We start from the raw sequence: 53,095 nt of genomic DNA, 5'->3' as shown, positions 1-53,095 counted from the left end.
AAGGAATATTATTATCTTTCAATAAGGTTGAGAAACTTCCCCTATCTTCAGCTAAATCCTAAGATTGGAAACTTGGACCCATAATCTTAACACCATAGCGTTCTAACTTCTCAGCAAGTTTCAAAGCTGTTTGTCCACCAAGCTGCACAATGACACCTTCTGGTTTTTCGTGTTGGATAATATCATAAATATGTTCCCAAAATACAGGCTCAAAATAAAGTTTATCTGCAATATCAAAGTCCGTAGATACCGTTTCCGGATTACAGTTAATCATAATGGTTTCGTAACCACACTCTGATGCCGCTAATACGCCATGAACACAGCAGTAATCGAACTCAATACCTTGACCAATTCTGTTAGGACCAGAACCTAATACAATAATTTTCTTTTTATCTGTTACTGCACTTTCATTTGCTACAAAGACGGTACCGTCTGCCGTTTCCATCTCACTCTCAAATGTTGAGTAGTAGTATGGTGTCTGTGCTTTAAATTCAGCAGCACAGGTATCAACCAACTTGTAAACACGATTAATATTAAATTCGCGACGTTTATTATATACTTGACTTTCTAAGCAGCCTAACATATGAGCAATCTGTCGATCTCCATAGCCTTTTTGCTTAGCTTCTAATAGTAATTCGCGATCTATAGTTTCAATATCGTAGGTTGAGATTTCTTTATGCAATTGGAATAATTCTTCATATTGCTTTAAGAACCACATATCAATTTTAGTAATCTCATGAATACGACTCAAAGGAATACCCATTTCAATGGCATCATATATGGCAAAAACACGATCCCAACTAGCATACTTCAGTTTATTGATAATAGTATCGTAATCTTTATAACCTTTACCATCTGCACCAAGTCCATTTCGCTTAATTTCTAAAGATTGTGTGGCTTTATGAAGCGCTTCTTGGAAAGAACGTCCAATAGCCATCACTTCACCAACAGCCTTCATCTGTAACCCTAAGGTTCTATCTGAACCTTCGAACTTATCAAAGTTCCAACGAGGAATCTTTACAATCACATAGTCTAATGTAGGCTCAAATAACGCCGATGTTGACTTTGTAATTTGGTTACTTAATTCGTCAAGCGTATAACCTAAAGCTAATTTAGCTGCGATTTTCGCAATAGGATAACCAGTGGCTTTACTAGCTAAAGCCGAAGAACGTGACACACGTGGATTAATCTCTATGGCAATGATTTCTTCTTCCTCATCTGGACTAACAGCAAACTGTACATTACAGCCTCCAGCAAAATCTCCAATACTACGCATCATATGAATTGCCATATCACGCATTTTCTGGAAAGTTTTATCTGATAAGGTCATTGCAGGTGCTACAGTAATAGAGTCACCAGTATGAATACCCATTGGGTCCATATTTTCAATGGTACAAATAATAACAACATTATCATTCTTGTCACGTAATAACTCTAACTCATATTCTTTCCAACCTAAAAGTGCTTTATCAATCATCACCTCATGAATAGGTGATATCTCAAGACCTCGTGTTAGCGATTCATCAAACTCTTCTTCATTATATACAATAGATGCTCCTGCGCCACCAAGTGTAAATGAAGCTCTAACACAAAGTGGAAAACCAAACTCTTGCGCAATTTCTTTTCCTCTTAAAAAGGACGTCGCTGGTTCTTGTGGTGCCATGCCAACACCAATCTTGGTCATTAAATCTCTAAATTTCTCTCTATCTTCAGTAATATTAATAGCGTCGATATTAACACCAATAATTTCTACATTAAAGTCTTCCCAAATGCCTTTTTCATCGGCTTCAATACATAAATTCAATGCCGTCTGTCCTCCCATAGTCGGTAATACAGCATCAATTTGTGGGTGTTCTTTTAAAATCTTTATAATCGACTTTGTTGTCAATGGCAACAGATAAACATGATCTGCCATTGAGGGATCCGTCATGATGGTTGCCGGATTAGAATTGATAAGAACAGTTTCAATTCCATCCTCTCTCAACGAACGTAATGCTTGTGAGCCAGAGTAATCGAATTCGCAGGCCTGACCTATGATAATTGGTCCAGAACCGATTAGTAAAATAGATTTTATGTTTTTATTTTTTGGCATGAGATTGTCTTTTGGTTTGCAAAAATAAATATCAATAGGGTATAAAAAAAGGCGTTACACCTAAGCAACACCTTTAAAATATTAACAATTGTTAATCATTATTTTTTATGTCTTAATTCTGAAGATACAGACAATTTCTTTCTTCCTTTAGCTCTTCTACGTGCTAAAACTTTTCTTCCGTTTACAGAAGCCATTCTTTCTCTAAAACCGTGCTTGTTTCTTCTCTTTCTTTTTGACGGTTGAAACGTTCTTTTTGGCATGTCTTATCTTTTTATAATCTTTTTTATCGCTTTTGCTTTGGCTTATTCCAAAACTGCGTGCAAATATACAACAAGTTTTTACTTTAGCAAGCTTCAAAATAAAATTATTTCTATAGAAATTTATTAACTTTGCCCACCTTAAAAAATAATCTGAATATATGTTCAATAAAAATATAAAATTAGTTCTTGCAGGTTTAATAATTGCATTTGCAGTCTACCAATTTACCGAAGGTTATATCGGTAATGGTATAATGTATATCCTGTTATCCTTAGTATTCATTTTCTTATACTTTAAAAACGAAATGATATTATTGGCCTTCTTTAGACTGCGTAAGCAAGATTTTGCCGGCGCCAAAAAGTGGTTAGATAAAATTAAAAACCCTAAAGGAGCTTTAGTTAAGAAACAACAGGGGTATTTAAACTACCTTAATGGTATTATGGTGTCGCAGTCCAATATGAATGAAGCTGAAAAATACTTTAAAAAAGCGATCGATTTAGGATTATCTATGGATCACGATCTTGCTATGGCAAAATTAAATCTTGCAGGTATAGCTTTTTCAAAGCGAAGAAAACAGGAAGCTCAAAAATTACTAGCAGAAGCTCAACAACTTGATAAGCGTAATATGTTGACTGAGCAAATTAAAATGATGAAGCAGCAGATGAAAAAAGCCTCAATTCCGAAACAGCATTACGGACAACCAACTTCGGCGAGACAGAATCGAAGAAGTAGACGATAAAAAAAAAGGCTTGAATATATTTCAAGCCTTTTTTTCTATTTATAGTACCCTTCTTTAGGAATCTCTATGGTATATTTTTTTCGTGATTTATTATTGAGATGACGTTCTCTCAACCAAGGGTTATGAATCTTAAGAATTTTATAATTTATTCCAAAGCTCTTAGCAAAAGTTGAAAAATCAGTTACCGCTGTATCAACTTCCACTTTATAAGTTGGAATATAATTATACAAGTCTCCAGTATTAAAATTAAAGCCATAGGTAGATGGGTTGTTCAAAATTTCCTTCAGCGCAACAATTCTAAACATGTAACGACCTGTTTCTTCACCTAAAAGCAAATCGTAATAATCACTAACACCTTGCTCTTTTAAGCGTCTAGAAATACCTGCATTACCAGCATTGTAGGCTGCAGCTGCTAAAGTCCACGATCCTAACTCTTCTTTCGCTTTCTTCAAATATTTACATGCAACTTCTGTAGCCATTTCCAAATTATAACGCTCATCTACATTAGCATTAACCTCTAACCCATTCTCTCTTGCAGTTGTTTTCATGATTTGCCAAAACCCTCTCGCACCAGCCGGAGAAACAGCATTTGTAAGACCACTTTCTATAACAGCTAAATACTTAAAATCTTCAGGAACACCATTTTTCTTCAAAATAGGTTCAATAACAGGAAAATACTTTTGAGATCGTTTGAACATTAATAAACCATTAGACTGCCAATATGTATTGACTAGTAATTCTCTATCCATACGCTCAAAAATATCAGGATTCTCTACAGGTACCATTTCCCCGGCAAAGTTTAATCCTTCAGGCATCTCTAAGGCATATACATTATAATCATTAACAATAGGCGTTTCTTTTCCAAAAGTTTCATCGGAAGGTGCTTTCTGCATCGAAAAGATAAAAAGTCCAGAAACACAGACCAATCCAACAGCGGCTAATATATTTTTAAAAATGTGCATGGTATTATTTTTTTTAAATGTAATAAACTATTTAATTCTTTCAAATTCAAGACTCTATAAGTTTTGGTAGGTTTTCATTAAACCATTTATACTTATTGATGATCATAATATGAGTGCCTCCTTTTATAACAATACAATTGCCCTCACAAGAATACGGAAACACAATGTCGTTATCACCATGAATATAAATAGCATCTGGATGCGGCTCTTCTTGTTCCCAACACACAACTTGTTTTATCGCCCAATCCAAATAAGTTTTATCACTGACAGAGAGGTACTTTTTATATAAGTCAATACGCTTCTTTATTGTCTCACCAAAAGCATATTTTGCCAATAAATCAATATTTCCTACAAGCTGGGTTGGTAATATTTTATAGGCTTTGGTATGTTTTAAAAACTTTAAACGTTTAGGTAATTCATGATGGGTTTTAACACTGGATACAACAAAGAGATTTTTTAGGTTTAAAAAATGGCTCATCTCCTGAACTAATATGCCACCAAAGGACACCCCCAAAAGTACTATATGATCATGTTTAACGAAGCTACACATGCGCTTCGCATAATCTTGCAAGGACTCGTCTTTATTAGGGATCTGCCATTCTAACCAATGTATTTGGTAAGCAGATTCCGGTAACTTTATATACTCAAATATGCTTGGGTTTGCAGCCATACCAGGCATAAGATAAACATGGGTTTTAGTCGAGTTCATGAGTCAATTTTTAGCAAGGCTATTTTTGATGCCACTTATGCGCCAATCACCTATACTTAAAGGTTTTAAAAGCAAACACTTACAACTCTCGTTGATTTTTTGTACCTTTGCACTGCAAAATTACAGAAAATGTAGTATCTACTTGCCAACCGCTAACTTAAAAAACAAAGAAAATTATGACTGAAACTGCTGAATTGATTGATAATGACTTTCTGCGTCAATATGAATTAAAGGTTGAAAATGATATGGCTGTTATAGAATATTCTTTACAAGAGCGTAAAATATTTTTAACAAAGATGATTATTCCTGAAACAATTAAATCCCTCGAGTTTGAAAAAGAGTTTTTAGCTATGGTATTCGATGATATTAAAGATCGTAATATCAGTATGGTGCCAACAAGTCCAGAGATTGCAAAATTTGTAAGAGGAAATAGAAAATATAAGCGAATGCTACCTGTTGGTATTCGCATATAATTGAAAAAGAAATAAATTAAAAACCCGAAACTGTGATAGTTTCGGGTTTTTTGATTTAGGATACTAGTGTTTTTATAAATTCAAATCTCACCAATCCGTCGTCATCAATAGTAGTGAGTTTAACCTCATGAAGTGTATTTACAAGTTCGGGATTCCAAGGTGTTTTTACTTTAACATAGTTTTCGGTAAAGCCATGTATATAGCCTTCTTTGTTTTCGCCTTCAAACAAAACGGTACGTTTAGAACCTAATTGTTGCTCATAATAAGCACGACGTTTTTTAGCCGATAAACCACGTAGCATTTTGCTACGTTTTGCTCTCACATTTTTAGGCACTACACCTTCCATCTCTGCAGCCTCTGTATTATCGCGCTCAGAATAAGTAAACACATGCAAATAAGAAATATCTAACGTGTTTAGGAAGTTATAGGTTTCTAAGAAGTGTTCATCTGTTTCACCAGGAAATCCTACAATAACATCTACTCCTATGCAAGCATGTGGCATTACCTCCTTAATCTTACTTACACGATCTGTATATAATTCTCTCAAATAGCGACGCTTCATCTTTTTTAAGATGTCATTGCTACCACTTTGTAACGGCACATGAAAATGCGGCACAAAAGCTCTTGATTTAGACACTAAATCAATAGTCTCATTTTTTAGAAGGTTTGGCTCTATTGAAGAAATACGTAAGCGCTCAATACCTTCAACTTTATCTAACTCAGTCACTAAATCTAAAAAAGTATGCTCATGTTTTTTATTTCCAAATTCACCTTTCCCATAATCACCAATATTGACACCAGTTAACACAATCTCCTTTATACCTTGTTCTGAAATCTCTCGAGCGTTCTTCAGTACGTTTGTCATGGTATCACTTCTGGAAATTCCTCTAGCTAAAGGAATGGTACAGTAGGTACATTTATAATCGCAGCCATCTTGAACTTTCAAGAATGCTCGTGTTCTATCACCAATTGAATAACTTCCAACATAAAAATCGGCTTCTTCAATTTCACAGCTATGTACTTCGCCAAAATGGTTTTTGGAAAGGTCGTTAAGATAATCTGTGATTTTAAATTTTTCAGTAGCACCCAAGACTAAATCTACACCATTAACATCAGCTAACTCTTCCGGCTTAAGCTGTGCATAACAACCAATAGCAGCAACAAAGGCGTCAGGATTTACCTTTTGAGCTTGCTTCACAATGGTTTTAAAGCGTTTGTCAGCATTTTCAGTAACGGAACAGGTATTAATCACATAAATATCCGCTGTTTCACTAAAGTCTACACGCTGAAAACCCTCATCTTTAAAACTTCTTGCTATTGTAGAAGTTTCAGAGAAGTTAAGCTTACAACCTAAGGTGTAAAATGCGACTTTTTTTGTTGGGTTCATTCTTGTATTTTTACCAAGTTGGCAAATTTACAACATATTAGTTATATGCTAAAACTCATAAGATTTCCATTCTTAATTTTTGTCCTTCTATACGCTTGCAAGTCAGAGACAACTGCCAGCAAGGATCAACTTGTTTTTAGATATAATGAGCATAAGAATATTGGATCTTTGGATCCTGCATTCTCTAAAGACCTGGCTGACATTTGGGCTACACATCAGCTTTTTAATGGCTTAGTACAAATGGATGAACAGCTTAATGTAAAACCATGTATTGCTAAAAGCTGGACGGTTAGTGATAGCGCCACAACCTACACATTTATTTTAAGAGATGATGTAAACTTTCATGAACACGAGCGTTTTGGTAAAGATTCTACAAGACCGGTTAAGGCCTCTGATTTTGTTTATAGCTTTAAACGATTACAAGACAAAACCTTAGCTTCGCCAGGAAGTTGGGTATTGAATAAGGTTGATCATTATTCAGCAGTTAACGATTCCATTTTTGAGATTAAACTAAAACAACCCTTTCCAGCTTTCCTTGGACTACTTACCATGAAATACTGCTCTGTAGTACCAAAAGAAATTGTATCGCATTACGGCAGTGACTTCAGATCTCATCCAATTGGAACAGGACCTTTCAAATTTAAACGATGGGAGGAAAATATTAAGCTCGTTTATAGACGAAACAATAATTACTTTGAAGTCGATAGCAAAGGACAACAATTGCCATACCTTGAAGCTGTAGCTGTAACCTTCTTGCCTGATAAGCAAAGTGAATTTTTGCAATTTGCACAAGGTAATATCGATTTTGTTTCTGGTCTCGATGCTTCGTATAAAGACGAAATTCTTACTAGTGAAGGGCAATTACGTGAGCTGTATAAAAAGGATGTAAACATGATTCGTGGTCCATATTTAAATACAGAATATTTAGCCTTTTATATGGAGTCCGATGTCAATGAATTACAATCGCAAAAATTGAGACAAGCTATAAACATGGGGTTTGATCGCGCTAAAATGATGACCTATTTACGAAATGGTATTGGTATACCAGCTAATGGTGGGTTTATACCTAAAGGACTACCAGGTTATGATAACGCTATTGGATTTTCATATCAACTAGAAAAAGCCAAAGCTTTGGTCTCCGAATTTAAAGACGATACTGGCATTCAAAATCCAGAAATCACCTTAACGACTACAAGTAATTATCTGAGTTTTTGTGAGTTTATTCAACGTGAGATTCAGAAAATAGGCATTGAAGTTAATGTAGATGTTATTCCTGCTTCAAGCTTAAAAGATGCGAAAGCCAATGGTCAATTAGATTTTTTTAGAGCGAGCTGGATTGCTGATTATCCTGATGCTGAGAATTATTTATCACTCTATTACAGTAAAAATTTTGCTCCAAATGGCCCAAATTATACCCATTATTCAAATACTGAATTCGATGCACTTTACGAAGCGTCGTATTTAGAAACTGATATTACAAATCGCGAAGCGCTTTACACTAAGATGGATTCCTTAGTTATGGCAACAGCACCAATAGTGCCTTTATTCTATGATGAAGTGGTCCGTTTTACTCGAAAAGACGTAAAAGGACTTGGTATTAATGCTACCAACCTACTAGAGCTTAAAAACGTTAAAAAACACTAAAACTTCTCAAAATAGTACAAATCGTCTCCACCCTCACCACGAGATCGTCTTGATGATAAATACCCAGAAGTTAACTCCTCATTTAAGAAAAAAGAAAAGTCATCACCACGACTATTAATAGGTTCGTTAAGAGATGTAGGCACTTGTTCCGCATCTTGAGAATTTAAATCGTAAACATAAATATCTAAACCTCCTTTGCCACCTCTGCGATTTGAAGTAAAATAAAGCTTGTTATCTGCACTAATGAATGGGAATATTTCTGTACGAGAAGAATTGATAGTTTCTCCCAAACTTGTGATTTCTCCATAAGTCTTATGATCAGTAACCGACACCTTATATAAATCCGATTTTCCTTTTGTGCCTTTTATATCTGAAATAAAATATAAGGTGCTTCCATCTGGACTTAAAGCAGGATGTGCAAAATTATTATCGGGTTTACAAAATGCTAAGGTCTCAAAATTGGTCCAACCTTGTCCTTCGACATATTCTGCACGTTGTATCTGTAAATTATAGGTCTCAATGCCTTTCAGTTTATTAGTACCTTTCCCTTGATGATTTGTGGTAAAGTACATGTATTTTCCGTCCTTGGAAAAGGTTGCTGACGACATATTAAATCGGCCTAACTCAGTTTTCACCACAGGTGTTTCATTTTCAATCGCACCATCGTCACGCAATGGTGCCTCGTACATTACATAAATAAAGCCATCATATTTATCTTTGATTGGTCGACCGCGTTTTGTTTTTAAATTATGACTAAAAAACACCTTTTCTCCAACCACGCGTGCTGCAAAATGGTCGAGTTGTGTATTGAGTTTAAGATTCTTGACAGTTACATCTTCACTTTGAGTAAATCCGTAGGTCATAATAAACGTAAGTAGTAGTGTAAATTTGGTTTTCATAATGTTTTAATCTCTTCTGTATTGTTTCGTTTCTTCAAACACGTGTTCTAATATGGCTTTATCCTTGTCTGTAAATTCTTCTTTACGCCTCGCCATGACTACTTCTGCAACTTCAAAAGCTTTATTAGTTTTAAAGGTTACAAATCCGCTATGGCCTCCCCAAGAAAAACTTGGTATAAAATTTCGAGGGAATCCACTTCCAAAGATATTAGCACTTACACCAACAACTGTACCAGTATTAAACATAGTGTTAATACCACACTTACTGTGATCTCCCATCATTAAACCACAAAACTGCAACCCTGTTCTTGCAAATCCACCAGTTTCATAATCCCAAAGTCTAACTTCAGCATAATTGTTCTTTAAGTTAGAGTTGTTAGAATCAGCACCCATATTACACCATTCTCCTAAAACTGAGTTCCCTAAGAAACCATCATGGCCTTTGTTAGAATATCCAAATAGTACTGAATTATTAACCTCTCCACCTACTTTACTAAAGGGTCCAACTGTAGTAGGACCATAAATTTTAGCGGCCAATTTTATAGTAGCATTATGGCACAATGCAAGCGGTCCACGAACAACGCTACCTTCCATAATTTCCGCATCTTTACCTATGTATATTGGACCTGAACTCGCATTTAAGGTCACAAAATTTAACTTAGCACCTTCCTCGATAAAAATATTTTCTGGGTTAATGGTATTTACCGTTGCTGGTATAGCTTCTGAATTTCGATTTTTTGTAATGAATTTAAAGTCTTCTTCGATGGCTTCTCCATTTTTAGAGAAAATATCCCAAGTATGTTCTATTTTAATTATATCGCCTTCAAAATCTATAGCTTCAAAAGCTGAAAAATCCATAACCTCTTCTCCTTCTGTGGCAAAGAATGCTATAACATCTTCATCCTTAAATAAAGCTTGATTATGCGATAAATTTTTAACCAAAGCCACAACCTCAGCATTGGGAAGAAATGATGCATTAATCATAATATTTTCGGCCATTTCTACCATTGGAAACTTATCGGCTAAGTAATCTTCCGTCACAGTGGTAGTCGTATATTCTAAATAGGACTCCCACTTCTGACGAATGGTTAGTATTCCAACTCTGATGTCCGCAACTGGTCGTGTATATGTAAATGGCAGAAGGTTGTTCCTGTACGGACCGTCAAATAAAATATAATTCATGCTAAGGTTTTCCTTTTGTACTGATCAAAAGTAGGGTAATTGGAGAAAACAAAAAAGCCTTTCTGATAACAGAAAGGCTTTCTCGTTGATGTGCAAGCTTAGCTTATTTCTTAAACTTAGCGTATTTGTTTTTGAATTTATCAATACGACCAGCAGTATCTACTAATTTAGATTTACCAGTATAATATGGATGAGATGTTCTAGAAATTTCCAACTTTACTAGTGGATATTCAACACCATCTACTTCTATAGTCTCATTTGTATCTGCAGTAGATTTGGTTAAGAAGATATCATCGTTAGACATATCTTTAAATGCTACTACTCTATAATTTTCTGGATGTATTCCTGCTTTCATCGCTAAATGCTTTAGTGTATTTCGATTTTTTCGAGGTGCAAATTTAAGTATTTTTTAGAAATTTACAATCTTTTTAATAATTTTTATTTTATCAATTGCTGTAACAAATCTCTATCTTTGAGTACTAACTATTCGATTAACTAAAAAACACGAGCTTTATTATGGAAAAATCAATTAAATCATCAGCTACGCAATACGGTCTTTACCTAGCTTTAATCCTAAGTTCATTTACAATTATTGGATATGCCGTTTACTTAGACCTTTTTACACAATGGTGGTTCGGAATTTTGCAATTACTTCTAGTTATTATTTTTGGAGTAGTTTCCGCTGTTAAAGCAAGAAGTATATCAGGTGGTTTTATTTCCTTTAAAAATGCATTTACAGCATTTTTTGTAACAGTAGCGATTGGTATTGTTATACCTGCTTTAATTGGCTTAGTAATATTCAATTTTGTAGATCCCGAAGCGGCAACAATTTTACAAGAAAAAATTATTGAATCACAACTTCAAATGATGGAAAACTTTGGTGCACCGCAAGCATCGATTGATGAGGCCTTAAAGCAAATGGAAGAACAAGGAAGTTTCTTTTCAGTCGGCAACTCATTCAAATCCATTGCATACCAGCTATTAGGATTTAGTATTGTTGGACTTATCGTAGCGCTTGTGGTTAAAAAAACAGACCCTAATGCTGCTTAAATAATTTCTTTATTTTTGGAGTCTATATTAGACAACGCATTTCTATGGATATATCAGTAGTTATACCACTACTAAACGAGAAAGACTCTTTAAAAGAATTGCACGATTGGATTGTATCTGTGATGCAATCCAATTCGTTTTCTTATGAATTACTTTTTATAGACGATGGTTCTACTGATGAATCTTGGCAAACCATAACTGAACTATCTCAATCCAATCAAAATATTAAGGGCATAAGGTTTCTAAAAAACTTTGGTAAGTCTCAAGCACTTCATGCTGGTTTTGAGAAAGCTTCGGGTAATGTTGTTATTACCATGGATGCCGATTTACAAGATAATCCAGAAGAAATACCAGAATTGTATAAAATGGTCATTGAAGAAGGTTATGACCTCGTTTCTGGATGGAAAAAGAAACGTTTTGATTCTGTTATTTCAAAAAATCTCCCATCAAAGCTATTTAATTGGGCAGCCCGACGAACGTCAAAAGTAAAACTAAACGACTTTAATTGTGGTCTAAAGGCTTATTCTAATGAAGTAGTTAAGCACATTGATGTGTATGGTGAAATGCATCGGTACATACCTGTACTAGCTGAAAATGCTGGTTTTGGCAATATTGGAGAAAAAATTGTTAAGCATCAAGCACGAAAGTATGGACGTACAAAATTTGGTATGAATCGCTTTATTAATGGATTTTTAGATCTTATTTCCATTTCCTTTATTTCTAGGTTTGGTAAACGCCCAATGCACCTTTTTGGCTCTTTAGGTGTACTTATGTTCTTCATAGGATTTGGTTTTGCTTTTTACTTAGGAATTGACAAGCTTTTTATAAATCCAACAGGACGCCTCATCACTGATAGACCTCAATTTTATATTGCCTTAGCCACGATGATTATTGGCTCGCAATTGTTTATTGCTGGCTTTTTAGGGGAACTCATTCTTAGGTCTAAGCGCCAACAACAACGCTATTTTATTCAAGATACTTTAAATATCGATTGATCTTCATATTATTTTTAGGTAGATTAAACTATGCTATTTCAGATTGTTTAAATTTGTAGCGATCTAAATTTTAACTCATGATTCATATTAAACCTGAAATTCTAGACCGTGTGAATTCTTGGTTAACTCCAAGTTTTGACACTGATACACAAGCTGCTATAAAACATATGATTGCTTCCGATCCTAAAGGTCTAGAAGAAAGTTTTTATAAAGACCTTGAATTTGGAACAGGCGGAATGCGTGGTATTATGGGATTAGGCACCAACCGTATTAATCAATATACACTCGGAAAAAATACCCAAGGCCTAAGTAACTATTTAAAACAGGCGTTTCCTGGCGAACAGGTAAAAGTAGCTATTGCTTACGATTGTCGCCATAATAGTGACACCTTTGGTAAGGTTGTAGCAGATGTATTTTCTGCCAATGGAATTATGGTTTACTTATTTGAAGATTTAAGACCTACACCAGAATTGTCATTTGCCCTAAAACATTTAAATTGCCATTGTGGTATTGTTTTGACCGCATCGCATAATCCACCAGAATATAATGGTTATAAGGTGTACTGGCAAGATGGTGGACAATTAGTACCACCACAAGATGGAGAAATCATTGCAGAGATTAATAAGTTAGATTATTCAGAAATTAAGTTTGACAGTAATTCAGACTTAATTCAATACATAGGAAAAGACATTGACGATGTGTTTATTTCCAATTCTGTAAAAAATGGAAGTTTTGATACCGCTTCTGAAGCACGTGAAAATTTAAATATTGTATTTACCTCTTTACATGGTACTTCAATAAAGTCTATTCCTGAGACTTTGAGTCGTGCTGGATATACCAATGTCAATATTGTGGAGGAACAAAAAGATCCTAATGGAGACTTCCCAACTGTGGTATCACCAAATCCAGAGGAAACCGAAGCTCTTAAAATGGCAATGGAATTGGCTGAAAAAGTTGGTGGAGATATTGTAATTGGTACAGATCCAGATTGCGATCGATTGGGTGTTGTAGTTAGAGATTTAGACGGAGAACTAGTAATTCTTAATGGAAATCAAACCATGATTATTATGACCGATTTCCTTTTAAGACAATGGAAGAATGCTGGTAAGATTAATGGTAATCAATTCGTTGGTTCTACCATTGTGTCCACTCCAATGATGTCTGTGCTTTCAAATGCCTATGGTGTTGAATGTAAAATTGGTCTAACAGGTTTTAAATGGATTGCCAAAATGATCGTCGACTTCCCTGAACTCGATTTTATTGGTGGTGGTGAAGAGAGCTTTGGATTCATGGTTGGTGATTTTGTCAGGGATAAAGATGCCGTAACTTCCACCCTATTAGCTTGCGAAATTGCTGCACAAGCAAAAGCAGAAGGTAAAACACTCTATGAGAAACTTATCGATTTATATTTGGAGCATGGCTTCTATAAAGAGCGTTTAGTATCCTTAACAAAGAAAGGGATTGAAGGTGCTCAGGAAATCAAGCAGATAATGATCGATTCTAGAGAAAATCCTTTTAAAACTGTTAATAGATCTAAGGTGGTTAGAATTGAAGATTATCAATTATCCGTTGCGAAAGATATGCTAACAGGAAAAGAAGAAGCTATAGACATTCCGAAATCCAATGTTCTTATTTACTATACTGAAGATGGTAGTAAAATAGCTTTGAGACCAAGTGGTACAGAGCCAAAAATAAAATTCTATATCAGTGTAAATACAGAACTTGACAATGTGTCTGATTTTCTAAAAACGGAGCAGTTATTGGAACGTAAGATTGATGCTATCCTTAAGGATATGAATTTATAGTCAATGAATTATATAAAAAAGCTTTCAAGATTTATTATCCCATACAAACGTTATGGGATTTTAAATATCATATCAAATATTTTCTATGCGCTCTTTAGTACACTAGCCATGGTGTCGTTAATGCCAATGATTAATGTATTATTTGGAGAAGGCAAAAAAGTTACTGTTAAACCAGAGTATAAAGGTTTTACAGATTTAAAGGAATATCTGGAAAGTTCCATGAATTATTTTATAACATCAACCTCTGATGAGTTTGGCCCACAGCGCTCTCTGTTGTATATGATAATTCTGATAATTTCGCTCTTCCTTCTTAAGAACTTATTCAATTATTTAGGTCTTTATTTTATAACCTTTCTAAGAAATGGTGTACTGAAAGGACTTCGAAATGAAATTTATGACAAGGTCTTAACCTTACCTATTTCCTATTATTCTGAAAAGAAGAAAGGAGATATTATCGCTCGAATTTCGGGCGATGTGAATGAAGTTAAAAATTCTTTGCTTGCCATTTTAGAACTAATAGTTAAAGAGCCACTAACTATTTTATTTGCAATTATTGCCATGTTTACAATTTCTGTTAAGCTGACAATTTTTGTATTTCTTTTTATTCCAATTTCTGGTTTTATCATTTCAAGAATTGGAAAAAGTCTCAAGAAAAAATCCAATCGTGTACAAACCGAACAAGGTATTTTCTTATCTACATTAGAAGAGACTTTAAGCGGACTTAAGGTTATTAAAGGGTTTAATGCACAAGACCGATTCAATAAGCAATTTCAAGAATCTACAAACCGATTTTATAGTTTTTCTAACAAATTGATGAATCGACAAAACTTAGCATCGCCAACCAGTGAGTTTTTAGGTATTGTTACAATTGCAGCGTTACTGTGGTATGGCGGGTCTATGGTTTTAATAGAAAAAACCTTAACGGGAGGTGCCTTTATCACTTATATGGCGCTAGCTTATCAAATATTAACTCCTGCAAAGGCTATTAGCAAAGCAAGCTACAAAGTAAAAGCTGGCAATGCAGCTGCAGATAGAATTTTAGAAATATTAGAGACAAGATCACCATTGGAAGACGGACCTGATGCGATAACAAAACAGGACTTTAGCTCTGACATTTGTATAGACAATATTTCATTTAAATATGAAGAAGATTTAGTACTCAAAAACTTTTCGCTGACAGTGCCAAAAGGCAAAAGTGTAGCTTTAGTTGGCCAATCCGGAAGTGGAAAAAGTACCATCGCGAATTTGGTAACGCGTTTTTATGATGTTAATGAAGGTTCAATAAGTATTGATGGTAATGATATCAAAACGCTAACAAAACATTCCTTACGCAATCTAATGGGCATTGTAACTCAAGACTCTATACTGTTTAACGATACTATTAAAAACAATCTTCTTTTAGGTAAAGAAGATGCAACAGAGGACGAAGTTTTAGAAGCTCTTAAAATCGCCAATGCTTGGGAATTTGTAAAAGAATTACCACAAGGCATCAACACAAATATTGGTGATTCTGGTGGTAAATTATCTGGAGGACAGAAACAGCGCATAAGTATTGCTAGAGCCGTCTTAAAGAATCCTCCAATTATGATTTTAGATGAAGCCACTTCTGCCCTAGACACTGAAAGTGAACGTCTAGTGCAAAATGCTTTGGAAAATATGATGAAAAATAGAACATCTATAGTTATTGCACATCGTCTTTCAACCATTCAAACTGCCGACCTTATTGTGGTCATGCAAAAAGGTGAAATTGTTGAGCAGGGCACACATTCTGAATTACTCGGTAAAAATGGTGCTTATAAAAGATTAGTTGAAATGCAAAGTTTTGAATAACACTAAAAACCAAAATAAATTGAAAAAGGATGCACCAATGGTACATCCTTTTCTTTTTGTTACCAGATTTGGGGACACTGATAACAATTATAGGTTAAGCTGAGTCAAACATATAATAAATAATGTAGTTAAACAAGAAAAAAGTGCTTTTTATCGTATTTTTATGCTTTTTATCGATATAAAATATTATAAATAATTGGTTATCAACTACTTATTAAATTCTATGAATTTTCAACAATTTCGATGATTAAACTTTTATTAATTTCATAAGTCTAATTACAAAAGTATTTTACTTGACAAACGAATCGGATTTCATACTACGACTTCAAAATCCTAAATCTAAAGAAGCTGCTTTTAGAGAATTACTGAGTCTCTATAAAGAGCGTCTGTATTGGCATATCCGTAAAATTGTTATTTCGCATGATGATGCTGATGATGTTTTACAGAATACCTTTATTAAAGTCTATCGAAGTATCGATAAGTTTAAAGGAGATAGCAAATTATATTCATGGCTCTACCGCATTGCAACAAATGAATCCATTACTCATATCAATAAAAATGCAAAGCGCTTACAAATTTCTAATGAAGAACATCAAAACAATGCCATTAATAATTTGACTGCTGATGTTTATTTTGAAGGAGATGCTATACAGCTTAAATTACAAAAAGCCGTTGCAACTTTACCACAAAAACAACAGTTAGTATTCAATATGAAATACTTTGATGACCTAAAGTATAAAGAGATAGCCACCATATTAGAAACTAGTGAAGGTGCCTTAAAAGCGTCTTATCATATAGCAGTAAAAAAAATAGAATCATATTTAACCTCAGATTAAACCTTTTGTTTAATTTGAAGTCATAGAGATAAATGAAGACAAATAATTTAAATAACATAACAACCTCAGGTTTTAAAACCCCTGAGCAATACTTTGATAGTTTTGACGACAAACTGTTTGATAAGCTATCAGAAAAAGCACCATTGCCAGGCACAAAAGCTACTGGATTTAAGGTACCGGACGCTTATTTTGATATTATTGAAAATGAAATATTACAAAAAATTGATGATAAGGACACACCTGTTATTAAGTTAAGTTCGAGAAAGAACTTATATTATATTGCTGGGATTGCAGCGTCCTTATTTTTGTTGTTCGCTGTCTTCATAGGTGGTAATGATGATTCTGAAGAGTTATCTGTTGAAATGGTTGAACGGTATTTTCAAAGTAGTGATTTAGATAGTTACGAATTAGCAGAACTATTATCTGATGCCGATTTACTTGATGAAGATTTTACAATAGCTACAACACCTTATGACCAATCTAACTTAGAAGATTACTTATTAGAAAACGTAGATTTAGAAACATATTTAGAATAATTAAAATGAAAAAATTAATCCCAATCCTCGCATTATTTATAAGCTTTTCTGCTTTTGCCCAACGTGGTGAACAAATTGAAGAGCGCATAAAAGCACAAAAGATTGCATTCATTTCCGACAAGGTTCAACTTACCAGTGAAGAGGCACAACAATTCTGGCCAATTTATAATGCCTTTGAAGCAAAAATTGAAAGCATTAAATCTGGAGATTTAAGACGCATTAAACAAGAAATGCGTCGTGGTAATGTATCTGACGATAGAGCTGATGAATTATTGGCTGAAATTTTAAATGCTGAGAATAAAATGCACGAGGCTAAAATGCAACTTGTAAAAGACTTGAAAGAAGTAATTTCTTCCCAAAAGATAATGCAATTAAAGGCTGCAGAAGATCAATTTAATCGTGTTTTGATTGAGCGACTCAAGAAAGTCCGCGATCAGCGCGCCAGAAATAGAAACTAAAAAAGGAAGCCATTAGGCTTCTTTTTTTAACGTAAGATAATCTTACTAATCTTACCTCTTCCGCCAGCGTAAGCAACAGAATCATTTAAAAATCTTACAGTATAAAAGCTCTTGTCACTGAGATGCTTCCATGATAACCCACTATCGTTACTGAAATCAATACCTTTAAAGCCTACTGCTAATAATTCCTTACCATTTCGATTAGGAATAAACTGAACACAACTTCTATAGCCAGGACCTTTACCATCTGCTACTACTTGCCATGTCTTGCCGCCATCTGTAGTTCTAATTTTATTGGCTAACGAATCATTGGCCTCAGTATAATCACCACCAATAGCAAAGCCAATATTTTCATTATAAAAATCTAAAGAATACATACCTGTTGTTGGCTTGCCTTGAATAACAGGTGTATCAAAAACCTCCCATGTATTGCCTTTATCTGGAGAGTACAAAATTCTGCTAACCATGCCTCCTGTGGCTACCCAAGTATGTTCTCCAACTATTGAAATATTAGTATCACTCGCAGCAAAGGCAGCTTCACCTTCCTTTACTTTTGGTAAATTATCACATGATATTTTAGACCATGTTTTACCTCCATCTCGCGTCACAATTACACTCATACAATTATCGGTTGGATCGCCAATGGCTATGCCTTCATTTTCATTCCAAAAATCCATAGAATCATAAAAGACCTTTTCGTTTACCTCTTCATAAACCAATTTAGGTTCATTAGATTTTCTATGAAGCTTGTACAATCTAGCAGGATTACCAATAGAAATAGCATACAAGTCTCCATTTACAACTTTAATAGCTCTAAAGTGCATGGGCACACTATCATAGGTTATAACATTTTTAAAATGATGCTTACCATTATTAACGGTGAGTTTAGAAATATCAACCTTAAATTGAGAATGCAAAGCTCGCATACCAATGTGGTCTGCACTTCCATAATAAACATATTCTTCATCAAAGTCTATGGCTCTTACACTAAGTGTTGAATCCTTAAGAATGGGTTCAACATATATTTTTGTGACGTCCGTTGGTCTTACATATTCTTCTGAACAAGATTGCAATCCTAAAAGCAATAATCCAAAAAGTACAAGTCGCATAACTCTATATTTTCACTAAAAATAGAAAAGCTTCACGACAAAACCGTAAAGCCTTTCAAATTAACAATAGTTTATTCATCAAATAAAACTCAAAAAATAGCACCAACCCATCTACAAGTCTGCGATTAGACTTATTTTTCTTTAGCCTTAAACCTACCACGTCTACCACGGCGATTTATAGCATCTTTAATAATTGCGGTAAGTTTTTCTTTTTGTTGCGCATCACAAATGTTTCTTACCGACCTAAAATACGCATACATTTCTAGATCCTTATTTTTTTCTTCGTTAGCAATTAAACTAGTAATCGAATCTAACTGCATATCCGTTACTCCGTTTTCAGAATTATCTTTATATAGCTGTTCCTTTAATTTCGTAATCTTTCTAGAATACAGTCTCATTTTATCAAAATGAAGACTTCTAATAGAATCATAAGCCTTTTGCTGCACTTCATTAAATTTCAACTCTTTAGCCATTGAAAATCGTGTACGATGCTCTTTATTTCCATGACGACCTAAATGATGATGAATAAAAAAGGCATTCGATAAAAAAAGAACAATCAGTATTAGATATAAAATAGTTTGCTTTTTCATCATTGACTTTAATTAAATATTGATGTATAGGTTTCATCCTCAAAATCGTAAGTATCCACAAATTCTTCAACCTTAGTCTCGTACTCTTGAGAGGTCAATATGGTGTAAGCATAAACATTTAGAACAATTACCATACATAAGGCTACTAATTGTAGTTGCGGAGTAAACCAACTAAAAACAGGAGAAGATAATTCTTCTTTTGCATGGAGTTGATGTAATATCCTATCCTTCAAAAACGGTGATACTCGAACCTCTTCCATTGAATCAACTGAATCAATCGTCATTTTTACTTTTTTATCAATTTCCGAATTTGACATCATATCGCTTTGTATTTTAGATGCATAAGTATAAAATAACTTGTGCTAAAATTCATTTTTATAATAGTTGTATAATAGTTTTTGCAAATTTTTCTTGGCTCTAAACATTACAGATTCAACTGATGAAACACTTCTGTCGGTAATCTCTGCTATTTCTTGATAGCTCTTACCATCTATCTTATGCAAGGTAAAAATCAAAGTTTGAGATTCAGGTAATTTGTTTATTGCTTTAAACAAGTTTTTATTGAGTTCTTTCGTTTCTAATAAAAATCCAGGATGATTGAACTCTGTAAAATAATTGGTTTTATCTATCGAAAAATCTTGACTAAATAAGGGTTTCAAAAAACCTGTACGCTTTTTGGTCTTCTGCTTTCTAATAAATTCTAAACACTTGTTTGTTGTAATTCTATAAATCCAAGTGGACAAGGCTGATTTGCCTTTAAATTTAGAAATAGAATTAAAGACTTCTAAAAAAACCTCTTGAACTAAATCTTCAGCATCTTCTTTGTTAGGTACAAAAGATAAACAAGTACCGAACACTTTTTGTTGATAGGTATCGATAAGATTAGAAAATACAGCTGTATTTTTGAGTTTTAATTGTTCTATGAGGGCCTCTTCTGTCAATCTATTATTTAAAAACCATTGCAATTTAATTTAGATGCCTTAACAACAAAAAACTTGTTGTCTATTTAATCATGGTTTAAAAGATACTTTATTAAATGCAATAGACCATCTCAACTTTTATATTACCTTTGCGTGCTTAATTTTTTTCAATGCGACTACACCGAAATTTATGCTTTGCAGTCATTGACGGATTACATGAAATCTTCAATGAAAATGAATATGCCGATAAGGTTGTGCAGGTTTTATTAAAACGTGATAAACGTTGGGGAAGTCGCGATAGAGGCTTTGTGGCCGAAACTATCTACGAAATCGTCCGTTACCAAAGACTTTATGCTGAAATAGCCAATGTAAAAATGCCTTATAATCGTGATAATCTATGGAGATTATTTGCCGTTTGGGCAACCTTAAAAGGTATTAAATTACCCGATTGGAAATACTTTACGGATACTCCTACTCGGAAAATAAAAGGGAGATTTGATGAATTATCAAAAATTCGAAAATATCGGGAATCGATTCCGGATTGGATGGATAATTTGGGAATTTCAGAACTTGGAGAGTCTCTATGGACCAAAGAGATTGCTATTCAAAATCAACAAGCGGATGTTATTCTAAGAGTTAATACACTTAAGACTCATAAAAAAGATTTACAGCTTAAACTGCAATCAGAGGATATTGAAACTGAGTTCTTACCAAATCACCCTTATGCGTTACGATTAAAAAAGCGTGCTAATGTTTTTAAAACTGAAGCTTTTAAAAATGGTTGGTTCGAAGTTCAAGATGCTTCATCACAATTGGTTGCCAATTTTTTAGACGTTAAACCAGGCATGAAAGTTGTGGATGTATGCGCGGGAGCTGGTGGCAAAACCCTTCATTTAGCATCCTTGATGGAAAATAAAGGGCAGATTATTGCCATGGACATCTATGAAAGCAAATTGAAGAAGCTAAAGGTTAGGGCAAGAAGGAATGGTGTACATAACATTGAATTAAAAACCATTGATTCAACTAAACCTATCAAAAAACTGCATGGTAAGGCTGACCGTTTGCTCATTGACGCTCCGTGTTCTGGATTAGGAGTCTTACGCAGAAATCCTGATGCAAAGTGGAAGTTAGAACCGCAATTTATTGATAGAATTAAGAACACCCAAAAAGAAGTACTAAGAGATTATTCTAAAATGGTGAAAAATGGTGGTAAAATGGTCTATGCTACCTGCTCGATTTTACCTTCTGAAAATGAGAACCAAATTGATAATTTCTTAACTTCGGAAGAAGGAAAAGAATTTACTTTAGTAAAAGATAAAAACGTATTGGCCCATACTTCTGGATTTGACGGATTTTACATGGCTCTTTTAGAAAAAAGATAAAACGAACTTTATATAAATCAATTATGAAATACCTTTACTTTATTGCATTTTTTATTATATCGTCTGTTGTATCAGCACAGCAGGCTTACTATATGAATGGTCAAAACGATGTGGACTTTTCACTTACTGGGCAAGATTTATATGACGCATTGCAATTAAAAATTGACAATAATACGATTGTAACCTACGATTATGGGGATGCAAGAGATGATATCCAAATTATGGACCTTGATCCGGATGATCTAACGGATACAAATGTTTTGTTAGTGTATGGCTTTGTTGATAATCTGGTATGCATAAGTTCTACTGACAGACGTATCCGTAACAAGTCGGAATTTGGAGGTAACAATTGTGATTACAATAGAGAACACGTATTTGCAAGATCTAATGCAGTACCTTCAATGGGAAGTGCAAGTAACTCGTCAACAGGAATTGTTGCTGACCCTCACAATTTAAGAGCTAGTGATGTACAACGTAATGGTGCAAGAGGAAGTAAACTTTTCGCAGCAGGTTCAGGAAACTCTGGAGATGTAGGAAGTGGTAACTGGTATCCTGGTGATGAATGGAGAGGAGATGTTGCCCGTATTATGATGTATATGTATGTGCGCTATGGAGATCGTTGCCTGCCAGAATACAATGCTTCAGGTGCCAAAGAAGGTAGCACAGACATGCTTCAAATCTTATTGCAATGGAATGCCAATGATCCAGTATCAGAAATCGAAAATAATAGAAATAACCTATTAGAAACTAACTACGGTAATCGTAATCCATTTATTGATAATCCATATTTAGCAAAAATAATATGGGGAGGTAGTGACGAACCAGAAGATACTTGGGGAACACTTTCAACCAATGAGTCTCAAGAAAATCTTGAGTTTAGTTTGTCTCCTAATCCTGCATCAAGTTTGGTGCGTGTTAACTTACCAAATCAAATAGAAACAAGAATAGAAATCTATGATATACTTGGTAAGCGCGTTTTTATTAGAAAGGTCAATGAATCTTTGGATATAGACATTAGTAGTCTAAGAAATGGACTTTATGTTGTTAAGTTCATTCAGAATAAAAAAATAACGAGTAAGAAACTTATTAAATCATAAACTAAAAAGCAGCTTTTAAAGCTGCTTTTTTTGTTTAAAACTTGTTGAATACTTCATTTATTGCAGAACAAATTTTAGCAGTAGTATCGCAAAATGAATTAACTTTGTGTTTTTAATTTTCTAATCAATAGAACACATAATGATTCATTTCTTTGGAAACCAAAACAGCAAGGTTTTTGCTGTTCAAGCAACAAAAGAATTATCAACGGATACCATCTCTAAACTCACATGGTTATTTGGCGACCAGCCAAAAATTGAACAAGCATCTATAGATGCTTTTTTTGTTGGTCCGAGAGCAGCAATGATTACTCCTTGGAGTACCAATGCCGTTGAAATTACCCAAAATATGGGCATAGAAGATATCCAAAGAATTGAGGAATTTATAATTGTTGACGAAGACTTTAGAGGTTATGACCCAATGATTTCTGAAAAATTCAATACGCTTAGCCAGAATGTATTTAGTATTGCTATTGAGCCCGAACCAATACTTAATATTGAAGATATTGCTGCATATAATATTAAGGAAGGCTTAGCTTTAAGCGATGAAGAAGTCGATTACCTAAATACAGTGTCTAAGCGAATAGGAAGACCTTTAACTGATTCTGAAGTCTTTGGATTTTCTCAAGTCAATTCTGAGCATTGTCGTCATAAAATTTTTAATGGAACTTTTATTATTGATGGTGAAGAACAACCTGTTTCACTGTTCAAAATGATAAAAGAAACCTCCAAACAACATCCTAACGATATTGTTTCTGCCTATAAAGACAATGTAGCATTTATTAAAGGTCCAACTGTTGAACAGTTTGCACCGCAGCGTGCGGACGTTCCAGATTATTATACCACTAAAGAGTTTGAATCGGTAATTTCATTAAAAGCTGAAACACATAACTTCCCAACTACGGTTGAGCCATTTAATGGAGCGGCCACTGGCTCAGGTGGAGAAATTAGGGATCGACTTGCGGGTGGAAAAGGCTCTATTCCTTTAGCAGGAACAGCAGTTTACATGACCTCATACTCAAGACTCGAAGAAGAACGTCCATGGGAAAAAGCATTCCCAGAACGAAAATGGTTGTACCAAACACCAATGGACATCCTTATAAAAGCATCAAATGGTGCTTCTGATTTTGGAAATAAATTTGGTCAACCGCTAATATGTGGATCTGTATTAACCTTTGAACATCAAGAACAAACTGATAAAATTGGCTATGATAAAGTTATAATGCTTGCTGGTGGTATTGGTTATGGAAAAGCTAAGCAAGCCATTAAGGACGTACCAAATAAAGGAGACAAAATTGTAATTCTTGGCGGTGATAATTATCGCATTGGTATGGGTGGTGCTGCTGTTTCTTCAGCAGATACCGGCGAATTCGATTCTGGCATAGAATTAAACGCTGTACAACGCTCTAATCCAGAAATGCAAAAACGCGCTGCTAATGCCGTTAGAGGCATGGTAGAGAGCGATGAAAACTTTATTGTTTCTATACATGATCACGGAGCTGGTGGTCATTTAAATTGTTTATCTGAATTGGTTGAGGATACTGGTGGGCATATCAATTTAGATAAATTACCTGTTGGAGATCCTACATTATCTGCAAAAGAAATTATTGGAAATGAATCTCAGGAACGTATGGGATTAGTTATTTCAGATGAGCATCTAGAAACTTTACATAAAATTGCTGATCGCGAACGCTCACCAATTTACGATGTTGGTAATGTTACAGGTGAACATCGTTTTACTTTTGAATCTAAATCTAATGGAGATAAACCAATGGATTTGGCTCTAAGTGATATGTTTGGAAGTTCACCAAAAACAATAATGAACGACATCACCCTTCATAAAGATTATGCTGAGGTTAGCTATAACAAAGATAGCTTTTATGATTATTTGAATCGAGTTTTACAACTCGAAGCGGTTGCCTGTAAAGATTGGTTAACAAATAAAGTTGATCGCTGTGTTGGTGGACGCGTTGCCAAGCAACAATGTGTTGGTCCATTACAGCTTCCTCTTAATAATGTTGGAGTAATGGCCTTAGACTTTAAAGGAAAAGAAGGCATCGCGACGAGTGTTGGTCACTCTCCAATTTCAGGGCTCATTAATCCAATCGCTGGAAGCCGTAATTCAATTACAGAAGCATTAACTAATATTATCTGGGCTCCGTTAAAGGATGGACTTAAAAGTGTTTCACTATCCGCAAACTGGATGTGGCCTTGTAAAAATGAAGGTGAAGATGCGCGACTTTACAAAGCCGTCAAGGAAGTTTCAGAATTTTCAATCGATCTGGGGATAAATGTTCCTACTGGAAAGGACTCGCTTTCAATGAAACAAAAGTATCCAGATGGTGATGTGATTTCGCCAGGTACAGTTATCATTTCAGCAGCCGCCAATTGCAATGATATTTCTAAGGTTGTAGAACCTGTTTTCCAAAAAGAGGCCGGCGCTGTATACTATATCAATTTATCTCAAGATCATTTTGAATTAGGTGGCAGTTCCTTTGCTCAAATAACCAATAAGATTGGGAATAAAACACCAAACGTAAAAAGTGCTGCATATGTTAAGACCGTTTTTAATACCATTCAAAAATTAATTAGGGAGGAACAAATTGTAGCAGGACACGATGTAGCCTCTGGAGGTCTTATAACAACGCTTCTAGAATTATGTTTTGCTGATAATGGTATTGGTGCTGAATTAGACCTTACAGCACTTAATGAAAAAGACAGCTTTAAACTGCTATTTGCAGAAAATGCTGGAATTGTTTTTCAAGGAAAAGACAACTCAATTGAATCTGAATTAACTAAAGCTGGAATTGAATTTCACAATATAGGTAAGGTCAATGATTCAGATGTTTTAGGAGTCATCAATGGCAATGAAGTTTATAGAATCACAGTATCTCGACTAAGAGATGTTTGGTACAAAACCTCTTTACTTCTAGATCGCAAACAAACCTCGAATGGTCTAGCTGATGCTCGATTTGAGAACTATAAAAATCAGCCTTTAACCTATAAATTCCCAGAACATTTTACAGGGAAATTACCACAAATTAATTCTAATTCTAAAAAACCGAAAGCTGCGATTTTAAGAGAAAAAGGCAGTAATTCTGAACGTGAGATGGCTAATGCTATGTATTTAGCTGGCTTTGATGTTAAGGATGTACATATGACCGATCTTATTTCTGGTCGTGAAACTTTAGAAGATATTCAATTTTTAGGAGCTGTTGGTGGATTTAGTAATTCAGATGTACTTGGCTCTGCCAAAGGGTGGGCTGGAGCTATAAAATATAACGAAAAAGCTAATAAAGTTATTAAAGACTTCTTTGAAAGAGAAGATACGCTTTCTGTTGGCATCTGTAATGGATGTCAGCTATGGATGGAATTGGATCTTATAAATCCAGACCATGAAAAACATGGTAAGATGATTCATAACGATTCTAAGAAACATGAAAGTGCTTTTACATCTGTCGTAGTACAAGAAAACAATTCTGTGATGCTTTCAAGTTTAGCAGGAAGTCAATTAGGAGTTTGGATTTCGCATGGGGAAGGTAAATTTAATTTACCATATTCAGAAGACAAGTATGAGATCTGTGCTAAGTACAGTTATGATAGTTATCCTCATAATCCTAATGGTTCTGATTATAACACAGCAATGCTTTGTGATAAAAGTGGACGTCATTTAGTGACAATGCCACACATAGAACGATCTACCTTTCAGTGGAATTGGGCTAACTATCCCCAAGGTCGAAAAGATGACGTTTCACCATGGTTAGAGGCATTCATTAACGCAAGAAAATGGATTGATAATCTGTAAGTTAACTTATTATTTGTAAGAAAAGTATTTCTTATGTCTGATTTTTAAAAAGAGATACTTTTTCACTAATAGTATTGCGTAATCGCTTTGATTAACTAAAATTTTGTTAGTTGTTAGGGTGAAAAGTATCAAATTTTAAAGGGCTTTACTTTAGAAGCCCTTTTTTTATTATTTTCGTAAAATTCCCTAACAATTTTTGTTAATACAAATTATGACCGAAATAACTCGCCTTTTTGATTTCCCATATTATCAATTGGAAAACAAACCAAATACTAGTGCTTTTGTTACAAAATATAATGGAAAATGGACACCAATTTCCACAAAAGAATACATTGATAAAGCCAATGCTATAAGTCGTGCACTTATCAAACTAGGAGTTCAAAAAAATGATAAAATTGCTGTTATCTCTTCAACGAATAGAACAGAATGGAATATAATGGATATAGGTGTACTTCAAATTGGCGCTCAAAATATTCCTATTTATCCAACGATCTGTGCAGAAGATTACGAATATGTTCTAAATCACAGTGAATCCATTTATTGTTTTGTATCAGACGAAGAAGTTCTAGAAAAGGTGAAAAAAGTTCAAGCAAACACCAAACTCAAAGAAGTCTATTCTTTTGACTACATTGAAGGTTGCAAACACTACTCAGAATTATTTGATTTGGGTAAAGATAAGAACAACCAATCTGAAGTAGAGGATCGCAAAGATGCCGTTAAACCAGAAGATTTAGCAACAATCATATACACATCTGGTACTACCGGAAAACCCAAAGGTGTGATGCTTTCTCATAAAAATATTACGACTAATGCTTTAGATAGTGGTAAGCGTGTTCCACTTCCAGAATACGGTGAAACAAGAGTGTTGAGCTTCTTACCTATCTGTCATATTTTTGAGCGTGTTTTAATTTATGTCTACCAATATTCAGGAACATCAATTTATTTTGCTGAGGCCTTGGATAAAATTGGAGATAATGCCAAAGAGATAAAGCCTAATTTAATGAGTGTAGTTCCTCGACTTTTAGAGAAAGTTTTTGATAAAATAATGCTCAAAGGCGAAGAATTATCAGGTATAAAAAAGAAACTTTTTTATTGGGCTGTAGAATTAGGAGAACAATGGGAACCTTATGGTAAAAATGGTAGTTGGTATGAGTTCAAATTAAAAATTGCCAACAAGCTTATTTTTAGCAAATGGAGAGAAGCACTGGGTGGAGAATTAGGAACTATGGTATCTGGTAGTGCAGCCTTACAACCTCGACTAGCGAGAGTCTTTGGAGCCGCACAAATGAAAGTTATGGAAGGTTATGGCTTAACCGAAACCTCCCCAGTGGTATCTGTTGGTATGTTCAGAGACAATTACTATAAAGTAGGAACTGTCGGAAAACCTATAGATCACGTGGAAGTTAAAATAGCAGAGGATGGAGAAATTTTAATCAAAGGACCTAATGTTATGATGGGTTATTATAAAGACCCAGAAAAAACATCTAAGGTCATGAGTGACGATTACTTTCATACTGGAGATAAAGGAGAAATTGATACCGATGGTTTCCTTAAAATTACTGGTCGAAAAAAAGAAATGTTTAAAACTTCTGGAGGAAAATACATTATCCCTACCCTCTTGGAAAATGATTTAAAGCAGTCCTTATTTATTGAGCAAGTTATGGTTGTAGGCGAAGGTGAGAAAATGCCAGGAGCTATTATTCAACCAAATTTTGATTTTGTTAGAGATTGGATAGAGCACAAAGGTCATACAATAGGTACTTCAGATTCAGAAATCTCTGCTTCGGAAATTGTGATTAATCGCATTCAACAAGAGGTTGACAAATACAATAAAAACTTTGGGAAATGGGAACAAATTAAGCGTTTTGAGTTAACACAGGATGCTTGGACGATTGATGATGGTCATCTCACTCCTACAATGAAAGTGAAGCGTAGTGTCATAAGAGAAAAGTATGATGCGCTCTATGAAAAAATCTACAGACCATAGACTATTAAGGTATTTAGCACGTTTTTAAAACTTTATTACTACCTTTTTCATACCTGAAGAATGTTAAAAGTTTGTAGTTGAAAAATAATTTTGTAGTGAACAATTTAAATTCAATATTATGAACTTTTTAAAAACTACGTTTATACTTTTACTTCTTGTTACACCAGTCCTTTCAAATTCTCAAACTACATTTTTTGATACTACAAATGAGATTAAATTCGAAAACAGTAGTGAGGAACGAGTCATAGAGGCTAAGGTCTCAAAAAACACATTTCAACTTGATATAATGATAAACAGTGTCATACAAAAAGGACAAATTTCATTAGAAATCATACATCCTGAATCCGGTGAAATTTTAGGCACATTCGAAATTGGAAATTCTGAATCAGTTAAAGGAAATGATAAATCAATGGTCAAAGAGATTGTAAGAAGTGATCTCAATAAAGTAATTAAAGATCCTAGTCCTGGAATCTATGTTATTAAAATGGTTTCGAACAAAGCTTATGCAGATATGAAAATTAAACTAACTCATTATTCAAAGTAATTTCAGTCTAAATATGACTAAGGTAACTTGGACAATTCTCGTTTGTATTTTTTTTACATCTATTTCTTTTCCTCAATCTAATGGTTCGATTAAAGGAAATATAGAATTAGATGAGGCATGGAAACAAAAAGTATTTCTATCGGAAATATCATCTTTTAATGATTTGTATAAAATGTCTAATTCAATGATTATTTCCGAAGCAGATATTGACAGTCTGAACAATTTCGTTTTTGATTTAAGCAACTTTTCTGAAGAAGATAAAATTTATAGACTTCATATAGCGAAGACAGATTCTCCTAATGCTTCATTAATAATTGGAGGAAAAGAGGAAAACTTCAAATTTATCATAGCAAATAAATATTCCGATTTTGAGATTAAACGAGGAAATTTAAAAAATACAATAAGTGATGTCGTATTCTCAAACTCAATAAAAAATAATTCCATTCAATATATTGATCTTGTATTGAAAAGTATTGACAGTATAGACTATAGTAATTCTCAAATTAAACGCTCTTTTATTTTAAAAGCAGCGCAAGAGAAATTGAGATTTATTGCTGATACCTCTTCTCATTCCTTAGTCTCACTATACGCAATTTATAAATCAAATTTCAAGAATAACCTCATAAGTCATAAAGACTATTACCAGGACTATATTAAAAAATGGGAAAATGAAAATTCAAGTTATTTTAAAAAATTTAGAAAAGAATTGAGTTTAGAAAGTAGAGATACTAACTATAATTATATAATTTTAGTGGCTGCAATATCATTTATTTTAGGTCTCATAATATCTAAGGTATTTCCCTCTCAATCAATAAATAAAAATTTTAAATTATTAAGCATTCAAGAACGAAAAATTTATGAAGCACTCAAGGATGGGAAATCTAATAAAGAAATCTCAGAAGAGTTTAATATTGGTATAAGCACGGTTAAATCTCATGTTAGTTCGATATATTCCAAACTTAATATTAAATCCAGGAAGGAAATTTTAAACCTTTAAGAATAGTGAATTAATATTCATTCTTAAATTCACTATTAAATACTATGCATGCATAATTTTACCCATTTATTATGCGTGCATAGTATTTTTTATTATCTTTGAAAACCAATAAATGAAGTATGAAAGAAAAAACAATAGATTATGTCCTTAGAACAACGTGGTTAGCCGTAAATAAAATGTACAATGAGGAAGCCTCTAAATTTGATACAACCATGGCTACTGGGTTCGCCTTGTTAAGTATAGATCCAGAAAAAGGAACTCCTTCAACTTCATTAGGTCCAAAAATGGGTATGGAAGCTACTAGTCTTTCTCGTACATTAAAAACAATGGAAGAAAAAGGGTTAATCGTAAGAAAACCTAATCCTGAAGATGGTCGCGGAGTTTTAATATATCTCACAGAATTCGGTAAGGAAAAAAGAGAATACTCAAAAGATCGCGTTTTAACTTTCGATAATGCGATTAGATCAAATATTGCATCTGATAAAATTGAAAACTTTTATGAAGTTGCTGACTTGATCATTAATATGATATCAAATAGAAAAATATATAATCAAAAAGAAACTCTAACTAAATAATGAGCAAAAGAAGAATAAAGAAAATTGCAATCATTGGTTCTGGAATCATGGGATCAGGTATTGCCTGTCATTTTGCAAATATTGGCGTAGACGTCTTGTTATTAGATATAGTTCCACGAGAACTTAATGACAAAGAAAAAGCCAAAGGATTAACTCTAGAAGATAAGGTTGTTAGAAACAGGCTCGTTAATGATGCGCTTAATGCATCCATAAAGTCTAAACCTGCTCCACTTTATCACAACTCATTTAAGCAACGTATTACAACTGGTAATTTAGAAGATGATATCTCTAAAGTTGCAGATGTAGATTGGATTATGGAAGTGGTTGTAGAGCGCCTAGATATAAAAAAGCAGGTTTTTGAAAAATTAGAAAAATACAGAACACCTGGTACATTAATCACCTCTAATACGTCAGGGATTCCAATTAAATTCATGAGCGAAGGTCGAAGTGAAGATTTTCAAAAGCATTTCTGTGGTACTCACTTTTTCAATCCAGCGCGATATTTAAGACTATTTGAAGTCATTCCTGGACCTAAAACTGATAAAGATGTTTTAGATTTTCTCAATGGCTATGGTGAGCAATTCTTAGGTAAAACTTCAGTAATTGCAAAAGACACACCCGCGTTCATCGGAAATAGAATTGGGATATTTAGTATTATGAATGTATTTCATGTTGTCCAAGAATTAGGTATGACTATTGAAGAAGTTGATAAGCTATCTGGACCAGTTATAGGACGTCCAAAATCTGCAACGTTTAGAACTGTAGATGTAGTTGGACTTGATACTTTAGTTCATGTTGCCAATGGTATTAGAGAAAACTGTCCAGATGATGAACGTTTAGAGTTATTTACACTACCTGGCTTTATAAATACCATGATTGAGAATAAATGGTTAGGAAGTAAAACTAAACAAGGCTTTTATAAAAAGCACGTAACACCGGAAGGCAAAAAAGATATTTTATCTCTTGATCTAAACACCTTAGAGTATAGAGAAAAGCAACGTGCTAAATTCGCTACTTTAGAACTTACTAAAACTATTGATCACGTTTCTGATCGTTTTAAAGTCCTAGTTGGAGGAAAAGATAAAGCCGGTGAATTCTATAGAAAACACTTTGCAGCATTACTAGCTTATGTGTCTTATCGCATACCTGAAATAACCGATGAAATCTATAAGATTGATGATGCAATGAAAGCAGGATTTGGTTGGGGAGACGGACCTTTCGAAATTTGGGATGCTATCGGTCTAGAGAAAGGATTAGAGATAATGAAGGCTGAAGGTCTTCAGCCTAATGCTTGGGTAACAGAAATGCTGGCTTCTGGCCAAACATCGTTTTACACGGTACAAGACGGAGCAACACATTGCTATGACATTGCATCTAAATCGCAACAAAAAATTCCTGGACAAGACAATTTTATTATTCTCAACAATATCCGTAAGACTAATCAAGTATTTAAAAATTCTGGTGTAGTCATAGAGGACTTAGGAGATGGAATCTTAAACTGTGAGTTCCAATCTAAAATGAACACCATTGGTGGAGATGTTTTAGCAGGACTAAATAAAGCCGTTGACCTCGCTGAAAAAGACTTTGAAGGTCTTGTAATTGGTAATCAAGGGGCAAATTTCTCTGTAGGTGCAAATATTGGAATGATTTTTATGATGGCCGTTGAGCAGGAATATGATGAGCTTAATATGGCTATTAAATATTTCCAAGACACCATGATGCGTATGCGTTATTCTTCAATACCAACAGTAGCAGCTCCTCATGGTATGGCACTAGGAGGCGCTTGTGAACTTTCTATGCATGCTGATAAAGTTGTAGCTGCAGCAGAAACTTACATTGGATTAGTAGAGTTTGGGGTTGGAGTTATACCTGGTGGTGGTGGATCTAAGGAAATGGCACTTAGAGCGCAAGATTTATTTCACCAAGGAGATGTTCAATTAAATGTATTACAAGAGCACTTCTTAGCTATTGGTATGGCTAAAGTTGCAACCTCAGCCTACGAAGCTTATGATTTAAACATACTTCAAAAAGGAAAAGATGTTGTTGTTGTAAATAAAGACAGACAAATAGCTGAAGCTAAAAAACACGCTAAACTATTGGCAGAAGCAGGGTATACTCAAAAACCACAACGAAAAGATGTTCTTGTTTTAGGTAAACAAGCCTTAGGAACCTTTATGGTTGGGACTAATGCAATGAAAGCCTCTAGATACATCTCTGAGCATGATGAAAAAATTGCTAATAAATTGGCTTATGTCATGGCTGGTGGTGACTTATCCGAACCTACAAGAGTTTCTGAACAATATTTACTAGACATAGAAAGAGAAGCTTTCTTAAGTCTTTGTACAGAAAGAAAGACTCTTGAACGTATTCAGCACATGCTTAAGACTGGTAAACCACTAAGAAATTAAAAACATGAAAACAGCATATATAGTAAAAGGATATAGAACTGCCGTTGGAAAATCCAAAAGAGGTGGTTTCAGATTTAAAAGGGCAGACGAATTAGCGGCCGAAACAATTCAGCACTTAATGAGTCAATTACCTGAATTTGATGTAAAAAGAATTGATGACGTTATTGTGGGTAATGCTATGCCAGAGGGATCTCAAGGTCTTAACATGGCACGTATTATCTCATTGATTGGTCTTGAAACCGTTGACGTACCAGGAGTTACTGTTAATCGTTTTTGTTCTTCAGGATTAGAAACTATAGGAATGGCCGTAGCAAAAATTCAATCTGGAATGGCAGACTGCATTATTGCTGGTGGTACCGAAAGTATGACCTCTGTACCAATGACAGGATTTAAACCTGAATTAAATTACGACATCGTTAGTTCAGGAAACGAAGATTATTATTGGGGAATGGGAAATACAGCAGAGGCTGTGGCTCAAGAATATAAAGTGTCGCGTGAGGATCAAGATGAATTTGCATATAACTCACACATTAAAGCCTTAAAAGCACTTGATGAAAATCGTTTCCAAGATCAAATTGTTCCGATTGAAGTTGAGGAGACTTTTATCGACGGGAATGGTAAAAAAGCGCAACGAACATTTACAGTAAATAAGGATGAAGGACCTAGACGAGGCACAAGCGTAGAAGCACTGGCCAAATTACGTCCTGTATTTGCTGCTAATGGATCTGTTACGGCAGGAAACTCATCTCAAACGAGTGATGGTGCTGCTTTTGTGATGGTTATGAGCGAAGCTATGGTTAAAGAATTAAATCTAGAACCAATTGCAAGAATGGTAAGTTATGCTGCTGCTGGTGTACCACCAAGAATTATGGGTATTGGTCCTGTAGCTGCAATTCCTAAAGCACTCAAACAAGCTGGACTTCAACAAAACGATGTAGAGTTAATTGAATTAAATGAAGCATTCGCATCTCAATCTTTAGCCGTAATGCGTGAGTTGAATTTAAATCAAGATATCGTGAATGTAAATGGTGGCGCTATTGCATTAGGGCATCCATTAGGATGTACTGGAGCAAAACTATCTGTGCAATTATTTGATGAAATGCGTAAACGCAGTATGACAGGCAAACATGGAATGGTTACCATGTGTGTTGGAACAGGACAAGGTGCTGCTGGAATATTTGAATTTTTAAACTAAGAAGAAACTTATAACATATAAACAATGGAGACTGTAGAAAAAGAAATTTTAAGAGGAGGACAATTCCTCGTTAAGAACACCAACTGCGAGGATATTTTCACACCAGAGGATTTTTCAGAAGAGCAGAAAATGATGCTCGACACTGTAAAGGAATTTGTAGATAGAGAAATCTGGCCAAATAAGGAGCGTTTTGAAAAGAAAGATTACGCTTTTACGGAAGAGATTATGCGCAAAGCTGGTGAACTTGGATTATTAGGTATTGCTGTTCCTGCAGAATACGATGGTTTAGAAATGGGCTTTGTTTCTACAATGCTTGTTTGTGATTATATTTCTGGTGCTACAGGATCTATTGCCACAGCATTTGGTGCGCATACAGGAATTGGCACAATGCCAATTACACTTTATGGGACAGAAGAGCAAAAGAAAAAATATGTTCCTGCGTTAGCTACAGGTGAAAAATTTGGTGCTTACTGTTTAACTGAACCAGGTGCTGGATCAGATGCTAATTCAGGAAAAACAAAAGCCGTATTATCTGAAGATGGTTCTCATTATTTGATATCAGGTCAAAAAATGTGGATTTCTAATGCTGGTTTTGCTGAAACATTTATCGTTTTTGCAAGAATCGAAGATGACAAAAATATCACTGGTTTCATTGTTGAGTTTGATAAAGACAATCCAAACGGTATGACCCTAGGAGAAGAAGAACATAAATTAGGAATTCATTCTTCATCGACACGTCAGGTATTTTTTAATGAAACAAAAGTACCGGTAGAAAACATGCTCTCAGAGCGTGGTGGTGGATTCAAAATTGCAATGAACGCCTTAAACGTTGGTCGTATCAAATTAGCCGCTGCGTGTTTGGATGCGCAACGCCGAGTAATTACAGAAGCTATAAAATACGCTAATGAACGTGTACAGTTTAAAACACCAATCGTAAAATTTGGTGCAATAAAGTCTAAGCTTGCTGAAATGGCAACCAGTTGTTATGCTGGAGAATCTGCATCCTACAGAGCTGCGAAAAATATCGAAGATCGTATTGAAATTCGTCAGGCGCAAGGTAACTCCCACCAAGAAGCAGAATTAAAGGGAGTTGAAGAATACGCTATTGAGTGTTCTATTTTAAAAGTTGCTGTTTCCGAAGATGTTCAAAACTGTACTGACGAAGGAATACAGGTATTTGGCGGTATGGGTTTCTCTGCCGATACACCAATGGAATCTGCTTGGAGAGATGCCAGAATTTCACGTATTTATGAAGGTACTAATGAGATTAACCGAATGCTAGCTGTAGGAATGTTGGTTAAAAAAGCAATGAAAGGTCATGTAGACCTTCTTGGACCAGCAATGGCAGTACAAGAAGAATTAATGGGCATTCCATCTTTTGACACACCAGATTACTCAGCATTATTCTCAGAAGAAAAAGAGATGATTGCTAAACTGAAAAAGGTATTCTTAATGGTTGCCGGAGCAGGTGTACAGAAGTATGGTCCACAATTAGAAGAACACCAACAGTTGCTACTGGCAGCTTCAGACATTTTAATTGAAATTTATATGGCAGAATCTACCATTTTACGCACTGAGAAAAATGCTAAACGTTATGGAGAAGATTCTCAACAACATCAAATAGCAATGTCTAAATTATACTTATATAATGCTGTTGATACCATTAACAGTAAAGCTAAAGAAGGTATCGTTAGTTTTGCTGAAGGTGATGAGCAAAAAATGATGCTTATGGGCCTTAAACGATTTACAAAATATGCCAATATGCCAAACGTAGTGGCACTGCGTACTCAAATTGCAGAAAAATTATCTGACGAAAATGAGTACTGTTTTTAATTAAGTTTAAGTTAGAAATGGAAAAGCCAATTCAATTGAATTGGCTTTTTTTATTTAAATACTTTGATGGACTTAATGAATAATGACTTTTTTAGAGCGTACTCCGTATTCTGTATGCACAATAACCATATAAATACCACTAGAAGTCGCATTATTAAATTCAAACTCCGATCTTACAGTATTGAAGACCTCCGTATACTTTTGAATAACCTGGCCATTTACTTTATATACGTCCAATCCTTTAACAGCAACACTAGAAGGGTTATGCAATATTAATGTCTTCGAACTCTTATTATATGTCAAATCTAAATTATATAATTGTTGATCGTTTATAGAAAGTGCTTGATCAGATTCTTGATTTGTATTAAAAACTAGTGCAAAACGATTTAAGTATATACCAGCCTCAGAATGAAAATCATAATCACCTTCTCTAAGATTATGATAAACATTGAGTTCATTGTCAAACAGAAATAAGTTAAAATCGTCTTCAATATTTTCTAAAGCATCAATACCAATAGTATTCATACCGCTTTGAGCAATATGAAATCCTAGAGGAAAAATAGAGGTTTCATCAACAACATTAGTTCCTTGTATGGTAAATAACTCTCCTTCAATTAACCAGTACATATCATCATAAATAGTGGCATAATATGCACCATCATAGCCCCAATCTATTCCTGGGGTTGCATTCTGATCTTCTGTTAAAAGTAATTGTCTGTGTAGTGTACTGTTTGCTGTAAAACCAAGTCTTATTTTTCGTCTGTTATCATCATTGGTCTGATAAGCCTCATTTGAGGCTTGCTCGATTACATTATAACCAAGACTAGGTTTGTGTAATGATAGAACTATAAATACTACTGAGGAAACAGCATTTAAAAACAGGTTGCGCATTTTTTGGATTAATTAGCAAATCAGCGATAGCATACTGATTAACGCAAAGGTTTCTTTTTTTTAATTATAATCACCTAAAGAAGCCATAAAAGCACGGTTTAATTCGCTAAAGTGCAGATAGTATCATTTTTCACCGACAAAACACAAGCTTCAGCAAAGCATAAAACCAATGTACTTTCTTTTGAGATTATTATTATATTTATTGAATCAATCTTGCTATTAAATGAAACGTAATTTATTAATCCTGACCTCACTCCTATTTTCCATTACCTACGCACAATCTAACACCGAAATATTTTTGTTCGATCTGGAGTCAAAAAATTCGATAATCGAAGTCAAAAACGGTGTTAATATTTCAGAAAATGAAGGCTACGACAATCAACCCTCCTTTTGGGATGACAACCACATATTGTATGCTTCAACACGAAACGGTCAAACCGATATTGCCAAGTATCATGTTAACCACAAATCAAAGATTTATATAAATTCTACCAGAGGTGGTGAATATACTCCATTGAAAATACCAAATAAAAATACAGTTTCTGCAGTTAGACTCGACGACGATGGGAAACAGCGTTTATATTCTTACAATTTAAGTAATGGTGAATCTAAAGAATTAATTAAAGATCTTGTAGTTGCATATTACACCTGGTATGACGACAATACTGTGGTTTCTGCGGTTATTGAGGACGACCAACTAAATCTATATTCAACCAACATTACAGAGGGTACAAGCAGAAAATATGCGACTAAAGTTGGACGATCATTTCATAAAAAACCAAATTCAAATCTTGTTAGTTTTATTTACAAGGAAAGTGATAAACAATGGCAAATAAGATCCTTGGATCCTTCTAATGGTATTACTAGATTAGTTGCAAATACCATCACAGGAGTTGAAGATATTTGTTGGTTAAACAACAAAACCTTACTCTCTGGAAAAGATGGGGTTTTATATAAGTTAACCTTAAAAAAGGACAATAATTGGAAAAAGATTGCGGATCTTTCATCATACGGCATTAAAGACATCACGAGATTAGCCATTAATGCCGATGCCAGTAAGCTATTAATTGCAGCGGAAATTGGATCTGTTAATCAAAATAATCCAGCAGTTAATGGTGATAATTTAACCAATCCTAAAACTGAAATTATTTTGAGTGAAGCCGAAGCCGGTGCTATGGTCCAGAAACATTTAGAACCGTTTAACCATAGAAAACTAAACGAATTTGCCGATGCTTTTGATGAAGATGTTTTAGTTAATCGTTTCCCAAAGGATTATATGTATTCAGGAAGAAATGAACTCAAAGAGAATTACCGTCAGTTTTTTAGAAATAATAAAAAATCGAATGTCAAAGTTCTTAATCGCATGGTACTAAAAAACACCGTTATTGATGAAGAATTGGTGACCCTCAATAATATGACCATAAGACAGGCTACCATTTATGACGTGGATAAAGACGATATCAATGCAATGACATTTGTCAGAAACAGAAAGGCGTCATCTAATCCAGAACTCATAGTAAATAAACAACTAGAAGCTTATAATAAAAGAGATGTTGAGGAGTTTGCTAAGACTTACGCTAAGGATATTAAACTTTATTCATTTCCTGATGAATTAACCTCGGAAGGCAACGACGCTTTAAAAAAACGTTATGACACCATGTTTAAGTCTGTACCAGATCTAAATGCTGAAATAGTGAATAGAATTGTTCTAGGAAATAAGGTCATTGATAAAGAAAAAGTGACTATAAATGGTAATATCTTTTATGCCATTGCCATATATGAAGTAAAAGACGGACTCATATCTAAAGTGACATTTATTCAGTAAATCATGAAAAAGCTACTTATTCTATTCTTAAGTTTAAGCCTTAACACCTTCGCACAAGAAAAAACACTCGAGCCAAAACTAGAAAATATCACTTGGATTACTGGTACTTGGCATGGTGAAGCCTTTGGTGGCCAAACAGAAGAGATTTGGAGTGAACCTTCGGGAGGTTCAATGATGGCCACGTTTAAACTAATAGTGGATGCTAAAGTTCAGTTTTATGAAATTGAAATTATTAGAGAAATAGACAATTCGCTGATACTTCAACTCAAGCACTTTGATCATACGCTTAAAGGTCGGGAAACTCAAAATGAAACGGTTGACTTCCCTCTGAAAAAAATCACTGAAAATAGGGTTGTTTTTGAAGGTATGTCCTTTGAACGCGTTAGTGCTAATGAAATGAATGTCTATGTTGATATTAAAGACAATGGAAAGACAGAAACAGTAAAATTCAATTATACAAAAGCGACATCTAAACCGATAAAACAACTTCTAGAAGTACAACGAAGTGAAGGACCTATTATTATCGATGGTGTTGCTGATGAGGCTATATGGAGCCAAAGTGATTGGCATGCTCTAGATCAGGTTTGGCTTGGTGCAGCATTAACTTCAAAAGATTTTGAAGGACGATATAAACTCGGATGGAAAGAAGATGCACTTTATCTACTCGCAGAAATTAAGGATGATAAACTTATTGATATTTATGAGAATCCACTAACCCAATGGTGGGATGATGATTGTTTGGAAATCTTTATTGATGAAGATAATAGTGGTGGCGAACATCAGTTCAATCATAATGCTTTTGCTTATCACATTGCATTAGACGGAAACGTGGTGGATATGTCTACTAAAAAAGAAGGAAAGCTTTATAATTCACACATAGAATCAAAGCTCAAAACGGAAGGCAATACGACTATCTGGGAAGTTAAAATTGGTATTTATAAAGATAGTTATTCTGATGACAGCGAAAATGAACCTGTTAAATTAATGGCTGGTAAAAATATTGGTTTTGCCCTAGCGTACTGTGATAATGACACTAGTGAATTGCGTGAAAACTTTATCGGCTCTGTATATGTAGATGGAGAAGACAAAAATAGAGGTTGGATTGATGCTAATATTTTTGGAACCTTAGTTCTAAAGAATTAATAGATTTTATTTCAAGGGTATTAACAAATATTTAATGCCTTTTTTGCCATCTAAACCGTAATTTTAGGATTCCAACAATAACCATCATAATGAAGTATTATTTTCTACTCTGTTCAGTACTAGTATCTGCATTCATTAATTCTCAAACAGATCCAAAAATTTATGACATTATAGATGCAATTTCAGAAGAGCAATTAAAGCAAGATGTGAAGACACTTGCAGATTTTGGAACCAGACATACATTAAGTGATACTACTTCTAATACAAGAGGTATTGGAGCTGCCAGACGCTGGATAAAATCTCAATTTGATGACATTTCTGAAAATTGTGACAATTGTTTAGAGGTCTTTTTTCAAAAAGATTTGGTAGAAAAAGGTACTAACCAGCGCATCGTTAAAGACGTCATGGTCGTTAACGTTGTAGCCATTCAGCGCGGTACAAAATATCCTAACCGTTACATCATTATGAGTGGAGACATCGATTCGCGCGTATCTGATCCAACAGATTTCACTTCGGATTCACCAGGTGCCAATGATAATGCTACTGGAATGGCAGGAGCCATTGAAGTGGCAAGAGTATTATCTACATATAAATTTGAAAGCAGTATCGTATATTTAGGCTTATCTGGAGAAGAACAAGGATTGTTTGGTGGACAAGGTTTTGCGAGATATGCAAAGGATAATAATTGGGAAATTATTGGTGTCTTAAACAACGATATGATCGGAAATATTGAAGGTGTTGATGGCGTTATTGATAATCGCACCTTTAGAATATTTTCAGAACCAATTACCACAGATGAAACAGATGCTGAACGTCTTAAACGTCAGGCTAGAGCAAGACGCTTTTATGGTGGTGAGGTTGATGGTATTTCGCGTCAATTAGCGCGTTATGTGCATAATACAACGCTTACATACATGCCAGAAATGAATCCTATGATGGTGTACAGATTAGACCGATTTGGACGTGGTGGCCACCATAGACCTTTTAATGACCAAGGTTTTGCCGGCATTAGAATTATGGAAGCTCATGAAAATTACACACAACAGCATCAAGATATAAGAACAGAAAATGGTATTGCTTATGGCGATACATTTGAACATGTAAATTTTCCATACTGTAAAAAGCTCACCGCTGTAAATGCCATTACCATGGCTAACCTTGCCTCTGCGCCACCGTCGCCAAAAGAGGTCGGTATCGGTGGTATTGTAGAAGCATCTGCAAGATTACAATGGAGTAAGGTTGATGGAGCTAAAGGTTATAAAATTTACTGGAGAGATACGACCTCTCCAACTTGGGAGAATAGCCGTTATGTTGGAAATGTTGATGGTTATACACTGGAAGGTATTGTCATTGATAATTCCCTTTTTGGCGTAGCAGCAGTTGGCGAATATGGTCATGAAAGTATGGTAGTATTTCCCAATAAAATTATTAGATAGTCGTTATTATTTTAAAATAATACCATGAAAAAGATAATCAATTCAGCACCTGAACTTTACCTCATAGTATCGGCATTATTTTATTGGTTTTCTTCTACACCTATCAACCCAATTGCTTTTGTTCTAATTGCTGTTTTTACTTATCAAGCAATCACAAAGAAAACGACTTCTGGTATTATAATTGCCATAGTGTTCTTAATAATCAATTTATATTTAACATTAGCATTAATATCTGAGGCAAGGGAATTTGATGTTATAAATAATAATTGGACACAACTTGTTATTGTTGGTTCTCTGTATATTGGTACAAATTTAGTGCTAGGAGTTATAATGCTAATTAAATATGCTAAAAAGATTAATGAGATTCAACTGCAACAAAATAACATTTAAGCAACTCGTATGCGTAGTTTGCTTTTTGACTTTTTTTAATACTCAGGCGCAATTACTGCAGGAAAAAACCAACTTTACAAAACAAGATACCCTTCGAGGAAGTATTACACCAGAACGAGAATGGTGGGATTTAACGTATTACCATCTAGATATCGAAGTAAAGCCTGATGAAAAATTCATAAGCGGAAAAAACACCATTCAGTACAAGGTTCTTAAACCAAATCAGGTAATGCAAATTGACCTACAAGAACCAATGGAAATCACCAAGGTCTTGCAAGACGGGAAACCATGTACTATAAGACGTGATGGCAATGTATTTTACATTATGCTAGAAGAGCAAAATATTGGTGACATTAATTCTATCGAAGTGTATTATAAAGGTTATCCAAGAGAAGCTAAGCGCGCACCATGGGATGGTGGTTTTTCATGGAAAAAAGATAAAAATGGAAAGCACTTTATTGCCACGTCTTGTCAAGGATTAGGTGCTAGTGTGTGGTGGCCCAACAAAGATCATATGTATGACGAAGTGGATAGCCTGTTGATTAGTGTTACTATTCCACGAGGCTTAAAAAATATATCAAACGGGAGGCTAAGAAATATTACATTAAACAATAATGACACGGAAACATGGAGTTGGTTTGTTAACAATCCAATTAATAATTATGGGGTTAATGTTAATATAGGCGACTATACAAATTTCTCAGAAATCTATGAGGGTGAAAACGGAGATTTAGATATGGATTATTGGGTATTATCGTATAATCTAGAAAAGGCCAAACAACAATTTAAGGATGCTCCAAAAATGATGAAAGCCTTTGAACATTGGTTTGGTCCTTATCCTTTTTACGAAGATAGCTTTAAACTAGTTGAAGTACCTTATTTAGGAATGGAGCATCAGAGTTCCGTAACCTACGGAAATGGTTACCAGAATGGTTATTTAGGAAGAGATTTATCCCGCACTGGCTGGGGTTTAAAGTTTGATTTTATTATAATACATGAAGCTGGTCACGAGTGGTTTGCAAATAACATTACAAATAAAGACGTGGCTGACATGTGGATTCATGAAGGCTTCACAGCGTATTCAGAAAATCTATTTCTAGATTACTATTATGGCTCAGAAGCGTCTGCCGATTATGTCATTGGTACGAGAGCAAATATTCAAAATGATAGACCTTTAATTGGCCCATACAATGTTAATAAAGAGGGTTCTAGTGACATGTACTATAAAGGTGCTAATATGTTGCATACGCTTCGCCAATTGGTTGAAGATGATAATTTATGGCGTGAAATTCTAAGAGGGTTGAACCAAGACTTTTATCATCAAACAGTATCCTCACAGCAAATTGAAAATTACATAAGCACTAAATCTGGTAAGGAATTAACTGCCTTTTTTAATCAATATTTAAGAGACGTTCGCGTTCCTACTTTAGAATACAAAATCGAAAACAACATGCTCAAGTTCAGATATGTTGATATTGTTGAAGGATTTGATATGCCAATAGAAATTGAAGGAAAAAACAATCGAACCTGGATTTATCCTACAGCAGATTGGAAGACCATACCAATACCTGAAGAGGATATTAATATCGATAGAGACTATTATATCTATTCAAAAAAGCTGTAGTCGTGGATTTTCCTGAACTTTATTTTGAACGAGATACAGACTGGTATGATTGGCTATTGGCAAATCATGATCAACATAAAGCCATATATCTCATCTTTTACAAGTTAGAAACTGGAATGCCAACCATGCGATGGGAAGAAGCTGTAAAAGTTGCTTTGTGTTTTGGGTGGATAGACTCTACCGTAAAAAGTCTAGGTAACGGAAAACGACGACAGTACTTTTCACCACGCAATCCTAAAAGTACTTGGAGTGCTTTAAATAAGAAGTACATTATTGAGTTAGAATCCAAAGGGCTTATTCAGGAATCTGGCTATAAGATGATTGACCTAGCGAAAGCTACAGACACTTGGACAGCTATGGACGACGTTGAAAATGGCATTATTCCACCGAATTTACAGAAGGCCTTCGAAGATAATCCTTTGGCCTATGAAAATTACCAGAAGTTTTCTAAAGGTTACAGAAAGCGTTACTTGTCTTGGTTAAATAGTGCAAAACGCGAAGCAACAAAGGAAAAGCGCATTTCTGAAATCATTAGATTATGTGCTGCAAATATTAAAAGCAAAGACAATTGGTAGTTAAAACATTAGTTTTTTGATATTATCCATATAACCTCTACTTACTCTTACTACATCACCATTTTTCATTGTGATATCGTAGCTTTTTGAGTATTTATGAAGCTCCTTAACTGCATTTAGGTTAATTATAGAAGACCGATGTACTCTAATAAAAACAGAAGCATTTAATTTTTCTTCTAATGTAGATATTCCATAATTACTTACATAGACCTTTTCTTCAGTGACTAATTTTGAGTAATCGCCATAAGCTTCAATCCGCAATACATTTTCTAAGGCTATTGTCACCAGTTTATTTTGACTTTGAACTAAGATGCGTTCAGGTGATTTTGGTTGATCCATTAATAAACTTTCAGCTAATGGCCTCACTTTATTCACTTGGTTATTTTGATTAAGCCGCTCAACAGCAACCTTAAATCGATCCTTAGTATATGGCTTTAGCAAATAATCCACAGCATGCACTTCAAAGGCCTTTAAAGCATACTGATCATAAGCTGTCGAAAATATAATTTGAGGAAGTTCTTCAAGATGGGTTAACACATCAAACCCTGTCATTCCAGGCATTTGTATATCTAAGAATACCAAATCAGGCTTAAACTCATTAATCATTTTTACAGCATCAACACCATTATTGGCCTCTCCTAATAAAATAAGATCTGGATAATCCTTAAGATATTCTTTAATAAGCTGCCTTCCTGCAGCCTCATCATCTACAATTATAACTTTTCTCATATGGCAAATGAGATTTTTAGACCTTTAGGCATATTATCAGAAAGATTAAGAGTACTTTGATACATTTTCTCTAATCTAAGCTTTGTATTGGTTAAGCCTATTCCTTTTTCAAATACTAAGTCTTTATCAGCAATACCAATACCAGTATCTGAAATTTCAAAATGTAGCTTTTTGTCCATTTTAAATATTTTGATCGCAATTTCTCCACCTTCAATTAAAGAAGACAATCCATGCTTAACTGAATTTTCTACCAGAGGCTGTAACAACATCGGAGGTACAAGTTCTTCCATTAATTCATCATATACAATAATTTGAATTTGTAGCCGTTCCTGAAATCGTTCCTTTTCAAGTCTTAAATACTTATTTACAAATTCTAACTCTTCACGTAATGGAACTTTTTCAACTTGAGAGGCTTTTAACTGGTATCTGAACAAATCCGATAATTCAGCTATAAGATGCCTCGTCTTTTCATTTTCTGGTGGTACTGAAGCACTTATAGTATTAAAGATGTTATATAAGAAATGAGGGTTCAATTGTGCCTTTAGAGCAGATAATTCACTCTTTAATGCAGCAGTTCTTAACTCTCCTTCTAAACGTATTTTCTGCTGATTCTCAAGATAGTAGTTATAGGAATGAATAATACCAAATTGAAGGGTGTAAAATAAAGCCGGAATATATATATCCCAAACTCTTGCAACACCACCGAGATGACCATAGCCTAGAACATCAGATACTAAGTAATAGACCTGTTGCCAGACCACAACAAATAATGGCAATAGTATAAAATGCAGCAGTATCTTACGAACGTAACTCCACTTCTTTAACTTCCTAATTAACAACCACCATATAGGATATGTTAGAATGGCCTTCAAAATATAATCTAAACCAACAGAATTCATAAATGCGCCTAAGTCGAGTAATGATGTTTCCCCTTCGTTCCAAGCTCTACTATTAATGGTTATTGCAGCATGATATGCAAAAGCCCAGAATAAATAGAACACAATAAAAACAGCTAACTCTTCAATTTTGATACCTAGAAATCTTCGTTTATGAAATGGTAATGTAGAATCCATAGTTTCGTTTTCAACAAATTTAAAGTTAGCATATTATTTTATAATACTATAATCGACGAGTTGACCTATAGCCAGTTAAATGGACCTGCCAACTTATCGTTCTATAGGTCCACTTATCACTTAGTACGTGTCTATGTTTTTCTTACGTCTGATATTTGAATCATCAAAATTAAAACGACATGAAAACGCTTATCCAATTCGCATTATTAGTAATAACATCAGTAACACTAAATGCACAATCTATTATTACAGGTGTTGTAGTTGATGAAGAACTACAGCCTATTCGATCTGCCACAATATCTGTTCTAAGTGCAGATAAAGTAACTTTTATTAAAGCAGCATTAACCGACGATAATGGTAGGTTCTCAATTAAGAATTTACCTGCAGGTGACTATGTATTAACCATAACAAGTCTTGGTCTTAAAGATTATACTTCAGACATATTCACGACTACAAACACTAACAAAGACTTCGGTGTCATTAAACTAGATCCTGCTGCAGAAAATCTGGATGAAGTGGTTATAGAGTCTGAAAAACCTATGATTCAAGTAAGGGCAGACAAAACCATTTTTAATGTTCACAATACCATTAATGCTGCTGGAGACTCTGGGTTTGAGCTATTGCGAAAAGCACCTGGTATAATCATAGATAATAATGACAATCTGATTGTGGAGGGTAAAACCGGAGTCTTAATCTATATTGATGATAAACCTTCAGTACTAAGAGGAGAGGATTTAGTAAACTATCTCAAGAGTATTCAATCTAGTGATATTGAAGCTGTAGAAATTATCACTCAACCATCATCTAAATATGACGCTGAAGGCAATGCTGGTATCATCAACATCAAATTCAAACGTGATAAGAGCTTAGGAACTAATGGTAGTGTTGCTTCTGGTTTGACTTATGGAGAATTTGCCAGAGTAAATAGTTCTGTCTCTTTTAATAATAGAAGCAAAAAAACAAGCCTCTATGGTACCTTTAGTAATCGTTTTGGAGAGAGTTTAGGCTTTATAAATTTATATAGACAACAGAATAATACAATTTTTGACGCACGTACGGAGACCATTTACGACAATGTCAACACCAATGCAAGATTTGGTTTTGATTGGTATGCTAATAAAAAATCAACATTTGGCATCATACTCTCTGGTAATTTTTCAAACAATGATTCCTTTTCAGATTCTAGAACTCCAATAATACCTAATGGTAATATCACTCCAGATCAGGTTCTAATAGCTGGTAGTGATACGGAGGATGATATCACTAACCTATACACAAACATCAACTACAAGTATGTGGGCATTAATGAACGTTCTATAAATATCGATGTGGACTATGGTAATTATACTAGAGATCGTGAAAACTTTCAACCGAATCAATACTTCAATAGTGATGAATCCCAAATAATCAGTGAAACCATCAACTTTATGGTAACACCAATAGAGATTGACTTATTTACAGCTAAAGTTGACTATGAACAGAACTTTTTAAAAGGAAAATTGAGTTTAGGAGGAAAAATTTCAAAAATTATCACTGATAATAAGTTTGATTTTTTTGACCGAATTAATGGTGAGGATATTTTAATTACTGACCGCTCAAATGATTTTAAATATGACGAGAATGTGAATGCATTATATTTTAATTACAACCGTCAATATAAAAAGTGGAATTTTCAATTTGGATTACGAATGGAACATACCGAATCCGATGGCATTCTCACAAGTCTTCAGGAAGATCAAAATGATCGTGTAAAACGCAGTTACACCGATTGGTTTCCTAGTGGTGGAATTACTTATCAAATGAATCAAAAAAATTCTTTTGCATTAACGTATAGCAAGCGTATACAAAGACCAAACTATGCTAGTCTTAATCCTTTTGAATACAAAATTGATGAATTATCATTTAGTAAAGGAAACCCATTTTTACAACCACAATACACAGATAACTTAAAGTTATCGCATACCTTTAATTACAGATTAAACACTTCTATAAGCTACAGTTTTGTTAGAGACTTTTTTGCTCAAATTACCGAAGCTGTAGGTGAAAATCAGAACTTCTTAATCACTAGAAATGTAGCGAATCAAAAAGTCATCAACCTAGGAATAAGCTATCCGACAAAATTCTCAGATTGGTGGAGTGTGTACTTTAGTGTAAATGCTTTTAGAAGCATCTATGAAGCTACCAACCCAGATTTTAATGAATTGACACAAAACACTTTAAGTTTTTATGCTCAAAATACTTTTAAACTACCAAAAGGGTTTAGAGCAGAATTGTCTGGCTGGTATAGCTCACCTTCTGTTTGGGGAGGAACTTACGAAACGCGTAGCATAGGATCATTAAATTTTGCCATTCAAAAACGCTTCTTCGATGATAATTTGACTGCGAGATTATCCTTTAATGATATTTTATTTACCTCACCTTGGGAAGGTACCACTGAATTTGGTAACCTAACAATTAATGGTGATGGTGGTGGTGATAGCCGACAAGTACGATTCAATTTGGCCTATAACTTCGGGAGAAATGAAATTAAAAAAGCTCGAAAAAGAGATACTGGCTTAAAAGACGAAAAGAATAGAATCTAAAACATCTAAAATTATGAAAACCATTCAAATACTTTTGGTTAGCCTTATCATTATGGCAACACAACAAATTGCAACAGTATCTAATCCTGATTTAGAAGGTACCAGGAAAATCGATTTACGACCAACTCCAGATGCTGAACCCTACTTCACCGTAATGACAATATCTGAAGTTTCAGATAAAACCATAAAAGGTAAAATTTTATGGCAGTTCCATGACATCAGGACTATTAAATACGAGCTGGACTAAAACTTACTTTGCGTTTACCACGTCAGATGCAACTCAGACCTACTACCATTCTGGATATTATTTAGATGGAAAGGTTTATGGTATATCCTATTGTCCAACATGACAGTTAACCGCACCTCGGACTGGAGTACAAGACTAAAAAAGGACCTCAACTGAGGTCCTTTTCTTTATAATCCACTTATATAACTTCCATAAGGATCTTTAATCTGAACACCTTCAGAATAGCGATATTTACTTAGTTTTTTAAATTGTACCAAGCCCCAAAGAATGAATTCTTTTTCAAAATGTACATCCTTAGGATCTATATCTGGCTGATGATCTGCAATTAATGCATCTAATGGTAAAACCTCATCTAGTTTAGTCTTGTAATCTTTATCAGTAAATTCATCAAGTAACTCAAATCCATCACCATTGAAGAACCAAGAAATTAAATCATCGTATGGTGTTTCTTCACCTTGTTTTTCTAATTTTTCAATCTTCGGAAAGTACTTAGGAAATAAAGTCTTAATGGCTTCATCAATTAAAGTATTAGCCACAAAATCTGCTCCTTCTTGTTCTCCTTCATAAACCAATTCTACCTTACCTGTTATCGCAGGAATAACACCAATAAAATCAGATAAACGAACTGAAGTTTCTGAATCACCTGCCAATAAAGCTCTACGTTCTGCTGTACTCAGCAGGTTTTCAAAAGCAGTAATACTCATTCTTGCACTTACACCACTTTTAACATCAACATACTCACTATCGCGTGCTTCAAAGCTAATTTGTTCTAAGAGTTCCTTAGCCAATTCAGGGACATGTACTGAAGACGATTGACGACTATCAAGCTTGGCTTCCTGTTCTGTAATCGTCTGGGCAATTTCAACATTATTTGGGTAGTGTGTTAAAATCTGAGACCCTATTCGATCTTTTAAAGGGGTAACAATACTTCCTCTATTGGTATAGTCCTCAGGGTTTGCTGTAAATACAAATTGCATATCTAATGCTAGACGTAATTTAAACCCTCTAATTTGAACATCACCTTCTTGCAATATATTAAACAAGGCTACTTGAATTCTAGCCTGTAAATCTGGTAATTCGTTTATAACAAAAATACAGCGATTGGCTCTTGGTATCATTCCATAATGAATGACACGATCGTCTGCATAACTTAACTTTAGATTAGCAGCTTTAATAGGATCTACATCGCCTATTATATCAGCAACGGTTACATCTGGTGTGGCTAACTTTTCAGCAAAGCGTTCGTCTCTATGCAACCAACTTATTGGTGTATGATCACCGTGTTCTGAAATAAGTTCGATGGCATATCTTGAAATTGGATTTAACGGATCATCGTTTATTTCGGAACCTTCAACCACCGGAATATACTCATCTAAAAGATTCACCATCATTCTGGCTAAGCGTGTTTTTGCTTGACCACGCAACCCTAAGAGATTAATATTATGTCGCGACAAAATAGCGCGTTCTAATTCTGGTATAACCGTATGCTCATATCCATGAATACCCTCAAAGGTGTTGACCCTATTTTTAATATTTTCTATCAGATTATCTCTCAATTCATCTTTAATAGATTTACTCTGATAGCCTGCTTTTTTTAAATCGCCTAATGTTGTAATGTCTTTCATTTTTCAGCTGTTGGCTGTTAGCCTTTGGCTGTTAGCTGTTTCAATTGTATTTTTTGAGGCTAAGGGCTAACACCTAAAAGCTACTAGCTAGTTTATTTATCCTTTAATTCTTCTTTTTCTATTGTTTTCGTAATCTTCAAAAATCATCTCACCTAATCCTTTAAGTCCCGTGTAAAAGGCTTTACCTCTGTTAGCCTGCGTAAATTCTCTAACAAAACGCATCAAATACGGATCTTCAGCAATCATAAATGTGGTGATTGGTATATGCAGTCGTCTGGCTTGTTGCGCCATGGCATAACACTTATTGGTAATATATGGATCAAGACCATTACTGTTTTTATAATATTGACCATCTGGTAATCGCAAACAACTTGGTTTACCATCTGTGATCATAAAAATCTGCTTATTAGTATTTCGTTTACGTCTCAGCATATCCATTGCCAATTGCAATCCTGCAACGGTATTTGTGTGATATGGCCCAACCTTTAAGTATGGTAAATCTTTAATCTTTATAGGCCAAGCATCATTTCCAAAAACCAAAATTTCTATACTATCCTTTGGATAACGTGTAGTGATCAATTCAGATAATGCCATAGCTACTTTTTTAGCAGGCGTTATTCGGTCTTCACCATATAGTATCATGCTATGACTAATATCAATCATAAGGACTGTACTCATTTGCGACTTATGTAAGGTCTCTTCCACTACCAAATCATCTTCAGTTAAATTAAAATCACCAAGTCCATGATTGATTTGTGCATTTCTCAGACTTTCTGTCATTGAAACCTTCTCTAAAGCATCACCAAACTGATAGGATCTAAAATCACCGGTATGCTCATCTCCTAACCCCACACCTTTACTCTTATGGTTTCCTGCACCACTCTTTTTAATCTTACCAAAAATATGATCTAGAGCTTGTTTGCGTATAGCGCGTTCTGTTTTAGCGGTAATCCCATATTTTCCTTTGCCATCGCCTTGACCTTCACCATCTCCAGTCGGATTAATTTCCTCTCTGATGTACCCCTTATTTTTAAGGTCTTCAATAAAATCATCGATAGTATAGTCTGGTGTCGTTAAATTATACTCTTTATCAAGCTGTCTTAACCAATCGATAGCTTCATCAAAATCACCAGAAGTATAAGTTATCAGTTCTTTGAAAATTTCAAATAATTTATCGAATGGCGATTGAAAAGGTGCTTCGTAGGTTTTAAAGACAAACCCCATTTTATGTAATCTTTCTTTCATTGCTACGTAAAAATAAGGCTTTTTTGACTTAAAAAACAGAGATCAAAACACCTTAACAACTCGTTAAGATTTTTAGTATTTCTTTTGCTTAACTTTAGGCTTTACTTAACCAACATTTAAAAATGAAACGACATTTATTTCTTCTATTACTATTATTTATAACAACACTTTCTGCACAAGAATTTTCAATGGATATGGTCAAAAATATGACAGCTCGTAATATAGGACCAGGTGGTATGTCTGGGCGTGTTACGGCTATTGATGTGGTACATAATAATCCTGACATTATGTATGTCGGCACAGCATCCGGAGGTTTATGGAAATCTACTTCAGGAGGTATTAAATGGAAACCTATTTTTGATAAAGAGCTCACGGCTTCTATTGGTGCTGTAGAAATCCAACAATCTAACCCTAGTGTCATTTGGGTTGGTACCGGTGAAGGAAATCCACGTAACTCACTAAATGGGGGTTATGGAGTTTATAAATCTATAGATGGTGGAAAAACATGGATGGCAATGGGTCTGGAAAAAACAAGACACATTCATCGTATCATAGTAGACCCAACAAATCCCGATGTGGTTTATGTTGGAGCTATTGGTTCTCCTTGGGGTGTTCATCCTGAACGTGGTGTATTTAAAACTACTGATGGTGGTAAAACATGGTCTAAAATTTTGTTTGCCAATAACAAAACTGGCATTGCAGATTTAGTAATGGACCCAACAAATCCTAATAAACTCATAGCAGCGCTTTGGGAACACAAACGTGATCCTTGGTTTTTTAATTCTGGAGGAGAAGGCTCTGGTCTTCACATTACCCACGATGGTGGAGAAACTTGGAAAAAGATAACCGATGAAGATGGTTTTCCAAAAGGTGAATTAGGACGAATTGGTGTGGCCATAGCACCAGGTAAACCAAATGTTGTTTACGCTCTAGTTGAAGCTGAGAAAAACGCTTTATATAAAAGTGTGGATGGAGGCTTTAAATGGAGAAAAATAAATGACAAAAACGATATTGGTAATAGACCTTTTTACTATTCGGAAATTTATGTAGATCCAGAAAATGAAAACAGAGTCTATTCAATTTTTACGTACGTTAATGTTTCTGAAGATGGTGGTAAAAACTTCACACAATTAATGCCTGCTTATGGTGTGAGTAATGGAGTGCATCCAGATCATCATGCTTGGTGGATTCATCCAAAGGATGGGAGTTTTATGATTGATGGAAATGATGGGGGAATGAATATTACCAAAGATGGTGGAAAGACTTGGCGCTTTATTGGTAATTTACCCGTGGCACAATTCTATCATATTGCAGTGGATAATGAATATCCATATAATGTATATGGCGGTATGCAAGACAATGGTTCATGGAGAGGACCGGCTTATGTGTGGCGGGCTCAAGGAATAAGAAATAGTT

44 protein-coding genes and 2 pseudogenes are annotated in these 53,095 nt (G+C 34.6%); 29 read left to right on the top strand and 17 right to left on the bottom strand.

Going from position 1 to position 53,095, the window contains the following annotated elements; genetic code table 11:
- Nucleotides 1-61: 61 nt before the first annotated feature.
- A pseudogene (carB, locus tag HRU49_RS02220) lies at nt 62-2,092 on the bottom strand (carbamoyl-phosphate synthase large subunit); the annotation flags it as partial.
- Nucleotides 2,093-2,190: 98 nt separating this feature from the next.
- Nucleotides 2,191-2,352: a 50S ribosomal protein L34 gene (gene rpmH, locus HRU49_RS02215; protein ID WP_138434274.1), complete on the bottom strand. Its 162-nt coding sequence runs from the start codon at nt 2,350-2,352 to the stop codon at nt 2,191-2,193.
- 158 nt (nt 2,353-2,510) lie between these two features.
- Here rpmH and HRU49_RS02210 point away from each other — a divergent pair, with 158 nt between their 5' ends.
- Nucleotides 2,511-3,089 (top strand): DUF2892 domain-containing protein, encoded by a 579-nt coding sequence (locus HRU49_RS02210; protein ID WP_296353707.1) that lies wholly within the window; start codon nt 2,511-2,513, stop codon nt 3,087-3,089.
- A 35-nt stretch (nt 3,090-3,124) separates the two neighbouring features.
- Here HRU49_RS02210 and HRU49_RS02205 read toward each other — a convergent pair whose 3' ends face one another.
- Entirely contained in the window at nt 3,125-4,051 is a 927-nt protein-coding gene (locus tag HRU49_RS02205; protein ID WP_296353706.1) for a lytic transglycosylase domain-containing protein, read from the bottom strand.
- 46 nt (nt 4,052-4,097) lie between these two features.
- Complete coding sequence (locus HRU49_RS02200) at nt 4,098-4,760, bottom strand: alpha/beta hydrolase (RefSeq protein WP_296353704.1); 663 nt, start codon at nt 4,758-4,760, stop codon at nt 4,098-4,100.
- A 176-nt stretch (nt 4,761-4,936) separates the two neighbouring features.
- Between HRU49_RS02200 and HRU49_RS02195 the strand changes: the two genes are divergently transcribed.
- Nucleotides 4,937-5,233: an N-acetyltransferase gene (locus HRU49_RS02195; protein ID WP_296353701.1), complete on the top strand. Its 297-nt coding sequence runs from the start codon at nt 4,937-4,939 to the stop codon at nt 5,231-5,233.
- A 55-nt stretch (nt 5,234-5,288) separates the two neighbouring features.
- On the opposite strand, the gene mtaB is transcribed toward HRU49_RS02195, so the two are convergent.
- Entirely contained in the window at nt 5,289-6,620 is a 1,332-nt protein-coding gene (mtaB, locus tag HRU49_RS02190; protein ID WP_296353699.1) for a tRNA (N(6)-L-threonylcarbamoyladenosine(37)-C(2))-methylthiotransferase MtaB, read from the bottom strand.
- 45 nt (nt 6,621-6,665) lie between these two features.
- On the opposite strand from mtaB, the gene HRU49_RS02185 reads away from it, so the two are divergent.
- Entirely contained in the window at nt 6,666-8,264 is a 1,599-nt protein-coding gene (locus HRU49_RS02185) for an ABC transporter substrate-binding protein (protein WP_296353697.1), read from the top strand.
- On the opposite strand, the gene HRU49_RS02180 is transcribed toward HRU49_RS02185, so the two are convergent.
- The 3 genes from HRU49_RS02180 to HRU49_RS02170 form a co-directional block, all read right to left on the bottom strand.
- Nucleotides 8,261-9,163 (bottom strand): hypothetical protein, encoded by a 903-nt coding sequence (locus HRU49_RS02180; RefSeq protein ID WP_296353694.1) that lies wholly within the window; start codon nt 9,161-9,163, stop codon nt 8,261-8,263. The genes HRU49_RS02185 and HRU49_RS02180 overlap by 4 nt on opposite strands.
- A gap of 6 nt (nt 9,164-9,169) precedes the next feature.
- On the bottom strand, nt 9,170-10,345 hold the full coding sequence (locus HRU49_RS02175) for a GlmU family protein (protein WP_296353692.1): 1,176 nt from the start codon (nt 10,343-10,345) through the stop codon (nt 9,170-9,172).
- Nucleotides 10,346-10,448: 103 nt separating this feature from the next.
- Nucleotides 10,449-10,700 (bottom strand): type B 50S ribosomal protein L31, encoded by a 252-nt coding sequence (locus HRU49_RS02170; RefSeq protein WP_296353690.1) that lies wholly within the window; start codon nt 10,698-10,700, stop codon nt 10,449-10,451.
- Nucleotides 10,701-10,861: 161 nt separating this feature from the next.
- Between HRU49_RS02170 and HRU49_RS02165 the strand changes: the two genes are divergently transcribed.
- The 7 genes from HRU49_RS02165 to HRU49_RS02135 all read left to right on the top strand — a co-directional run bounded on the left by HRU49_RS02165 (nt 10,862) and on the right by HRU49_RS02135 (nt 17,855).
- Nucleotides 10,862-11,395, top strand: a complete 534-nt coding sequence (locus HRU49_RS02165) for a DUF4199 domain-containing protein (protein ID WP_296353688.1) — start codon at nt 10,862-10,864, stop codon at nt 11,393-11,395.
- A 44-nt stretch (nt 11,396-11,439) separates the two neighbouring features.
- Nucleotides 11,440-12,390 (top strand): glycosyltransferase family 2 protein, encoded by a 951-nt coding sequence (locus HRU49_RS02160; protein ID WP_296353687.1) that lies wholly within the window; start codon nt 11,440-11,442, stop codon nt 12,388-12,390.
- 77 nt (nt 12,391-12,467) lie between these two features.
- A complete protein-coding gene (locus HRU49_RS02155; protein WP_296353685.1) occupies nt 12,468-14,195 on the top strand; it encodes a phospho-sugar mutase in 1,728 nt (575 codons plus the stop codon).
- A gap of 3 nt (nt 14,196-14,198) precedes the next feature.
- A complete protein-coding gene (locus HRU49_RS02150; RefSeq protein ID WP_296353683.1) occupies nt 14,199-16,025 on the top strand; it encodes an ABC transporter ATP-binding protein in 1,827 nt (608 codons plus the stop codon).
- A 293-nt stretch (nt 16,026-16,318) separates the two neighbouring features.
- Nucleotides 16,319-16,861 (top strand): RNA polymerase sigma factor, encoded by a 543-nt coding sequence (locus HRU49_RS02145; protein WP_296353680.1) that lies wholly within the window; start codon nt 16,319-16,321, stop codon nt 16,859-16,861.
- Nucleotides 16,862-16,893: 32 nt separating this feature from the next.
- Nucleotides 16,894-17,397 carry a hypothetical protein gene (locus HRU49_RS02140; RefSeq protein ID WP_296353678.1) on the top strand — a complete coding sequence of 168 codons (504 nt, stop codon included), beginning with the start codon at nt 16,894-16,896 and terminating at the stop codon, nt 17,395-17,397.
- Nucleotides 17,398-17,402: 5 nt separating this feature from the next.
- Nucleotides 17,403-17,855 carry a hypothetical protein gene (locus tag HRU49_RS02135; protein WP_296353676.1) on the top strand — a complete coding sequence of 151 codons (453 nt, stop codon included), beginning with the start codon at nt 17,403-17,405 and terminating at the stop codon, nt 17,853-17,855.
- 26 nt (nt 17,856-17,881) lie between these two features.
- Here HRU49_RS02135 and HRU49_RS02130 read toward each other — a convergent pair whose 3' ends face one another.
- From HRU49_RS02130 to HRU49_RS02115, 4 genes are all read right to left on the bottom strand, one after another.
- Complete coding sequence (locus tag HRU49_RS02130; protein WP_296353674.1) at nt 17,882-18,964, bottom strand: oxidoreductase; 1,083 nt, start codon at nt 18,962-18,964, stop codon at nt 17,882-17,884.
- A 131-nt stretch (nt 18,965-19,095) separates the two neighbouring features.
- A complete protein-coding gene (locus HRU49_RS02125; RefSeq protein ID WP_296353672.1) occupies nt 19,096-19,557 on the bottom strand; it encodes a hypothetical protein in 462 nt (153 codons plus the stop codon).
- Between the two features lie 5 nt (nt 19,558-19,562).
- The gene (locus tag HRU49_RS02120) at nt 19,563-19,874 is read right to left on the bottom strand and encodes a hypothetical protein (RefSeq protein ID WP_296353671.1); all 312 of its coding nucleotides are present in this window, start codon (nt 19,872-19,874) and stop codon (nt 19,563-19,565) included.
- A 42-nt stretch (nt 19,875-19,916) separates the two neighbouring features.
- On the bottom strand, nt 19,917-20,495 hold the full coding sequence (locus tag HRU49_RS02115) for an RNA polymerase sigma factor (protein ID WP_296353669.1): 579 nt from the start codon (nt 20,493-20,495) through the stop codon (nt 19,917-19,919).
- A 149-nt stretch (nt 20,496-20,644) separates the two neighbouring features.
- Here HRU49_RS02115 and HRU49_RS02110 point away from each other — a divergent pair, with 149 nt between their 5' ends.
- From HRU49_RS02110 to HRU49_RS02065, 10 genes are all read left to right on the top strand, one after another.
- Entirely contained in the window at nt 20,645-21,856 is a 1,212-nt protein-coding gene (locus tag HRU49_RS02110) for an RsmB/NOP family class I SAM-dependent RNA methyltransferase (RefSeq protein WP_296353667.1), read from the top strand.
- Between the two features lie 23 nt (nt 21,857-21,879).
- Entirely contained in the window at nt 21,880-22,953 is a 1,074-nt protein-coding gene (locus HRU49_RS02105; RefSeq protein ID WP_296353664.1) for an endonuclease, read from the top strand.
- Between the two features lie 139 nt (nt 22,954-23,092).
- Nucleotides 23,093-26,755, top strand: a complete 3,663-nt coding sequence (purL, locus tag HRU49_RS02100) for a phosphoribosylformylglycinamidine synthase (protein WP_296353662.1) — start codon at nt 23,093-23,095, stop codon at nt 26,753-26,755.
- A gap of 211 nt (nt 26,756-26,966) precedes the next feature.
- Nucleotides 26,967-28,742: a long-chain fatty acid--CoA ligase gene (locus HRU49_RS02095; protein ID WP_296353660.1), complete on the top strand. Its 1,776-nt coding sequence runs from the start codon at nt 26,967-26,969 to the stop codon at nt 28,740-28,742.
- A gap of 118 nt (nt 28,743-28,860) precedes the next feature.
- The gene (locus tag HRU49_RS02090) at nt 28,861-29,286 is read left to right on the top strand and encodes a hypothetical protein (protein WP_296353658.1); all 426 of its coding nucleotides are present in this window, start codon (nt 28,861-28,863) and stop codon (nt 29,284-29,286) included.
- 13 nt (nt 29,287-29,299) lie between these two features.
- The gene (locus tag HRU49_RS02085) at nt 29,300-30,283 is read left to right on the top strand and encodes a LuxR C-terminal-related transcriptional regulator (RefSeq protein ID WP_296353656.1); all 984 of its coding nucleotides are present in this window, start codon (nt 29,300-29,302) and stop codon (nt 30,281-30,283) included.
- Nucleotides 30,284-30,402: 119 nt separating this feature from the next.
- Nucleotides 30,403-30,858 (top strand): MarR family transcriptional regulator, encoded by a 456-nt coding sequence (locus HRU49_RS02080; protein ID WP_296353653.1) that lies wholly within the window; start codon nt 30,403-30,405, stop codon nt 30,856-30,858.
- Nucleotides 30,858-33,266, top strand: a complete 2,409-nt coding sequence (locus HRU49_RS02075) for a 3-hydroxyacyl-CoA dehydrogenase/enoyl-CoA hydratase family protein (RefSeq protein ID WP_296353651.1) — start codon at nt 30,858-30,860, stop codon at nt 33,264-33,266. Before HRU49_RS02080 ends, HRU49_RS02075 begins: the two co-directional genes overlap by 1 nt.
- A 4-nt stretch (nt 33,267-33,270) precedes the next feature.
- On the top strand, nt 33,271-34,461 hold the full coding sequence (locus HRU49_RS02070; protein WP_296353649.1) for an acetyl-CoA C-acyltransferase: 1,191 nt from the start codon (nt 33,271-33,273) through the stop codon (nt 34,459-34,461).
- Nucleotides 34,462-34,485: 24 nt separating this feature from the next.
- Nucleotides 34,486-36,294, top strand: coding sequence for an acyl-CoA dehydrogenase family protein (locus tag HRU49_RS02065; protein WP_296353647.1), 1,809 nt, complete (start codon nt 34,486-34,488; stop codon nt 36,292-36,294).
- Nucleotides 36,295-36,366: 72 nt separating this feature from the next.
- Here the strand turns inward: HRU49_RS02065 and HRU49_RS02060 are convergent, their stop codons facing one another.
- Entirely contained in the window at nt 36,367-37,185 is an 819-nt protein-coding gene (locus HRU49_RS02060; RefSeq protein WP_296353645.1) for a T9SS type A sorting domain-containing protein, read from the bottom strand.
- 223 nt (nt 37,186-37,408) lie between these two features.
- On the opposite strand from HRU49_RS02060, the gene HRU49_RS02055 reads away from it, so the two are divergent.
- The 6 genes from HRU49_RS02055 to HRU49_RS02030 all read left to right on the top strand — a co-directional run bounded on the left by HRU49_RS02055 (nt 37,409) and on the right by HRU49_RS02030 (nt 44,178).
- Nucleotides 37,409-39,010: a nuclear transport factor 2 family protein gene (locus HRU49_RS02055; RefSeq protein WP_296353643.1), complete on the top strand. Its 1,602-nt coding sequence runs from the start codon at nt 37,409-37,411 to the stop codon at nt 39,008-39,010.
- A 3-nt stretch (nt 39,011-39,013) separates the two neighbouring features.
- On the top strand, nt 39,014-40,153 hold the full coding sequence (locus HRU49_RS02050) for a DUF6265 family protein (protein WP_296353640.1): 1,140 nt from the start codon (nt 39,014-39,016) through the stop codon (nt 40,151-40,153).
- Between the two features lie 89 nt (nt 40,154-40,242).
- Complete coding sequence (locus HRU49_RS02045; protein ID WP_296353638.1) at nt 40,243-41,589, top strand: M28 family peptidase; 1,347 nt, start codon at nt 40,243-40,245, stop codon at nt 41,587-41,589.
- 24 nt (nt 41,590-41,613) lie between these two features.
- Nucleotides 41,614-41,979, top strand: coding sequence for a hypothetical protein (locus HRU49_RS02040; RefSeq protein ID WP_296353636.1), 366 nt, complete (start codon nt 41,614-41,616; stop codon nt 41,977-41,979).
- Nucleotides 41,948-43,603 carry a M1 family metallopeptidase gene (locus HRU49_RS02035; RefSeq protein ID WP_296353634.1) on the top strand — a complete coding sequence of 552 codons (1,656 nt, stop codon included), beginning with the start codon at nt 41,948-41,950 and terminating at the stop codon, nt 43,601-43,603. The genes HRU49_RS02040 and HRU49_RS02035 overlap by 32 nt, the downstream gene beginning before the upstream one ends.
- Nucleotides 43,604-43,605: 2 nt before the next feature.
- Nucleotides 43,606-44,178 (top strand): YdeI/OmpD-associated family protein, encoded by a 573-nt coding sequence (locus HRU49_RS02030; protein ID WP_296353631.1) that lies wholly within the window; start codon nt 43,606-43,608, stop codon nt 44,176-44,178.
- Here HRU49_RS02030 and HRU49_RS02025 read toward each other — a convergent pair whose 3' ends face one another.
- Both HRU49_RS02025 and HRU49_RS02020 read right to left on the bottom strand, forming a co-directional pair.
- Nucleotides 44,179-44,907 (bottom strand): response regulator, encoded by a 729-nt coding sequence (locus tag HRU49_RS02025; RefSeq protein ID WP_296353629.1) that lies wholly within the window; start codon nt 44,905-44,907, stop codon nt 44,179-44,181. It abuts the gene before it with no gap.
- Nucleotides 44,904-45,980, bottom strand: a complete 1,077-nt coding sequence (locus HRU49_RS02020) for a histidine kinase (protein ID WP_296353627.1) — start codon at nt 45,978-45,980, stop codon at nt 44,904-44,906. The genes HRU49_RS02025 and HRU49_RS02020 overlap by 4 nt, the downstream gene beginning before the upstream one ends.
- A 179-nt stretch (nt 45,981-46,159) precedes the next feature.
- On the opposite strand from HRU49_RS02020, the gene HRU49_RS02015 reads away from it, so the two are divergent.
- Nucleotides 46,160-48,562 (top strand): outer membrane beta-barrel family protein, encoded by a 2,403-nt coding sequence (locus tag HRU49_RS02015; RefSeq protein ID WP_296353625.1) that lies wholly within the window; start codon nt 46,160-46,162, stop codon nt 48,560-48,562.
- Nucleotides 48,563-48,575: 13 nt separating this feature from the next.
- A complete protein-coding gene (locus HRU49_RS02010; protein WP_296353622.1) occupies nt 48,576-48,809 on the top strand; it encodes a hypothetical protein in 234 nt (77 codons plus the stop codon).
- A gap of 167 nt (nt 48,810-48,976) precedes the next feature.
- On the opposite strand, the gene HRU49_RS02005 is transcribed toward HRU49_RS02010, so the two are convergent.
- Together HRU49_RS02005 and HRU49_RS02000 are read right to left on the bottom strand one after the other, a co-directional pair.
- Nucleotides 48,977-50,434, bottom strand: a complete 1,458-nt coding sequence (locus HRU49_RS02005; protein ID WP_296353620.1) for a magnesium chelatase — start codon at nt 50,432-50,434, stop codon at nt 48,977-48,979.
- 96 nt (nt 50,435-50,530) lie between these two features.
- On the bottom strand, nt 50,531-51,679 hold the full coding sequence (locus HRU49_RS02000; RefSeq protein WP_296353617.1) for a VWA domain-containing protein: 1,149 nt from the start codon (nt 51,677-51,679) through the stop codon (nt 50,531-50,533).
- Between the two features lie 122 nt (nt 51,680-51,801).
- Here HRU49_RS02000 and HRU49_RS01995 point away from each other — a divergent pair.
- Nucleotides 51,802-53,095 (top strand): annotated as a pseudogene (locus tag HRU49_RS01995) (hypothetical protein); the annotation flags it as partial.

The organism is Winogradskyella sp., from assembly GCF_013213975.1.
Lineage (GTDB): Bacteria > Bacteroidota > Bacteroidia > Flavobacteriales > Flavobacteriaceae > Winogradskyella.
The sequence above is the reverse complement of the archived record's forward strand: the minus strand, read 5'-3'. Positions and strand labels throughout refer to the sequence as shown.

Bases quoted from the DNA above. Each gene is read 5' to 3' on its own strand.
- HRU49_RS02060 (WP_296353645.1), bottom strand. From the start codon at position 37,185: ATGCGCAACCTGTTTTTAAATGCTGTTTCCTCAGTAGTATTTATAGTT.
- rpmH (WP_138434274.1), bottom strand. From the start codon at position 2,352: ATGCCAAAAAGAACGTTTCAACCGTCAAAAAGAAAGAGAAGAAACAAG.
- HRU49_RS02040 (WP_296353636.1), top strand. From the start codon at position 41,614: ATGAAAAAGATAATCAATTCAGCACCTGAACTTTACCTCATAGTATCG.
- HRU49_RS02080 (WP_296353653.1), top strand. From the start codon at position 30,403: ATGAAAGAAAAAACAATAGATTATGTCCTTAGAACAACGTGGTTAGCC.
- HRU49_RS02150 (WP_296353683.1), top strand. From the start codon at position 14,199: ATGAATTATATAAAAAAGCTTTCAAGATTTATTATCCCATACAAACGT.
- HRU49_RS02155 (WP_296353685.1), top strand. From the start codon at position 12,468: ATGATTCATATTAAACCTGAAATTCTAGACCGTGTGAATTCTTGGTTA.
- HRU49_RS02205 (WP_296353706.1), bottom strand. From the start codon at position 4,051: ATGCACATTTTTAAAAATATATTAGCCGCTGTTGGATTGGTCTGTGTT.
- HRU49_RS02085 (WP_296353656.1), top strand. From the start codon at position 29,300: ATGACTAAGGTAACTTGGACAATTCTCGTTTGTATTTTTTTTACATCT.
- HRU49_RS02035 (WP_296353634.1), top strand. From the start codon at position 41,948: ATGAGATTCAACTGCAACAAAATAACATTTAAGCAACTCGTATGCGTA.
- HRU49_RS02105 (WP_296353664.1), top strand. From the start codon at position 21,880: ATGAAATACCTTTACTTTATTGCATTTTTTATTATATCGTCTGTTGTA.
- HRU49_RS02095 (WP_296353660.1), top strand. From the start codon at position 26,967: ATGACCGAAATAACTCGCCTTTTTGATTTCCCATATTATCAATTGGAA.
- HRU49_RS02090 (WP_296353658.1), top strand. From the start codon at position 28,861: ATGAACTTTTTAAAAACTACGTTTATACTTTTACTTCTTGTTACACCA.
- HRU49_RS02015 (WP_296353625.1), top strand. From the start codon at position 46,160: ATGAAAACGCTTATCCAATTCGCATTATTAGTAATAACATCAGTAACA.
- HRU49_RS02055 (WP_296353643.1), top strand. From the start codon at position 37,409: ATGAAACGTAATTTATTAATCCTGACCTCACTCCTATTTTCCATTACC.
- HRU49_RS02135 (WP_296353676.1), top strand. From the start codon at position 17,403: ATGAAAAAATTAATCCCAATCCTCGCATTATTTATAAGCTTTTCTGCT.
- HRU49_RS02130 (WP_296353674.1), bottom strand. From the start codon at position 18,964: ATGCGACTTGTACTTTTTGGATTATTGCTTTTAGGATTGCAATCTTGT.
- HRU49_RS02045 (WP_296353638.1), top strand. From the start codon at position 40,243: ATGAAGTATTATTTTCTACTCTGTTCAGTACTAGTATCTGCATTCATT.
- HRU49_RS02070 (WP_296353649.1), top strand. From the start codon at position 33,271: ATGAAAACAGCATATATAGTAAAAGGATATAGAACTGCCGTTGGAAAA.
- HRU49_RS02210 (WP_296353707.1), top strand. From the start codon at position 2,511: ATGTTCAATAAAAATATAAAATTAGTTCTTGCAGGTTTAATAATTGCA.
- HRU49_RS02160 (WP_296353687.1), top strand. From the start codon at position 11,440: ATGGATATATCAGTAGTTATACCACTACTAAACGAGAAAGACTCTTTA.
- HRU49_RS02025 (WP_296353629.1), bottom strand. From the start codon at position 44,907: ATGAGAAAAGTTATAATTGTAGATGATGAGGCTGCAGGAAGGCAGCTT.
- HRU49_RS02180 (WP_296353694.1), bottom strand. From the start codon at position 9,163: ATGAAAACCAAATTTACACTACTACTTACGTTTATTATGACCTACGGA.
- mtaB (WP_296353699.1), bottom strand. From the start codon at position 6,620: ATGAACCCAACAAAAAAAGTCGCATTTTACACCTTAGGTTGTAAGCTT.
- HRU49_RS02165 (WP_296353688.1), top strand. From the start codon at position 10,862: ATGGAAAAATCAATTAAATCATCAGCTACGCAATACGGTCTTTACCTA.
- HRU49_RS02140 (WP_296353678.1), top strand. From the start codon at position 16,894: ATGAAGACAAATAATTTAAATAACATAACAACCTCAGGTTTTAAAACC.
- HRU49_RS02050 (WP_296353640.1), top strand. From the start codon at position 39,014: ATGAAAAAGCTACTTATTCTATTCTTAAGTTTAAGCCTTAACACCTTC.
- HRU49_RS02125 (WP_296353672.1), bottom strand. From the start codon at position 19,557: ATGATGAAAAAGCAAACTATTTTATATCTAATACTGATTGTTCTTTTT.
- purL (WP_296353662.1), top strand. From the start codon at position 23,093: ATGATTCATTTCTTTGGAAACCAAAACAGCAAGGTTTTTGCTGTTCAA.
- HRU49_RS02010 (WP_296353622.1), top strand. From the start codon at position 48,576: ATGAAAACCATTCAAATACTTTTGGTTAGCCTTATCATTATGGCAACA.
- HRU49_RS02075 (WP_296353651.1), top strand. From the start codon at position 30,858: ATGAGCAAAAGAAGAATAAAGAAAATTGCAATCATTGGTTCTGGAATC.
- HRU49_RS02005 (WP_296353620.1), bottom strand. From the start codon at position 50,434: ATGAAAGACATTACAACATTAGGCGATTTAAAAAAAGCAGGCTATCAG.
- HRU49_RS02120 (WP_296353671.1), bottom strand. From the start codon at position 19,874: ATGATGTCAAATTCGGAAATTGATAAAAAAGTAAAAATGACGATTGAT.
- HRU49_RS02175 (WP_296353692.1), bottom strand. From the start codon at position 10,345: ATGAATTATATTTTATTTGACGGTCCGTACAGGAACAACCTTCTGCCA.
- HRU49_RS02195 (WP_296353701.1), top strand. From the start codon at position 4,937: ATGACTGAAACTGCTGAATTGATTGATAATGACTTTCTGCGTCAATAT.
- HRU49_RS02110 (WP_296353667.1), top strand. From the start codon at position 20,645: ATGCGACTACACCGAAATTTATGCTTTGCAGTCATTGACGGATTACAT.
- HRU49_RS02200 (WP_296353704.1), bottom strand. From the start codon at position 4,760: ATGAACTCGACTAAAACCCATGTTTATCTTATGCCTGGTATGGCTGCA.
- HRU49_RS02065 (WP_296353647.1), top strand. From the start codon at position 34,486: ATGGAGACTGTAGAAAAAGAAATTTTAAGAGGAGGACAATTCCTCGTT.
- HRU49_RS02185 (WP_296353697.1), top strand. From the start codon at position 6,666: ATGCTAAAACTCATAAGATTTCCATTCTTAATTTTTGTCCTTCTATAC.
- HRU49_RS02170 (WP_296353690.1), bottom strand. From the start codon at position 10,700: ATGAAAGCAGGAATACATCCAGAAAATTATAGAGTAGTAGCATTTAAA.
- HRU49_RS02020 (WP_296353627.1), bottom strand. From the start codon at position 45,980: ATGGATTCTACATTACCATTTCATAAACGAAGATTTCTAGGTATCAAA.
- HRU49_RS02000 (WP_296353617.1), bottom strand. From the start codon at position 51,679: ATGAAAGAAAGATTACATAAAATGGGGTTTGTCTTTAAAACCTACGAA.